Here is a 54869-nt window from a genome sequence, read left to right as displayed (position 1 = left end):
TCTGCCCCGGGCCAGGATCGAGCCGCCGCTTTGTGCGCCCCATGCCGCCGCCTGCCACGGCTTCCTGCATTCGCTGGAATCGGGCGCGGCGGTGGATGGGCCGGGCATGCGCTTCGTGTTCTTTCTCTCCGGGTGCCAGTTCCGCTGCCTTTATTGCCACAACCCCGATACCTGGAAGCTGCACAACGGGCGTGAGGTCTCGGTTGAGGATCTGCTCGCCGAGGTGGCGCCGCTTGCGAGCTTTCTGAAATTCGCGGGCGGGGTGACCTTTTCGGGCGGCGAGCCGATGATGCAGGCCGAGTTTGTCAATGCCACCGCGCGTGAGATCAAGGCCCGGCTTGGGCTCCATGTGGCGCTCGACACGCAGGGCCATCTGCATGCGCGGGTGGCCGATGACTGGTTCGACCCGATCGACCTTGTGATGCTCGACATCAAGCATATCGACCCGGAACGGCATCAGGCGCTCACCGCGCAGGCGCTGAAACCCACGCTCGATTGCGCCGCGCGGATGGTGCGGCTCGGCAAGAAAATGCGCATCCGCTACGTGCTCGTGCCCGGCTGGACCGATGGCGCCGACGAGGTGGCGCGGATGGCCGATTACGTTGCCAGCCTCGGGCCAAGCGTGGAACTGGTCGAGGTACTGCCGTTCCATCAGCTTGGCCGCGCGAAATGGGCCGGTGTCGGCACCGCCTATCAGCTTTCCGACACGCCCACGCCAAGCCCGGATGAGGCCGAGGCGGCGCGCGCGGTGTTTCGTGCCCGCGGTCTGATCGCCTGCTGAGGTCCGCTCCGGGCGGCTCATGCTTGCAATCCTTCCGGGGTTTGGCAAAAGTGCCGCAAACGGGCAGATCGCGTCAGGCATGGATTATCTTTCACAAAGCGCATTCCTGACCTCGGCGAAGGTCACGCTCGCACGCGGGCCGGTGGCGATCGTGCTGGTTGAGGATCTGGTCGCGGTGGAGAGCACGATCCGCCATCACCTCGCGGCGGGGTTCCGCACGTTGATCGTCTATGCGCCCGAAGCGCTGGTGCTGCCCGAGGATGTGAGCGCGCGGATCCACCGCATTCCGTGGGACATGCACCGCCCCGATGCGCTGACCGAGGCCGTCAACCCGCTCCTCGCCGCGGCGCCGCCCGGGGTCTGGTTCTATTACTGCTTCAACGCCGAATATCTGTTCTACCCGTTCTGTGAGCACCGCAATGTGCGCGAGCTTCTGGCCTTCCAAGCCGAGGAGCGGCGGTTTTCGATGCTGAGCTATGTGATCGACCTTTACGCCCCCGATCTCGCCCGCAACCCGGATGCGGTGAACCGCGACGAGGCGATGCTCGACCGCGCGGGCTATTACGCGCTGGGCCGTCCCGATCCGGCAAACCAGGGCCATCCGAAAGAGCGCCAGCTCGATTTTTATGGCGGCCTGCGCTGGCGGTTTGATGAGCATATCCCCGAAAACAGGCGCAAGATCGACCGGATCGCGCTCTTCCGCACCGCGCCGGGCCTCACATTGCGCCCCGATCACACGCTGAGTGACGAAGAGCTCAACACCTACGCCTGCCAATGGCACAACAACATGACCGCGGCGATTGCCTCTTTCCGTGTCGCCAAGGCGCTCAAGCGCAACCCGGGCTCGACCTATGACATCGAGAGTTTTGTCTGGCACAATTCGGTGCCGTTTTCCTGGACCGGGCAGCAACTGATGGATCTGGGGCTGATGGAGCCCGGCCAGTGGTTCTGAACCAGCGCCGGGTCCGATTCCGGAGTGCGCCGCAGACGGCCGCGCCGGGCCCGACAATGTGCTTTCGGGCGGGTGAGTGCCGCAGATGAGGCTTTTCACAACCCTGCGCGGGGCCAGCCTGCGGCATGATCTGATCGCCGCGCTTACGCTCGCCGCGCTGGCACTGCCCGAGCAACTGGCGACCGCGCGTCTGGCGGGCCTGCCTGCCGCGCAGGGCATTGCGGTCTTTGCCATCGCCTCGCTGGTGATGGTGCTGCTCGCGCGTGACAGGGTGCTCTCGATCGGTGCCGATTCGAGCACCGCGCCGATCATCGCCACCGCCCTTGTTGCCGCTGCTGTGCCGGGGTCTGCGGCCCTGCTGGCGGCTCTCGTCGGGGGCATCCTCTGCGCGGTGGCGCTCCTGAAGCTCGAAGGGATCGCGCGGCTTTTGTCCCTGCCGGTTGCTGCCGGGATGATGGGCGGGATCGCGCTGCATATCCTGGTTGGTCGTCTGCCTGGCGCGCTCGGGCTTGCAGTGACTGCGGGCAGCCCCCTCGCGACGCTTGGCTCGGTATGGCAGGCCGCCGATGCGATCCGGATCGCACCGCTTGCGCTGACACTTCTCGTCGCGGCACTCTGTCTGGCGGGTAGGGCCGTGAGCACGCGCTTTCCCGCGGCGCTTGTCGCACTGGGGGCGGCCGTGGCTCTGGCGGCTTGGCAAGACCCCGATGCCTCGATCTGGCCGCGTGTCGAAACGCTCGGCAACAGTTGGGGCCTTGCGCCGCCCAGCTTTTCTGCTGATGCGGTTCTTTCGCTGCTGCCCGTGGCATTGGTGATCGCCTTCCTGTGCCTGTTCCAGACCACCGCCATACTGCGCGAGGGCCACTCCGACGCGCCATCCGACCGCCGCAACGCGATCGGCGCGCTTGGGGTCTCGAACCTCGCTGCCGCCGCGATCGGTGGATTTGCGGTGAACGCAAGCCCGCCGCGCACCGCAATCCTGCGCGACGCCGGTGCGACCAGTCAGTTGGCGGGGCTCGGGGCCGCCGTGATCGCGCTGGGGGTGCTGGGTCTGGCGCCAGAAGTGCTGACACTTGTGCCCTCCGCCGCTCTTGCCGGAATCCTGGTCTTTGTGGCGCTGCATGTCTTTCCCTGGCGCAGCTTCGTCATGCTGTCGCGTCACAGCCGGGCCGAGGCCGGGATCGCCCTGACGACCACGGCGCTTGTCACCGTGTTGCCGCTGCAGACCGGCCTTCCGCTCGCAATCCTGCTCTCGTTCCTGCACGCAACGATGCCGCTTTTCGCCACCCAGGTTGTGCGGCTGTCACAGGTGCCGGGAACCACGATCTGGTGGCACCGCCCCGCGGCCGAGGGGGCGGAGGGCGCGCCCGGCCTTCTGGTGCTGGGTCTCACCGCGCCGATGAATTTCGTCACGGCAGAGGGCATCGTTGCCGAAATCCGGGCCTTCGTGGCGTGCGCGCCCGAGCGGCCGACGCTTCTGGTGCTGGAATGCGCGGGCCTTCTGTCGCTGGACCTGACCGGGGCCGCGGCGCTCAAAGCGTTGATCGAGGAAAGCCGGAGCGCTGGCACAACGGTCGCTCTGGCAAGGGTCGAATCCGATCGTGCCCTTGCGCAACTGGCGCAGGGCGGGGTGCTTGAAGTGCTTGGAACAGATCGCGTGTTTGACAGTGTGGCCGAAGCGGTCGGCGCGCTGAAAACTCTCGCCCCCCAGGAACCGTCGGCTCTCTTTCCGGGGATATGAGGCCGGTGGGCGGGCGGCTTTCAGCGCGCAGGCGCGGCGGTCGCGGCGCTGACGGGGGGCGGCTCGGCCTCCGGATCTTGCAGCAGATCTGCATATCCCGCGCGCCAGTCGGGAAATCGCAGCGCAAATCCCGGCAGCGCCAGCATCGCATCCACCCGCAAGCGCCGGTTCTCGGCCCAGAATGCGGCCATGCCCGCGGGCAGGGCCGCGGCATCGAAAGGGTGTTCGGGCGGAGCCGGCAAGCCCATCAGCGCCGCCACGCCCCGGGTCAGCTCGGCAGAGCTGCAGGGCGCGCCATCGGCGAGATGGATCAGCCGCTCGGGGCGCGGATGCCTCAGCGCCGCAAGCGTGGCGGCGGCAATGTCGTCGCGATGGATACGGTTGAAAACCTGACCGGGCTTGATGATCGCGCGCGCCCGGCCGCTGCGCAACTGCGCCAGAATGTTGCGCCCCTCCGGGCCATAGATCCCCGCGATGCGCAAGATATCGAGCGTCAGCCGGTGGCGCAACGCGAGCCCGCGCCAGTGCCGTTCCGCCACGAGCCGCCCTTGCGCATCGGGGCTTGCGGGGGCGGGCGGCTGGCGCTCGTCGATCCAGGCGCCGCTGCAATCGCCGTAAACGGCACTTGAGGAATAATAGCCGATCCAGCGCAGCGTTCCGAGCGAGGCGCCGGCGGCAAGTGCATCGGAGACCGAGGCGAAGGCGGGGCAACCGCCGCTGGCGGGCGGCGTCGAGACCAGAAGATCGGTCACCCCCGCCAGCGCCATCCGGGGCAACCAATGGCCGTCCGCGAGACGCCAGGGACGGATGCCCCGCGCCGCGAGCCTCGCGGCCGCGGTGTCGGTGCGGGCGGTGGCAGAGACCCGCGCGCCGCGCGCCAGTGCCTGAGCGGCCACCGCCCGGGCGCAATATCCCGCGCCGAAGAGCAGCAGGTGACGCCCTTCAAGATCCGCGCTCACGCGGCTGTCTCCAGAAGGCGGCGTTCCAGCGCGTCGAAAGCAGCGATCTGGGCGGGGATCATCTGCCGTGCCGCATCACGGCCGAGGTAGACCTTGAAGAGGCATCCGCCTTCGCTGTCGTAGAACTGCACCGAGCGGGTTTCCGTGCCGAAGAGCTTGCGTCGCACGAAGGCAATGCGCGCGCAGGCCGCGATGTTCAGATGGCCACCGATCGGCTTGCCCTTGAAGTTGTACATCCCCTGCGCCACCGTGCCGCCCTGCAGCGGCGCCTTTGCCTCAAGGATCACCGGGCCGGTGTTGACGATCAGCGTGATCTCGCCCCAGCCCGCCATCTCATCCAGAACCTCGACCATGAACTGGCCGGGCAGCGCGGTCACCTCGCCCGCAGGCAGCGCCTCGAGCACGGCAAGCGGAGTGCTCTGCGCCGCGCGCGCGATGTCTTCGAGAGCGGCATGGGGGGTGGCGGCGAGGGCTTCGGAAATCGTAAGGGTCATTTTGCAGGCTCCGGTTCGGGGGTAAGATCGGGATGTTCGGCCATCCAGCCGAGCAGGCGGGTGGTCATGGGCACCTGCCAGAACCGCCCGGCCCGGGTCAGGTGATGAAAGCGGTGTTGCGGTTGCCAGAGCCCGGCCTCGCGCCATTGCGCGAGGAGCGGCGCGAGATGCTCGGCGAGCGGAAGGGCGGGACGGGCGATGAGCGCAGCGAAGGCGGCCTCGACGCGGGCAAGATCGAGCCGCCCGCGCTCCATCCCGGCCTTGATCGCATCGGCGACGCGGGCGGACCGGGCCTGCCGCATCATGCCTGCCAGAAGCGCCGCACCGCAGCTGCCAGCCTGCGCATTATACTGCCTGAGATCGGTGCCGAGCCGGAACGAGAGCCCGCCAAGCGCCCCCCCTGCGCCCGCTCCGAAAGCGAGGCAATCGGCGCCGGTCTTGACCGCGAGATTGTAGACCGAACGCTCGCGCAGACTGCCTTGCCAATGCGAGGTGGAAATCGGTGCCCAGCCCATCTCCTCGGCCGCCGCCTCGCCCGCGGCGAAGAAATGCCCCAGCGCCTCAGGGCCGGCCACCCGCTTCTTGCCCTTTTCGAGAGCGGTGAGGAGCGGCGTTCCCGGGATCAGGTTCAATGCATAAAGATCCAGCCCGTCAAGGCCAAGCTCCGCGCAGAGCCGCACATCGGCCGCGACATCCTCCGGGCATTGCCCGGGCAGGCCGTAGATCAGATCGACGATCACCGCGCCCTGATCGAGCGCGACGAGCGCTGCAAGCGCGGCGAGGATTTCGGCGCGGCTCGCCTTGCGGCCGAGCGGGCGCCGGATCGTGGCATCAAAGCTTTGCACCCCAAGCGAGATCCGCGTGACCCCGGCGTCGAAAGCCGCCCGCGCCTTTTCGAGGCCGAACGAATGGATGCGCCCCTCAAGCGTGATCTCGCAATCGGAGGCGAGCGGCAGATGCTGGCGGATCGCCCGCACGAGCCGCGCGAGATCGGGGCCGGAGAGTGCGGTGGGGGTGCCGCCGCCGAGATAGACCGCCTGCAGCGGCGGCCCCTCGCAGGCCGGGTGCCGGGCGAAGGCGGCAAGCTGGGCGATCAGCGCATCGACATAGGGGCCCCCCGCTTCGGGTCGCCAGGGATTCTGGTAAAAGCCACAGAACAGACAGTGATTTTCACAAAATGGCAGATGCACATAAGCGACGGTGCGGCGGTTGCGCGGGGTGGCGAGCAATCGTCGCCATTCCGCATCGCGCTGATCGGCGGGCAGGGGCTGCGTCGGGGTGCCCGGATGCGCGCCACTCTTGCGCGGAAAGGCGCAGGCGAGCGGATCGGTGCCGAGGGTGGCAAAGAAACGCGCCGGTGAGGGCGTCTCGCATGCGGGCTCCGCATGACGCGCGGCCGCCGCGGTCATGAGCGGGGCCTCAGGGTCTGGGAAGAAAGCAGCATGGCGGTCCTTTCGGGAAGAAGGAAGACCTGGCGTGCTGCTGGGCGAGGCTCCGGGGAAGCGGGGCTGGAGCAGAAATGGATATCAGAGTTTTTTTGTCAAGAGGGGGCGCGTGACAGGAGCGGTTCAGCGCAACCGATGCGCCAGCTTCCGCACCGCAGCAAGATAGGCGGCGGTCTCGTTGCATTCGCACAGCAGATGCGCCACGGCGTCGGCCTGTGCGCCAAGGCCCGCATATTGCAACCGGATCGTTTGCAAAAACAGCGCCTCATGCCGCGTCGGTCCATGAGTTGCGGCCTCACCCTGCGCCGCACCGAAGCCAAACGGCGAGTGGCGCGCCTTGCGCATTTCCTCAAGCACTCGTGCGAGATCCGAGAAGACCAGCGCGCCCCGGTCTTCCCCCCAATGCACCTGCGCGAGCCGGAGCGACCGGGACCAGCCGTCGCGGTCGGGGGCGCGGTAACTGTCGATGATCAGCCGCAACATGCGCAGCAGCGCCGATTGCCAGGGCATGCGATGGCCTGCCGAAAGGGCCAGAGATGCGGAAAGGTCGAGATCCTTCATGGGGTATCCGATACTGAGAGGGCTTTTCGGAGCTTGACTGATTTTATCAGATTCTCAAGCGGTGCCGACGGAGGCCGGATCGCAAGACCGCGACTGCCTCTCATTTGGTCAAGATCAGCTTGCCGTTGCGGGTGATGCGCAAAGTGTAGGCGACACCGTCGAGAACGATATGGGCGAGGCCCGCGCTGCAGGTGAGTGCGCGGGCATCGTGGCGTGGCACTTCGGGGCAGCGCGCGGCGCCGATCTCGTCCGCCTCGGGGGGCGGCGCGGCCACTGCAGCCGGTCGCAGTGTGATGCCGAGCGGTGCCCGGGAATATCCGTCTTCGTCGCGCATGATGCTTCCCCCAGTCGGTCTGCCTGTCTGTCGGATGGCGATACAGGGGACCTTGCGTCGAGCTGGGGCCTGTGCGCCGGCAGACCTGCCGCCGACGCATTTCTTGATTAAATTTATCGGACAAGGCGGCTCGGGTAAAGCGCGATACCGGGGGGCGGCTGCGACCGCAAGTCGCTCTCGGCCGGTATCCTGACGGAAACCGTTGTGGGTGGGAACTGAGGAAAAACGATCAAGTATTTGATTATAAAAGAAATATTGACAGTTCGAAAAGCTGGGTGCAAGATGTTGATGCGCCGCGGTTGGGCGGCGCTGACCTGTGGACAAAGGAGACAGTCATGTCTGCCACTTGCGCGAAATGCGCTTTCTTCGAAGACCACACCGCGAACAGCGAAACAGAACTGGCCGATTCCGGTCTGTGCCGTTTCAACCCGCCGGTGACCCAGATCGCTCCTGATTCCCGCGGCCTCTGGCCGGTGGTGAAGGAAAACGACTGGTGCGGCCATTTCGAAAAAGAGACCGCCTGATCCTCCCGCAAGCCAGGTCCGCTTTGGTCGGCACCCTGCCGACATCAAAGCTCCCCAGCCAGCTTTGAGCAGATGGACATCAAGGGGCAACGCATCGCGTTGCCCCTTTCGCATGAGGTGTCGCAACCCGGCGCGCGGCAAACTTGCGGCACGGGGCCGTTTGCGGTATCGGAGCGCGATCACGGAGAGCCCCATGACCCAAGCGCCCGGCGAGCCCAAAAAGCTCTATATCAAGACCTATGGCTGTCAGATGAACGTCTATGACAGCGAGCGCATGGCCGAGGCGATGGGCGCGGAGGGCTATGTGCTCACCGAGACGGTGGAAGAGGCCGATCTCGTGCTGCTCAACACCTGCCATATCCGCGAGAAGGCGGCCGAGAAAGTCTATTCCGATCTTGGCCGGTTGCGCCCCTTCAAGGAGGCGAAACCGGATCTGAAAATCGGCGTTGCGGGCTGCGTGGCGCAGGCAGAGGGCGCGGAGATCCTCGCGCGGATGCCGCTTGTCGATCTGGTCGTCGGCTCGCAGAATTATCACCGCCTGCCCGCGATGGTGAAGGCGGCGGAAGCGGGCGAGCAGCCCGTCGACACGGAATTTCCGGCCGAAGACAAGTTTGATCTGCTGCCCGAGCGCCCGGTGCAGGCGCGCCCTACCGCCTTTTTGACGGTGCAGGAAGGCTGCGACAAGTTTTGTGCCTTCTGCGTGGTGCCCTATACGCGCGGGGCGGAGATCTCGCGCCCGGTGGCGCGGATCCTGTCGGAGGCGGAGAGACTGGTGGCGAAGGGCGTGCGCGAGATCACGCTTCTGGGCCAGAACGTCAATGGCTATCATGGCGAGGGGCAGGGGGGCGCGTGGGGTCTCGGGCGGCTGGTGCGCGCGCTCGCCCGCATCGACGGGCTCGTGCGGATCCGCTACACCACCTCGCACCCCAATGACATGGCCGACGACCTGATCGAGGCGCATGGTGCCGAACCGAAACTGATGCCCTATCTGCATCTGCCCGTGCAATCGGGCTCGGACCGGGTGCTCAAGGCGATGAACCGCAAGCACACCGCCGAAGACTATTTGCGGCTGATCGAGCGGATCCGCGCCGCGCGCCCCGATATCATGCTCTCGTCGGATTTCATCGCGGGTTTCCCCGGCGAAAGTGATGCGGACCATCAGGCGAGCCTTGATCTGATCCGTTCGGTGGGGTTTGGCGCGGCCTTCTCGTTCAAATATTCACCGCGTCCGGGCACGCCTGCCGCCAACCGGGAGGGGGTGCCCTCCGAGGTGGCCGATGCGCGGCTGCAGGAGCTTCAGGCGCTGATCACCTCCCAGCAGCGCGCCGCGCAGGAAAGCATGGTCGGGCGCTCCGTGGGCGTGCTGTTCGAGAAACCGGGCCGGATGGCCGGGCAATGGGGCGGCAAGTCGGATTACCTGCACGCCGTTCATGTCAGCGCCGAAGGGATCGGCCCGGGCACGCTGGCGCGGGTGAGAATCACCGCCGCGGGGCCGAATTCGCTCGCGGGTGTTCTCGCCTGAACCGGCCACCACGCCCCCCCGGCGCCGTGTGGCGCGATTGTGGCAAGGCCGTTTCCGGGGCCGCCCGGCAGATGTGTTTCCCCCGGCTTTGTCTCTGAAGCAGACACAATAAGCAGGGAAAGCCTCTTTCTTTGTCTCAATATTTTGTTACTCTCAATGCAACTGTCCTTGCTGCGTCGGCGCAGATCCGCCTGGGTCTTCCGGCGCGGTGTTTGTATTTGAGGAGGCCTGGCGGCGATGACGAGAGTGATCCGAGGAGTGCAACCGGCCGTGTGGCGCCTGGGCGCGGCGGCCCTGGTCCTGGCAGGTTCGCTGGTTTCGGCCGCGGCCGATGAAACCTATGTGCCGGCGATCTGGATCGACCCCGACGGCTGCGAGCATTGGGCGATGGATGACGGCGCCGAGGGCTACATGGATGCCCGCAAGACCCGTGACGGCCGCCCGGTCTGCCACCGCAATGTTTGCGGCGTATTGCAAACTGACACGCTCTTCGCCACCGACAGCAGCCGGGTGACCACCTCGGGCCGCGCCACTCTGGAAAACTTCTTCCGCACCGCGCAGGCGCGCAGCTTCATCATCACCGGTCACACCGACAGCCGCGCCTCGGATGAATACAACATGCGCTTGTCGAAGGGCCGGGCGGAAGCCGTTGCGAATGTGGCGCATTCTGTCGGCGCTTCAGTGCTTGCCGTGAACTGGTATGGTGAGCGGATGCCGAAAGCCACCAATGCCACCGCCGCGGGCATGGCGCAAAACCGCCGCGTCGAAGTCATCTGCGTGAAATGAGGGGCGCGACCATGAAGGCCACCAAAATCCTGCTGCTCGGTCTCGCTGCCGCCGGTCTTGCCGCCTGCGACGATGTCGGGCCCGACAAATCCTATGATCGCGGCATCAACGCCCACCCGCTTTCCTCGATGCAGGCGGGGGTCTGGATCGACCCGGAGGGCTGCGACCACTGGATCATCGACGATGGTGTCGAGGGCTACATGACCGAGCGCGTCGACGATTACGGCAAGCCGATCTGCTCGGGCGCGGGCCCGGCCAATACCGTTGTCGGCCCGTTCAAGGCCGGTTCGGCGGTGCCCGATCCGCTCTGAGCGGAAAACCGGCGACTGCCTGAATTTTGAGCATACGGGCCGTGCGATGCTTCGCGCGGCCTCTTTCGTGACATAAAGGTGAATTCCGCATCACTCTATACGCGGAAAGCAAACCATCTCTTGCGTGAATCCGGGGGGGAGTGCACCATATCTTTACCACACCAGCCAGGGAGATGTTTTTGGGCTTCAGCGCGATCTCACCCCCGCCCAGCACTCAGGATGCGTATGAAACGCTTCTTGAGTTCCCCGACAACCGTCTGCTGATCGACCTGTGCGGAGAGTTTGACCGCAACCTCGCGCAGATCGAACACAAGATGTCGGTGCATATCCTCCGACGGGGCAACCAGTTGGCGATTGTCGGCACACCCGAGGCGCAGGCCCAGGCGGCGGCCGTGCTCGGCACGCTCTACGCGCGCCTCGAAGGGGGCAAGTCGGTCGATGCTGGCGAGATCGATGGCGCGATCCGCATGTCGGATCTCGGCCATGACGGGGTCTCCGTCGACGAGCAGCTCGAGATGTTCGCGGCCGGAAAATACGAGATCCGCACCCGCAAGAAACAGATCGAGCCGCGCACCGATGCGCAAAAAGCCTATGTGCGCGCGCTCTTCGAGAACGAGCTCGCCTTCGGCATCGGTCCGGCGGGCACCGGCAAGACCTATCTGGCCGTGGCCGTGGGCGTGACGATGCTGATTGGCGGGCATGTCGACAAGATCATCCTTTCCCGTCCGGCGGTGGAGGCGGGCGAGCGGCTCGGCTTTCTGCCCGGCGACATGAAGGAGAAGGTCGATCCCTACATGCAGCCGCTTTACGACGCGCTGAACGACTTTTTGCCCTCGAAACAGCTCGCCAAGCTGATGGAGGAAAAGCGCATCGAGATCGCGCCTCTGGCCTTCATGCGCGGCCGCACGCTCGCCAATGCCTTCGTGGTGCTGGACGAGGCGCAAAACGCCACCACGATGCAGATGAAGATGTTCCTCACCCGTCTGGGGCAGGGGAGCCGGATGGTGATCACTGGCGACCGCACGCAGATCGACCTGCCGCGCGGCACCGCCTCGGGGCTGGCCGATGCCGAGCGCATCCTTGATGGCGTGAAGGGTATCGCGTTCAACTACTTCACCGCCGCCGACGTGGTGCGCCACCCCCTTGTGGCGCGCATCATCGACGCTTATGACCGCGCCGATGACGGACCTGCTGGTTGATTGCCTGATCGAAGCACCGGCCTGGGAGGCGCTTGACCTTCCGGGCCTTTGCGAACGCGCTGCCCGCGCCACGCTTCTGGATCAGGAGCTGGTGCCGGAGGAATGGGAAATCAGCCTGCTCGGCTGCGACGATGCCCGCATCGCCGTGCTCAATGCCGATTTTCGCGGCAAGCCCACCCCCACCAATGTGCTGAGCTGGCCCGCGCAGGATCTGGCCTCCGAGGAGGACGGGGGCGAGCCCTGGTTCCCGGAGCCTTTTGCGCCGGGAGAACGCGATTCCCTCGGCGATATTGCGCTCGCTTACGAGACCTGCGCGCGCGAGGCCGAGGCGGCGGGCAAGGGCATTCACGAACATGTCACACATCTGGTGATACATGGTGTGCTGCATCTTCTGGGCTATGATCACATCCGCGACGCAGACGCGCAGTTGATGGAATCCTGCGAAGTGCGTATCTTGGCCACTCTGGGGGTGGCAAACCCCTATGAGCTCTAGCGGCACCGCCGCTTCATTTGGAAAGGCATGATGGGACAAGTCGCAGACGGAAGCAATTCCGCCGCAATGCCCGCTTCGGATCCCGAAGTCGGCGAGAGTAGCTCGGAGCCCCCCTCTTCGGAGCGGTCGCCTGAGCCGCAATCCTCCGAAACACAATCCTGGGGCCTGTTTGGCCGTCTGTTTGGCGGGCGGAACGGGGCGCATGGCGAGGGCGATCCCCTCACCGCCGCCAACCTGCCGATTGCCGCGAATACGGTCGGCCTGCCGGGGCTTGGCAACCTGCGCAAGATGCGGGTGGGTGATGTCGCCGTGCCCAAGGCCGAGATCGTTGCCGTGCCGGTGACGACCCCGCGCGACGAGCTGGTGGAGGTCTTCCGCTCCCAGGGCTATTCGCGCCTGCCGGTGTTCAAGGACACGCTCGACAGCCCGGTGGGCCTTGTGCACCTCAAGGATCTGGCGCTGGGCTGGGGCTTTGGGGCGGGCGCGGGCCGGTTTTCGCTGCGCAAGCTCTTGCGCCCGCTCCTTTATGTGCCGCCTTCGATGCCGATCGGCGTGCTGCTGCAGAAAATGCAGGTGCAGCGCATCCATATGGCGCTCGTGATCGACGAATATGGCGGGGTCGATGGCCTTGTCACGCTCGAAGACCTGATCGAACAGGTGATCGGGGAGATCGAGGACGAGCATGACGAGGAAGAGGACGGGATCTGGAAGCTCGAGAAAGCGGGGCAGTGGATCGTTCAGGCCCGCGCGCCGCTCAACGATTTCGAAGCTGAAATCGGGCTGCGGCTCGGCGACGCCGAGGAACATGCCGAGATCGACACTTTGGGCGGCCTTGTTGTGACGCAGATCGGCCGCGTGCCCGCGCGGGGCGAGGTGATCGTGGCAGAGAGCGGCGTCGAATTTGAAGTGGTCGATGCCGATCCGCGCCGCGTCAAGCGGCTGCGCGTGCGTCTGCCCGGTATTGCCCCGGCCGAGTGATTTCCGAATGCGCGTTCCCGCTGGTTACAATCCGTTCTGGCGCCCGCTGGTCTGGGCGCTGGCGGCGCTTCTGGGGGGAGGCGTGGCGCTCGGTCAGGCACCCTTCGGGCTCTGGGAACTCGCCATTCCGGCGCTGAGCCTGCTCTTTCCACTCTGCCTGCGCACGGCGCCGTTCAAGACGGGGCTCTTTGCCGGTATGGGCTATGCCGCCGTCGCGATGTTCTGGATCGTCGATCCGTTTTTCGTCGAGCCCGACCTCTATGGCTGGATGGCGCCTTTTGCGCTCTTTTTCATGGCCTTGGGCATGGGGCTCTTCTGGGCTCTCGGCATCGCGCTCGGCGCGCGGCTCGGCGTGGGCGAGCCCTCGCGTGCAGCGGGCATGGCGCTTGGTCTTTTTGCCACCGATCTGGTGCGCTCCTATGTTTTCACCGGTTTCCCCTGGGTGCTCTTCGGCCATATCTGGCTCGACACACCGGTGGCCCAATTCGCCTCCATTCTCGGTGCACTGGGGCTCGGGCTCGTGACACTTGGCCTTGCCGCGGCGCCCTGGCTCCTGCCCGGGCGGCGGCTTGTTACGGTGACGGTCGCGGCTCTGGCGCTGGTCGGGCTCTGGTTTGGCGGTATCGCGCTGCGCGCGGCGCCCCTTCCCGAACGGGCCGAGCCGGTCAATCTGCGCATCGTCCAGCCCAATGCGCCGCAGGATCAGAAGTGGCTCCCTGACCATGCGGAGAAATTCTTCTTTCGCCATCTCGACCTGACCTCCGAACCGCCCGCCGCGGGCAAGCCTGCGCCCGATCTCATCCTCTGGCCCGAGACCGCTGTGCCGTTCCTGCTCAACGATCCCGGCGCGGGGCTCGCGATGGTGGCCGAGGCGGCGCAGGGCAAGCCCGTCGCGCTCGGCATCCAGCGGTCAGAAGGCGCGCGGTATTACAATTCGCTCGCGGTGATCGGCCCGGGTGGTCAGGTCGCGGCGCTTTACGACAAAGTGCATCTCGTGCCCTTTGGCGAATACATCCCCTTTGGCGATCTCTTCGCAAAAATTGGCGTCACGGCCTTTGCGGCGCAGGAGGGCAACGGCTATTCGGCGGGAAGCGCGCGCAAGCTCATCGACCTCGGGCCGCTCGGCGTGGTGCAGCCGCTGATTTGTTACGAAGCGGTTTTCGCCCATGAGATCTCGGGCCGCGATCCGCGCCCGGACTGGCTGATGCAGATCACCAACGATGCCTGGTTTGGCACCTTCTCCGGCCCTTGGCAGCATCTGGCGCAGGCGCGGTTTCGGGCGATCGAATTCGGCCTGCCGCTCGCGCGCTCGGCCAATACCGGGGTCAGCGCGCTCATCGACGCGCGCGGGCAGGTTGTCGCCCGCCTCGACATGGGCATGCAAGGCGTGATCGATGCGGCGCTCCCCCCTGCCGCCGCGCCGACGATCTATGCGAAAACCGGGGATTACCCCCTCGTCGAAGGGCTCTTCATCGCTTTGATGGCAATTTATGCCACTGCGCGCTTTGCGCGCGTTGACCGGCGCAAGAAGCAGGTCTAGGCAGGATCATCCGTCCCAACGGCTTCCTGGCGGGATGGGTGAAATTCTCTAATGGAGCACTTCCCAATGTCTCGCACGAACTACGTCTTCACCTCTGAGTCCGTCTCGGAGGGCCATCCCGACAAGGTCTGCGACCGCATCTCTGATGCCGTCCTTGATGCCTTCCTTGCCGAAGAACCCAATGCCCGCGTTGCCTGTGAAACCTTTGCCACCACGAACCAGGTGGTGGTGGGCGGCGAAGTGGGCCTTTCGGACAAGACGCGCCTTGCCGAATTCATGACCCGGATCGACGGGATCGTGCGCGAATGCGTGAAGGATATCGGCTATGAGCAGGATGCCTTCCATTGGGCGACGCTGAACTTCGCCAACTATCTGCACCCGCAGTCGGCGCATATCAGCCAGGGCGTCGACAAGGACGGGGCGGGCGATCAGGGCATCATGTTCGGCTATGCGACCGACGAGACCGAGGCGCTGATGCCCGCGCCGATCCAGTATAGCCATGCGATCCTGCGCCGCCTCGCCGAGGCGCGCAAATCGGGCGAGGCGCCGACGCTCGGGCCGGATGCGAAATCGCAGCTCTCCGTGCGCTACGAGAATGGCAAGCCGGTGGGCGTGACCTCGATCGTGCTTTCGACCCAGCACAAATACGAGAGCCAGACCTCGGACGACATCCGTGCCATCGTCGAGCCCTACATTCGTGAAGTGCTCCCTGCGGGCTGGATCGACGAAAAAACCGAATGGTGGGTGAACCCGACCGGCACCTTCGTCATCGGCGGGCCGGATGGAGACGCGGGGCTTACGGGCCGCAAGATCATCGTTGATACGTATGGTGGTGCAGCGCCCCATGGCGGCGGCGCCTTCTCGGGCAAGGATCCGACCAAGGTGGACCGTTCGGCGGCCTATGCCGCGCGCTACCTCGCCAAGAACGTCGTCGCGGCGGGGCTCGCGAAGAAATGCCTCATTCAGGTGAGCTATGCGATCGGCGTGGCGAAACCGCTCTCGATCTATGCCGACACCTATGGCACCGGCGAAGTGCCCGATGAGGTGATCGAGCGGATCGTCGCCGAATGCATGGATCTGACGCCGCGCGGCATCCGCACCCATCTTGACCTGAACCGCCCGATCTATGCGCGCACCGCGGCCTATGGCCACTTTGGCCGTGCGCCCGAGGCCGATGGCGGCTTCAGCTGGGAGAAAACCGATCTGGTCGAGGCGCTGAAAAAAGCGCTCTGATCCGGTCAGACAAACCAACGAAAGGGGGCTGCGGCCCCCTTTTTCGTGCCCGGATCTTGCGCACACGCCCAGAGGACTTTCGCCATCAGCGCGGCAGAGGGGCAAAGCCCCTCTCCGGCTTCCGGCGACCCGGCGGGGGGGCATTGCCCCCCCGCACCCCCCCGGCGCACCTGATTTGCGGTGATGAAAATTGGCTCAGGGCGCTCATCAGGCCCAGAGATGCCCTTTCTCCTTGCCCTAAATATCCCGGGGGGTGCGGGGGGCAGCGCCCCCCGCCGGGTCGCTTCGGCTCTGCCGAAGCGAAATAGGATCCTTCCTGCTTCGACGCATGGGTTTTCACCGGCATTTGGGGGGAAGGGCTTGACCCGTCATGCGCGCACGCCTAGAGGCCCGGCCATGAGTGAAAGTTCCGAGCCCCAAAGCCCCGATCCCGCCGTTGCCTCGTCCGAGGCCGCGCCCGAATGGCGCAACTTCTACGGGCGCCGCTCGGGCAAGACGATGCGGCCAAGCCAGAAGACCTATCTGAGCGAAGATCTCGCCTCGCTCACCCCGCAGGGGATCTCCAAAGAGGAGAACCCGGGGCGCGAGGTGATCGACCCCGGCACGATCTTTGGCAATGACGCACCGTTCTGGCTGGAGGTCGGCTTTGGCGGGGGCGAGCATATGGTGCATATGGCGGCGCGCTATCCGGGCATCAACATCCTCGGCTGCGAACCCTTCATCAACGGCGTGGCGATGCTTTTGGGCAAGATCCGCGCGGCCGGTGTTGCCAATGTCGCCATCTGGCCCGGCGATGCGCGCGATGTGATGGAAGTGCTGCCCGAGGGCTCTGTCGCCAAGGCCTTCCTGAACTATCCCGACCCCTGGCCCAAGCGCCGCCACAACCGCCGCCGTTTCGTGACGCAAGACCACCTCCTGCCGCTCCACCGCATCCTTGCGCCGGGCGCCGAGTTCCGCGTCGCCACGGATATCCCCGACTACATGAAACAGGCGCTGCGCGAGGCGCCGAAGGCGGGTTTTGCGCTCACCGCCCATAGTCCCGCGCCTTGGGAGGACTGGATCTCCACCCGTTACGAGCAAAAGGCGCTGCGCGAGGGCCGCACGCCCGATTACGCCACCTTCCGGCGCGCCTGACGGCGGACCGGGCGGCGGCCAAACGGGGGCTTCCGGGGCGCGCGGGCATGCGTTAAGAGCGGGCCAGCAACAGGGAGGCTTTCATGTCCGGTCACGGCGACCCCATTCCCATGGTCTCGCGCAAGGGCAGCGCGCTTTCGGGCGAGGCCCGCGTGCCCGGCGACAAGTCGATCTCGCATCGCGCGTTGATCCTTGGCGCGCTCTCCGTCGGGCGCACCGAAATCACCGGCCTTCTCGAAGGGCAGGACGTGCTCGATACGGCAAAAGCGATGCGCGCCTTTGGCGCCACGGTGACCCAGCACGGCCCCGGCCATTGGTCGGTTGAAGGGGTGGGCGTGGGCGGCTTTGCCGAACCCGCCGATGTGATCGATTGCGGCAATTCGGGAACGGGGGTGCGGCTGATCATGGGCTGCATGGCCACGTCGCCAATCTCGGCCACCTTCACCGGCGACGCGAGCTTGCGCAAACGCCCGATGGGGCGGGTGACAGACCCGCTCGCGCTCTTTGGCGCGCGGGCATACGGGCGCGAGGGCGGGCGGCTGCCGATGACGGTTGTGGGCGCGGCCGAGCCGGTGCCGGTGACCTACACCACGCCGATGGCCTCGGCGCAGGTGAAATCGGCGGTGCTGCTCGCGGGCCTCAACGCGCCCGGCGAGACCGTCGTGATCGAGAAAACCCCGACGCGGGATCATACCGAGCGGATGCTGCGCGGCTTTGGGGCCGAGGTGACGGCCGAGGTGACGCCGGAGGGCAATCGCATCACGCTGAAGGGCCAGCCCGAGCTTGCGGCGCAAACGGTCGCCGTGCCGCGCGACCCCTCTTCCGCCGCCTTCCCGGTCTGCGCCGCGCTTCTGGTGCCGGGATCAGACATCCTTGTGCCCGGCGTGAGCCAGAACCCGACCCGCAACGGTCTCTTCCTCACGCTGAAGGAAATGGGCGCGCAGATCGACTTTCTCAACGAACGCGAAGAGGGCGGCGAGCCGGTGGCGGATTTGCGCGTACGCTATTCTGAGCTCTCCGGCATCACCGTTCCGGCGGCGCGCGCGGCGAGCCAGATCGACGAATATCCGGTGCTCGCCGCCGTTGCCGCCTGTGCGCGGGGCACGACGGTGATGCCGGGCGTGCATGAGCTGCGCGTGAAGGAAAGCGACCGGATCGATGCGATGGCGCGGGGCCTTGAGGCCTGCGGCGTCACGGTCGAGGAAGATGACGACACGCTGATCGTGCACGGGCTCGGCCCGGATGGCGTGCCGGGGGGCGCGACAGTGGCCACCCATATCGACCACCGCATCGCGATGAGTTTCCTTGTGCTGGGGCTGGCGGCGCAACAGCCGATCACGGTCGATGACGGCGCGCCGATCGCCACCTCTTTCCCGGTGTTCGAGGCCTTGATGCGCGGGCTCGGCGCCACCATCACGCGCGCAGATTGAACCTTCGGGACGCTCCGCGGGGGATAGTTAGGGCAAGACGAAAGCCCATTTCATCTTGCCTTAAATATCCCCGCCGGAGGCTCCGACCGCAGACACATGAGGGCGGCATGCAATTCACGGTAGCGATCGACGGGCCGGCGGCGGCGGGCAAGGGCACGATCTCGCGTGCGGTGGCAGACCGTTTCGGCCTTGCCCATCTTGATACCGGCGCGCTCTACCGCGCGGTCGGCGTGAAGGCCGCGGCAACCGGGAGCGATCCGGTTGCGGCCGCGCTGAGTCTCACCCCGGAAGACCTTGCGCGCGCGGATCTGCGCACCTTGGAGGCGGGACAGGCCGCCTCGAAAGTGGCGGTGATCCCGGAGGTGCGCCAAGCCCTTCTCGACTATCAGCGCGATTTTGCCCGCCGCGCGGGCGGGGCGGTGCTCGATGGCCGCGACATCGGCACCGTCATCTGCCCGGAGGCGGAGGTGAAGCTCTTCGTCACCGCTTCTGCCGAGGTGCGCGCCCATCGCCGCTGGCTTGAGGTGGGGGGAGATGCCGCGCAGGTTCTGGCCGAGGTGCGCGCGCGCGACGAGCGCGACATGACCCGCGCCGATGCGCCGCTCAAGCCCGCGGCAAATGCGGTGCAGATCGACACCTCCACGATGAGCATTGAAGAAGCGGTGGCGGCGGCCTGCGCCGAGGTTGCGGCGCGTCTGCCCGGCTGAGCCTGCGCTTTTGCGCATGGGGTCCGTGCGCGCGCGCGCAGATCCGCGCGTTGCGCGGTTTGGCTGTGCGCATATTCTGCGCCGATATCCCCTCTCCCTCGCGACGCGCGAAAGGATCAAGATGCTGCTCGAGACGCTCAACTGGCGCTATGCCACGAAGAAAATGGACCCGGCGAAGACGGTTCCCGAAGAGAAGGTGACCCGGATCCTTGAGGCAGCGCAGCTCGCGCCCACCTCCTCGGGGCTGCAACCCTTCGAGATCTTCGTGATCACCAACCCGGAGCTCCGCGCGAAGATCTCTGCCGCCGCCTGGGGCCAGACCCAGATCGTCGATGGGTCGCATCTGATCGTCTTTGCCGCCTGGGACAATTACACTGCCGAGAGGATCGACGCGGTAGTGGATCTCCATGTGACCGAGCGCGGCATCCCGCGCGAGATGGTCACGCCCTATTACGAGAACCTGAAGGCCAACTATCTGGCGCGCAGCGAAGCGGTGAACGCGGCCCATGCCGCGCATCAGGCCTATATCGCCTTTGGGCTGGCGCTCGCGCAGGCGGCCGAGCTGGAAGTGGACGCGACGCCGATGGAGGGCTTCGACCCGGCGCAGGTAGACGAGATCCTCGGGCTGCGCGAAAAGGGGCTGCGCTCCGTCACGCTGATGCCGCTGGGCTACCGCGCCACCGAGGGCGACTGGCTTTTGGGCATGAAGAAGGTGCGCAAGCCGATGGCGGAGCTCGTCACGCGCATCGACTGAGCTTCGGTCGCAGGCCGCAAAGCCAACAAATCCTTGCCCCGGGGCTGATTCGCGCCTATAGGGGCCTCGTCCGAGGGGGTGGCCACAAGCTGCCCCCTTCGTGACATTCGCAACGAAAGACCGGCGGAGCCAACCGCATGGCCAGTCAAACCCATGAAAAGGACACTCAGACGCATGTGCGCGAAAAATGCTACCATGGATGAATTCGAAGCCCTCCTGAACGAGAGCTTCGAGATCGACACCCCGCAAGAGGGGTCTGTCGTCAAAGGCAAGGTCATCGCCATCGAGGCGGGCCAGGCCATCATCGACGTCGGCTACAAGATGGAAGGCCGCGTTGATCTGAAAGAATTCGCGAATCCCGGTGAGGCTCCCTCGATCGCCGTTGGCGACGAGGTTGAAGTCTACCTTGATCGTGTCGAAAACGCCCGTGGCGAAGCCGTCATCTCGCGCGAGAAAGCCCGTCGCGAAGAAGCCTGGGACCGTCTGGAAAAAGCCTATGCCTCGGAAGAGCGCGTCGACGGCGCCATCTTCGGCCGCGTCAAGGGCGGCTTCACGGTCGACCTCGGCGGCGCCGTGGCCTTCCTGCCCGGCTCACAGGTTGACGTGCGCCCGGTGCGTGACGCCGGCCCGCTGATGGGTCTGAAGCAGCCGTTCCAGATCCTGAAAATGGACCGTCGCCGCGGCAACATCGTGGTTTCGCGTCGCGCCATCCTCGAAGAATCGCGTGCCGAACAGCGCGCCGAAGTGATCGGCAACCTCTCGGAAGGCCAGATCGTCGACGGCGTGGTGAAAAACATCACCGAATACGGTGCCTTCGTTGACCTTGGCGGTGTGGACGGCCTTCTGCACGTCACCGACATGGCCTGGCGCCGCGTCAACCACCCGTCGGAGATCCTGTCGATCGGCGAGACCGTCAAGGTCCAGGTCGTCAAGATCAACAAGGACACGCACCGCATCAGCCTCGGCATGAAGCAGCTGCAAAACGACCCGTGGGATTCTGTCGAACAGAAATTCCCGATCGGCTCGGTGCACAAGGGTCGCGTCACCAACATCACCGACTACGGCGCATTTGTCGAACTCGAAGCCGGTGTCGAAGGTCTGGTGCACGTCTCGGAAATGTCCTGGACCAAGAAAAACGTCCATCCCGGCAAGATCGTTTCGACCTCGCAAGAAGTCGACGTCATGGTGCTCGAGATCGACACCGCGAAGCGCCGCGTTTCGCTTGGCCTCAAGCAATGCATGCGCAACCCGTGGGAATCGTTTGCCGATGCCCATCCGGTGGGCAGCATGATCGAAGGCGAAGTGAAGAACATCACCGAATTCGGTCTGTTCATCGGCCTCGACAACGACATCGACGGCATGGTGCACCTGTCGGATCTCAGCTGGGACAAGCGCGGCGAGGAAGCGATCCAGGATTACCGCAAGGGCGACGTGGTCAAGGCCGCGGTCACCGAAGTGGATATCGACAAGGAACGCATCTCGCTCTCGATCAAGGCGCTCGATGCCGACACCTTCTCGGATGCGGTTGATGGCGTGAAACGCGGCTCGGTGATCACCGTCAACGTGACCGCGATCGAAGATGGCGGCATCGAGGTCGAATACAACGGCATGAAGTCCTTCATCCGCCGTTCGGACCTCGCCCGTGATCGTGCCGACCAACGCCCCGAGCGCTTCCAGGTCGGTGATCACGTCGATGTGCGCGTTGTCAACGTCGACAGCAAGACCCGTAAACTCGGCGTGTCGATCAAGGCGCGCGAGATCGCGGAAGAGAAGGAAGCCGTGGAACAATACGGTTCGTCCGACTCGGGCGCCTCGCTCGGCGACATCCTCGGCGCCGCGCTAAAGGGCCGCGAATAACAGATACCCGCAAGGGTTTCGGAAGGCCCCGCCCGGTGCGGGGCCTTCTGCTTTGGGCGATTCGTTTCCTTCGGGCCACGACCGGTGCCGGACCGGCGCCCGGCCCCGCGATCCCCCCTGCGGCGCTTTGACGTAGCGACAGGTTTGTCCCGAGGCCGCGCAAACCTCGTCTCGGCCGCCAAATCCCCCGTTTTTCCAAGCCTTTGCTGTTTGAGCCGTCGCAAATTACCACTATAGTTGAGTAAATCGAAAACGGGCCGCGAACCTCAGGCCCCAGGGGGGACGACCATGATCCGATCTGAATTGATCGCCAAGATTGCAGAGGAAAATCCGCATCTGTTTCAGCGGGATGTCGAAAAGATCGTGAACACGATCTTCGAGGAGATCATCGAGGCGATGGCGCGCGGCGACCGGGTGGAACTGCGCGGTTTCGGCGCCTTTTCGGTGAAGAAGCGCGACGCTAGAACGGGGCGCAACCCGCGCACGGGAAGTTCCGTCGCGGTTGACGAAAAACATGTTCCCTTCTTCAAGACCGGCAAGCTTCTGCGGGACCGGCTGAACGGGGCAGAGGAGTAAGACCCCAGATGATCCGCCTGATCCGCTATCTGTTCCTTCTCGTGCTGGCCGTGGTGCTGGTGACGCTGGCGATGTCGAACCGCGACCTCGTCATGCTGCAACTGCTTCCCGCCGAGGCCGAGACTTATCTGGGCATGAACTGGCGGCTGCAGGTGCCGCTCTTTCTCGTGATCTTCGCGGGGATGGGGCTGGGTCTGCTGATCGGCTTCGTCTGGGAATACATGCGCGAGATGCGCTTCCGGTCGACCGCCCGCAAGGCAACCAAGAAGGCGGCCAACCTCGAACGCGAACTGGGTCGGCTCAAGGCCAAGACGCAGGGCCCCAAGGACGATGTTCTGGCGCTGCTCGAAAAACCTCGCGGCTGAGCGGGCGAAGTGGTCACCATTGCTGTCAATCGCGGCCGCCCCGGCGGGGTGCGCTGCAAGATCTGCGGGCTGAAAACGCCCGCAGATGTGGCCGCAGCCCATGAGGCGGGTGCGGGCTATGTGGGCCTCGTGTTCTTTCCGCGCTCGCCCCGGCATCTGGAGCTTTCCGACGCGCGCGAGCTCGCGCTTTCGGTGCCGATGGGGCTCGCCAAAGTGGCGCTGGTCGTCGATGCCGAGGATGCGCTGATCGACGCGATCACCGCCGCCGTGCCGCTTGACATGTTGCAGCTTCACGGGCGCGAAAGCCCCGCGCGCGTGGCCGAGCTGCGCGCCCGCACCGGGCTTCCGGTGATGAAGGCCGTGGGCGTGGCCGAGGCGGCCGATCTGGCGGCGATTGCCGATTACGAAGCGGTGGCCGATCAGATCCTCGTCGATGCCAAGGCGCCCAAAGGCGCGGCGCTGCCGGGCGGCAACGGGCTCGCCTTCGACTGGCGGCTGATTGCCGGGCGCGACTGGCTGCGGCCCTGGATGCTCGCGGGCGGTCTCACGCCTGAGACTGTGGCTGAGGCGGTGCGGCTCACCGGGGCGACGCAGGTGGATGTGTCTTCCGGTGTCGAGAGCGCACCGGGCGTCAAGGATGCCGCCAAGATTGCCGCTTTCGTGGCCGCCGCGCGCGGGGCGTGAGGGAAGGGTGGGGGCGCTGCCCCCACACCCCCGGGATATTTCCGGCAAGATGAACAGGCGGAACTTTACCCTGCGGGGCCGGCGCGCTATCTGCGGGGGATGGTTCAAGGAGCGTGCGATGGCACTCGTAGTCTCTCTGGAAAAGGAAGAGGAGCGGAGCGTGCGTTCGGCTCATCCGACATGTATCCCATGCAAATACATGGTTGGCGAATTCGACGGCAAGAAGGTGCTCCAGCTTAACACCTATGGCTCCTCGGAGCGCGAGATCCCGGACAAGCTGAGTCAAACGTTGCAGTTTGACGAGCATGCCGCCCTGCAACTTTATCGGATGCTGAAATCCGAATTTGGCTTCAAGGAATGACCATGGCCGACGATCTGCTCAACAGCTTCAGAACCGCACCCGATGAGCGCGGGCGCTTTGGCATTCATGGCGGGCGTTTTGTTTCGGAAACGCTGATGCCGCTCATTCTTGAGCTTGAGGCGCAGTATGAGCATGCCAAGACCGACCCGGAGTTCTGGGCCGAGATGGAGCTTTTGTGGCGTGATTACGTGGGCCGTCCCTCGCCCTTGTATTTCGCGCCGCGCATGACCGAGGAGCTGGGCGGCGCCAAGGTCTATCTCAAGCGCGAAGAACTCAACCATACCGGCGCGCACAAGATCAACAATGTGCTTGGCCAGATCCTCTTGGCGCGGCGCATGGGCAAGACCCGGATCATCGCCGAGACCGGCGCGGGCCAGCATGGCGTGGCGACGGCCACCGTCTGCGCCAAGTTCGGCCTCAAATGCGTGGTCTACATGGGCGCGACCGATGTCGAGCGGCAGGCGCCCAACGTGTTCCGCATGCGGCTTCTGGGCGCCGAGGTGCATCCCGTCACCTCGGGCCGCGGCACGCTCAAGGATGCGATGAACGATGCGTTGCGCGACTGGGTGACCAATGTGCGCGATACGTTCTACTGCATCGGCACCGTGGCGGGCCCGGCGCCCTATCCGGCAATGGTGCGCGATTTCCAGTCGATCATCGGCCGCGAGACGCGCTGGCAGCTTGAGCAGCAGGAAGGCGCGGGGCGGCTTCCCGACACGATCATCGCGGCCGTGGGCGGGGGCTCGAATGCGATGGGGCTGTTCCACCCGTTCCTGGACGACAAATCGGTGAAGATCATCGGCGTCGAGGCGGGCGGGCATGGCGTGGATGCGCGCATGGAGCATTGCGCCTCGCTCACCGGCGGGCGCCCGGGCGTGCTGCATGGCAACCGCACGTACCTTTTGCAGGACGAAGACGGGCAGATCCTCGAAGGGCACTCGATCTCGGCCGGGCTCGACTATCCGGGCATCGGGCCGGAGCATAGCTGGCTGCATGACATCGGCCGGGCCGAATATGTGTCGATCACCGATATGGAGGCGCTGGACGCCTTCCAGTTCTGCTGCCGCACCGAGGGCATCATTCCCGCGCTGGAATCGAGCCACGCGCTCGCCCATGTGATGAAGATCGCGCCCGGGCTGCCCAAGGACCACATTATCGTTGCCAACCTCTCTGGGCGCGGCGACAAGGACATCTTTACGGTCGCCAAACACCTCGGCGTCGAGATGACGATCTAATCGGGTGCGATGCAGGGATCGGGGCGGGTGAAACGGTCCATCCCGTCTCGATACTGGCAGAGCGTGAAGAGGATGATGTCGGGCAGGCCCTGGGGGGGCATGTCGGACCAAGCCCAGGCGTCGGTGAAGGTGGCTTGGTCGGGGTTAACCGCACCGGTGAAATCCGCACTCGACAGGTCCGCCCCCTCCAGATGCGCGCCGGAAAGGTCCACCCGCTCCCTCTCCGGTGCCTTCAGCCCTTGCAGATAGACCGGGTTCTTGCAGGTCTTGTTCTCCGCGTCCCACCCCCGCCCATCTTCGCGCAGGACAGGTCGATCCCCCGCAGCGATCCCCCCGTGCCGCCAGATACTCCAGCGCCTCGCGCTTGCCGGAATTCCCCGTCGCAGGTGTCGTGAGGATGCTCTACGCTCAAGCGATCGCTTCCTCAGAGCGAGCGAGACGGCTCTCTGATATCTCATCAAGCGTCTCGACATTGACGTTGTGCTGCTCCCAGAAAGCATAGAAGCCGCCCCAGATCGAGATGAAAGTGGCCATCAGCACCACACGCTCCAGCCATTCCCATGTGCCGGCAATCTCGCGGCCGCTTGCGGTATGGGCGTGGGAGTGCCCGCGGCTTTCGCCGTTGCGCCGATCAAACCGGCGCCGTCGCGCCTGTCGGAAAAAGACGGATCTTTGGGACAGTCCGCGCTCCCCGGCTCGGGACAGAAAACCCTAGGCAGCGCATCTGCCACGGGTCAAGGCTTCGCGCGGGCGCTCAGCCCTCTGAGCGCCTACACCAAGGTTTAAAATCCGGCTTCTGGGCACGAATGGCGCGGTTTTGTCGCGCGGGAAGCTTGATTTCATACCCGCGCGAGCGCTTTGTGAAGGTGACCTGTGCCCGGAGGACTGCCGGGCCTGTCTGGCATGCGGATCGAAAGGGGGCCTGCTCATGGCGCAATGCGGTACGACGGGTGTTCTTCTGGGGCTCGCCCTTGCGACGGCGGGTCCGGCTTTCGCCGATCAGCAACAGGAGATCGTTGCCGAGCTTGAGGCCGAGGGCTACAGCAACATCGATATTTCCACCACCTGGCTGCGACGCACCCGGATTGTCGCCGAGGGCGTGCCGGGGCAGCGCGAGATCGTGCTCGATCCGCGCAATGGCGAGATCCTGCGCGACTATGCCCGCGCCGCCGGCGGGGCCGGGGGCAGCCCGCTGAAACGACCGCATCCCGGAGGATGGGGCGGAAAGGCGGCGGAAGGCGGGGCGCCGGGACCGGGTGGGCCCGGAGGACCGGGCGGGCCCGGAGGACCGGGTGGGCCCGGAGGACCGGGTGGACCCGGAGGACCGGCCGGGCCGGATGGACGGGGCGCGGCATCCGGGACAGGGTTCTGACAATGCGGGGTCTGCCATCGTTCGCCACGCTCTCCTCTTTCTTTGACGGGCTGCACGCCCTGCGCGCACATGGACGGCGCGGCGGGCTCGGGTCGCCCTTCGTGGTGGTGCCGCTGTTTGCGGTGCAAGCGGTGGCGGCGCTCTACTTCGTCTCCGGCATTCTGGCGGCGTTGCTGGGCATCGCCTTGCCGCCGATCGACTGGCAATTGCGTGAGATGCTCGAAATCGGCGCCGCGCTCGCGCTGCTGGTCGGGCTCGTTTTCGGGGCGCATGTGCTGCTCACGCTGCGGCGCGAGGCACATGTGGCGCGCGAAGGATTGCGTCGGGCCTCCACCGCTTTTGCCGATCTGCTCGAGGAACGCTTCGACGAATGGCACCTGACCCCGGCCGAGCGCGACGTCGCGCTTTTTGCGATCAAGGGGCTGAGCCTTGCGGAAATCGCGCGACTGCGTGAGACCTCCGAAGGCACGGTGAAGGCGCAGACGGCGGCGATCTACCGCAAGGCGGGGGTTTCGGCCCGCAGCCAGCTCGTCAGCCTCTTCATCGAGGATCTGATGTCCGTGCCGGAGGAGCGCGCCGAGGCTGATCGCGCGTCTCCGCCCCGTGTTGCGCCGTCGCCCGGGACTGGGGCGGTGTCACGCGCGGCGGCCCTGGCCGAGAGCACCGGTACCGCCCGCGCGCTGACGAAGAGCGCGACGAAAAATCCGGGTCGGGAAGCGAGCGCTGCGCCCAAGCGCAGGAAGCGGCGCAGTGCGACAAGCACGGAAGTTGAAGGCACGCCCCAGCATGACGAGGCGGTCGTGCCGGGGCGGTTGCACTGAGAACGGTGCCACCGGAGGCAGGCGGGGGCCACGTGCCCCCGTTTGCCATTCCGGCTTTTCGAGGCTGATGGCGCTCACTTCTCGCGGGCGTGTTTCTTCTTTTTTTTCTCGGCGCGGTCTGCGGCGAGCATCTGTGCAAAATCGGCGCTATCGGGGCGCAGCGCCCGCAGCATCCAGTCTTCTGCGGCTGCGCTCATCGTGGCGAGTGCGGCGATGCGCGGATCGGGTTCCGCCACGGCGGCAAGGCTGGCCAGGCGGGCGGTGAGCGGGGCAAGCTCGCGACGATGCCGGTCGGCGAGCGCCGCGCGCAGAAGCGCCCAAGGGTCGGGATCGGCAACGAAGAAATCACGTCTTGTGCCCGGCGCGCGCGCCACCTGCACGAGCCCCGCCTGCCGCAACTCCTTGAGCGCGACCGAGACATTGGAGCGCGACAGCCCGAGCGCGGTACACAGATCTTCGGCGGAAGGGGCCTGGGCGGCACGCCAGATCGTGCCGAGGCAGGCCCCGGCGGCGCGTGAAAAGCCGAAACTTGTGGCCAGATCGGAGAAGAGAGCGGTTACGTCGGCGGCGGGCGGGGTCGTCGTCATTCTACTCTCCTCGCGGCGGCCTCGCCCAGCGCGCTTCCGGGGGCGTCGCGGTGCAGATGCAGCCGGGTTTCTTGCTGCCACACAATGCCGGGGGCAAGGGTGATGGCGGGAAAATCCTCGTGGTTGGGCGCATCGGGCCACATCTGCGGCTCGAGCGCAAGGCCCGCATGGGGGCCGTAGGGCACGCCGGTGAGGCCGATCACCGGCACGGAGGCGATGGCCCGCCCGTCATAGACCTGCAGCCCCGGCGCATCGGTCTCAAGCGCAAGCGCCACGCCCGAGGCGCCGGTGAGCCGCGCCACCTCCCGCAGCCCTGTCCCCTCGAGACAGTAATTGTGATCGAGCGGCGGAAGGTCCGAGAGTTGGCGAGCCTCGCGCAGGTCATATCCGGTGCTTGCCACCGGCACCGGCGCGAGCGGCAGGCAGGCCGCATCGACCGGCAGGTACCGGCGCGCCGCCACCTCGAGCCGGTGCGCGCGCGTGTCCGCCGTGCCGTCGAGCGTCCAGTAGGGGTGATGCGCGAGGTTCATCAGCGTTTCGGCATCGCTTGTGGCGCTCAGTGAGATCGCCAGTGTGGCGGGGGGCAGGATGCGGTAGCGCGCGCGGAGCACGCGATTGCCCGGCAACGCACAGGCGCCATGCGCGAGATCGCGCCGGAACGTGACCTCGGAGGCCGAGGCCGCCTCGATCTCCCAAATCTGTTGCGAAATCCCCGCCGCGCCCGAATGCAGCAGATGCGGGCCATCGTTGGGGGCCCCCTGCCAGCATTCTCCGGCAATCACCACCCGCGCCCCGGCGAGCCGGTTTGCCACCGGCCCCACCACCGCGCCGCACCAGGGCAGGGTGGTCTCGTAGGCGCGCAGGCTGTCGGCGCCGAGGATCAGCGGCCAGGGGGTGCCCGCGAGCCTCAGATCCTGCAACGTGGCGCCATAGGTCAGCAGCCGTAGCGTCAGCTCGCCCGCGCGCAATGTCACCGCGCGGACCTCGCCTCCCGAAGATGTAGTGCCGAAACGGCGGATATCGGCTGGCATCGCTTCCCCCTCGCGCCCGGGAGAGTTTCACGAACCCCCCGGGGAAACAAGGGCCCGGCAGCGATTACGGCTGCAGGCAGGCGCTCAGCGCATCGGCGAGTCCCTGCATCAGATCGGAGTAGAGCCCGGGGCCAAAGCTCAGCGCGGAGCCCGACGGGTCAAGCGCGCCGCCAAGCTTCACCTGCGTGCCCTCAAGCAGGATCTCGATCTGTTTCGGATCGTGTTGTGCCTCCGGGAAAGCACAGACGACGCCCTGCTGCGCCAGATCGGCGCGCAGCTCGGCCAGATGCGCCGCTCCGGGGGACGTGGCATCGCCCAGATTCACGGCGCCTGCGACGGAGAGCCCGTATTGCGCGGCCAGATAGCCGTAAGCCGCGTGAAACACCACGAAGGGCCGCCCGGCCACCGGCGCGAGTTCGGCGCGGAGCTTCGCATCCAGCGCAGCAACCGAGGCCTGCGCGGCCTTTGCATTGGCGGCGTAAGTCGCGGCATGTTCGGGATCGACCTCGGACAGCGCCGCGGCGATCTGGCCGAGCCAGACTTCCGCATTGCCGGGCGCCAGCCAGGCATGCGGGTCGAGCCCGGTGTGGTGGTGATGCTCCTCGCCCTCTTCCTCGTGGTCGTGCTCCTCGTCGCCCTCTGCATGCTCATCATGGTCATGCGCTTCAGCGGCGTCGTCGTCATGCTCTGCATGGGGCGCGCCGCCAAAATCCTGCAGATGGGTGCCCGGCGTGTGCAAAAGCGCGAGTTGCGCCCCTGCGCCCGTCACCGCATCAAGTGCGCGGTCGAGCCAGGGCGTCATCTCCGGCCCGACCCAGATCACCAGATCGGCCGATTGCAGCGCCGCCGCCTGGCTTGGCTTCAGTTGGTAGCTATGCGCATTGCCCCCCTGTTCCAGCAGCACCTCGGGGCGGCCGAGATCGCCCATCACCTGTGCCGCAAGCGATTGCACCACCGGAAGATCGGTCACCACCCTGGGCACATCGGCGAGGGCAGGCAGGGGCAGGGCGGCCAGCAGGGCCAGAAACGGGGTCTTTTTCATCTTTCTCTCCGAAGCGGATGCGGATCTTGCGGGTCGGAGGCAGGTTATCTATGTTACAGAATAACAGGTCAAGTGGAATGTGATAAAGTAACATGGCTGGGAAAGATCCCGATCCCGTCCGGTGCTTGCCGGAGGGGGGGAGCGAAGCCGGGAATGCCTTCGCACAGCATGATCACGCCCATTGTGCGGGCGAAGTTCTGGCGCGGGCGCGTGCCGAAGCGGAGCGGCGGGGGTTGCGCGTCACTCCCGTGCGCCAGCGCGTGCTTGAGATTCTGCTCGAGGCACATCGGGCGATGGGCGCCTATGAGGTGCTCGACCGGCTCGCCGCCGAGGGCTTTGGCAACCAGCCTCCCGTTGCCTATCGTGCGCTCGAGTTTCTCGTCGAGGCGGGGCTCGCGCATCGGGTGCAGCGGCTCAACGCCTTTGCCGCCTGCATGCATCCGGGCGAAGCCCATGCGCCAGTGTTCCTGATCTGCCGCGATTGCGACACCGTGGCCGAGGCGGCCGCGGCGCCCCTGCGCGCCGCGCTCGACAGCCTTGCCGGTGGGCTCGGCTTTACGGTCGAGCGCGCCAGTTTCGAGGCGGTGGGTCTGTGCCCCGCGTGCCGCGAGAAGCTGGAGGAACGAGCTTGAACAGCTTGATAAAAGCTGAAAATCTTTCGGTGCGTCATGGTGATACCGTGGTGCTCTCCGGGGTCGACTTCGCGATCCGCAAGGGCGAGATCGTCACCGTCGTCGGCCCGAACGGCTCGGGAAAATCGACGCTCATCCGCGCGTTGATCGGGCTAGAGGCCGCGGCGACCGGGCGGGTGACGCGCAGCCCCGGTCTCGCAATCGGCTATGTGCCGCAAAAGCTCCATATCGACGCCGGGCTACCGCTCACTGTGCGCCGGTTTCTCTCCCTGCCGCGGCGGGTCTGCGATGCCGCGGCCGAAGCGGCGTTGACGCGCACCGGCGTGCCGGGGCTGGGGACGCGGCCGCTGGCGCGGCTTTCGGGCGGGCAGTTCCAGCGTGTGCTGCTGGCCCGTGCACTGCTGACCCGCCCCGACATTCTCATTCTCGACGAGCCGACCCAGGGGCTCGACCAGCCCGGCACCGCGGCCTTTTATCACCTGATCGAGGAAGTGCGGGCCGAAACCGGCGCCGCGGTGCTGATGGTGAGCCACGATCTGCATGTGGTGATGGCGGCCTCGGACCGGGTGGTCTGCCTCAACGGCCATATCTGCTGTGAAGGGGCTCCGAAGGTGGTTTCGGCCGCGCCCGAATATCGCGCCCTCTTCGGGCTCGGCACGGGCGGCGCCTTCGCGCTCTACCGCCACATGCATGATCATGATCATGAGGCGGACGAGGGCCATGGCCATGACCCCTCCGCCCCCCATGCGGCGCATCCTCACCCTCTCCACGGCCCCAACTGCACGCACGACCATGTTTGACGATTTCCTGATCCGTGCGGCGCTCGCCGGTATCGGCCTCACCCTCGCCACCGGGCCGCTCGGCTCTTTCGTGGTCTGGCGCCGCATGGCCTATTTTGGCGATGCCACGGCCCATGCCGCCATCCTCGGTGTGGCGCTCGCCTTTGGCCTCGGCATGCCGCTTTACGCGGGCACGCTCACCGTCGCCCTCGCCATGGCACTCACCGTCGCGGCCCTTTCGGGGCGCGGCCATGCGATGGATACCGTGCTGGGCGTGCTCGCCCATGCCGCGCTCGCGCTCGGCCTCGTTGCCGCCTCCTTCATCCCGGGGCTGCGCGTCGATTTGAGTGCTTTCCTCTTTGGCGACATCCTCGCGGTCAGCCGCGCCGATCTCGCCGTCATCTGGGGCGGCGCAGGGCTCGTGGTGGCGCTTTTGGCCTGGCGCTGGCAGGAGCTTCTTACCGCGACGGTGAACGAGGAACTCGCCCAGGCGTCCGGGCAGGATCCGGGCCGGGCGCGGCTGATCCTGACACTTGCACTCGCACTCACCGTCGCCGTCGCCATCAAGATCGTCGGCGCGCTGCTGATTGCGGCGCTCCTGATCATCCCTGCCGCCGCGGCGCGCCAACGCGCCCGCGGCCCGGAAACGATGGCGCTTGGCGCCACGCTCGTCGGGGCCGTCTCGGTGGCGGGCGGCCTCGCCGCCTCGCTCCGGTTCGATACCCCGGCCGGCCCCTCCATCGTCGCAGTTGCGGCGCTTCTTTTCACGGTTTCGTTAGCCCTGCGCCGCCGCGGCTGAGCGGGGCAGGGGGCCCGCGCGAGACTTGCCCCGGATGACGGACCACCGCCTTTCGGCGCGTCGAAAAGGTCGTTTTATGCCTTTAGCGACAATCGCCAGACGGGGAATGCCGCGTCGCGGCAAGTGGTGTCAAAACAGGCGTGCGAAAGTGCAACACTTTGCTTTCGCTGCACGGGTTCAGCCTAGATTTACCCTTTGCATTTAGCGGTGCCTGTGCTTTCCTCGCTCCGATGCTGCCGGGCTAGGCGGCTCTCTACAGCAATGACGGAGATTATCATGAAAAAAATCGCTACTCTCGCCCTGGCCGTCGGCCTGTCGGCTTCCACCGCTTTCGCCGGCGGCTACACCGCTCCGGTCGTCGAGGCCGCCCCGGTCGTCGCCGCGCCGACCTCGTCGAGCTCGGGCGTCCTGGTTCCGGTGCTCCTGCTGGTCGCCGTTGCCGCCGCGGCCGCGTCGAACTGATTTCGGCGATCGGATTTCGCCCCAGGGCAAGAATTCGGGCCGGAAAGTGCAAGCTTTCCGGCCCGAACGTCTTAAAAAGGATGGGTGAAATCTGCTCAATTCTACCTATGCTTGTCTCGTGCGAATCACCTGATCTGTGCTAGCCTTGACTTGATATCTTTGCAAAACTTGGAGTTTCCGGGATGAAAAAAACTCTCTTGCTTGCCTCCGTTCTGGTGATGGCTGCTGGCGCTTCCTTCGCGCAGGACGCGGGTAGTGCCGCTGGTGCGGGTGGTAGCGGTGCTGGCGGCGGCGCTGGCCTCGGCGCTGGCATCGGTGCCGGTGCGGTTGCTGCGCCTGCTGCGATCGCGGGCGTGTCTGTCGGGGTTATTGCGGCTGGGGCGCTCGCCGTGGCGGCTGTTGCCGCTGCCGTTTCCGAAGGTAACAACGGCTCCTCGACCGGCAGCACCTCCGGCACGAACTGAGCCCGAGCCTGTAAAGGCGCCCAAGGGCGCCTTTTCGCTCGTTGTGACAGATCAGATGCCTTTTCGGCGTCTTGTAACTGATGAAAATCGGCTCTGTTTGTGTGCCGTACAGTGGTCTAAGCCGCTGCCGACACTCGCGCACCAGAGTTGACGCTCACATCAAAGAATGCGCGCAGATCTCTCTGCACGCATTCTTTTTGTTTCTATCGGATCCATCGGCGCAGCCCTCAATCGGCGCAGCCCTCAGGGGCGCAGGGTCTGGATCGTGAAATAGCTCAATTTCGGAGACAGCCATTGACGCGATGTGGGGATCTCTCCCGAAGCGGTCACAAAATAGCTGTTGGTGATATCAAAGCCCTGGCCTGTGCAATGCTCGGCCATTACCGTGCCGTGCCAGGTGCTCCCGGCGAAACTGTAGGTCTCTCCCTGCCGGGCCGGGGCGATCGCACAACTCAACGGAATCGGGCGTTCGACACCCTGCCCGTCGAAGATCCGGATCACCCGCGCTGCAGTGCCGGTTTTCCGTCCATGGATCAGCGGAGAGACTTCGCCGACATCTGCGGAAATCATGTCCTCCCCAAGCCCGCGGGAGGCCACGATCAGGTCCGCGCGCAGGATCAGCGACTCCTGCTTCGGCGAGGCATAGGTACGCATCTTTCCGTTTTCGCCGATCATGCCCATCAGCGCCGGAAGGGGGGCCCCGTCGCGCGTCGCGAAGATCACCGGGCCCGGGTTCAGCTTCAGAGATTCCCGCGCCAGCGCCTCGAGATCGGGGGCCGCGGGCGTGGCAGCCGGGGCCGCACGCGCGGCGCGGCGCGCGGCGATGCGGGCCTTCATGTCGCCCGACATGACCGAGAAAATGTCTTCGGAGGCCCCGTCGCGGGCGCTGTCGTGGCTGCAGCCCGCAAGCACGGCGCTGATGCACAGCGCTGCCATGCCAAGCCGGATCCTTTTGTTCGCGCTCACCTCCAGAACCTCCCCCAATTCTCGTAAAGTGCGCCCATGTGATCGTTGCGCACCGTTTCATAGAGGCGGTCGTCTATGTCGAGCCGCGCTCCGCCATCGCGCAGCAGCGGGCGCAAGGTGATGTTCATGGTGTTCCGAGAGGGCTTGCCGGACAGCCAGGCAAGCGGTGCCCGGATGCTGATGCCCTTGTCGAAAGACCCTTCGCCGAATTCCTCGGACGACATGTCGGTGATTGTTGCAAAGGCCCCGACCCGCCAGCCATTGGCGAATTCACGCCCGAGCGAGATGGTCGCGCCCCAGTCCTTCGCCAGATAACGCCCCACATCGATCTCGCCGGTATAGCTGCCGCCGAAATCGTAATAGGCCGAGGCATGGCCGGTCGCCACGCTGTAATCGAGGAAGGTGAACCGCTGATCATAATCGCGCTGCTTCACCCAGTTTGTCTCAAGCCCGAGCGCCAGACGACTGTTGACCGGCTTCCACAGCAGCTCGCCGGAAACGCCGCCATACATGCGTTCCAGATAGCCGATGCTGAGGCGCGAATAGATCCCCGGCGCAGGCTGGCCAAAATGAGTGAGGGTCAGACGATTCAGGGCCAGATCGCCGTGTTTCTGGTAGAGCCAGGCGTCCGAGCGCACATGCGGTGCGCTCGAGTTCGACACGCGTGTCGTCTGGTCGAGGTTGCCGATGATCGCCTGACGCAGATCTCCCGAAAGCATGAAGCCGTTGCCCAGTTCGTATTTCGCTTTCAGGCTCAGGCCCAGATCGGCGCGGATCGGGGAGTCGGGGTCGAAATAGGAGGCGTCCAGATAGGGGCGCAGCGACCAGCGCAACCGCGGGAACAGCCCCTCGGTGACCACTTGCCCCGGGTCTTGAGGCGCTTCGCTGATGGTCGCCCGTGCAAGGATATCAGTGGCACGGGTGTTTTCGAGCTGTTCAAGGTCAGAGCGGCGCAGCGTCACCGAAGACACGGCCATCCCGTTTTCCACCAGCGTCACGGTGATCGTCTCGACCGAGGCGGGCAGGGCGCGGGTCGCGGTCCGGGCGATCCGGCCGACGGCTTGCGGCTGCGCGGCATAAGTCTCGTTGCGCACCCGCAAATCGGCCCGGGTGGCCGTGAGCGACATCGACTCGAGGATCAGCCCTTCTTTCGCCATCTCGGTTGCAAGCGCGCCCTGGATCGCGGGCTGCACGGTCGGATCGGCGCTCCAGGCGCCTGACCAGCCCGCGACATCGGCGTTTTGCGGCAGGCGCGGGCGCACCGGCAGCGGCGCGCGCTCGAGCCCCGAGGGGAAGGGCGGGTTATGCGGGTTGATCGCATGTGAGAATTGCAGGCCGATCTTGTCGCCATGCATGACGAAAAGCTGCAGACGCGAGTTGGCGCCAAGGCGGTAATCGGCGCCAAGGTTGACCGAACTCTTGCGGTCCCAGATGCCTTGCGCGACTTCTTTCTCGTAGGCGTCGGAGGAATATTCCGCCTTCAGTGTGAGCCGCTCGTTCATCGCCCAAGAGAGGCCGAAGAACGGCGCGACATCGCCGCGGAACCAGGAATTGTCGCCAAAATCCCCGCCGGTCGAGGTGTAATCATAGGCCGGGCGTGTGCCGATCGATCCGATCGAGCCGAACGAGCCAAGCCGACCCCAGCCAAGCCCGGCGCTCACCCGCAGTCGCTCGCCAAGGCTTTTTGTTGCAACGATATATTCCGAGGAATAGACGCCGGTGCCGATGAAGTCGTTCAGCCCCACGGCCAGCGCGGGGCGGTAACGGCCCTCGGTAAAGATCTGGTAGCGGATGTCGAAGGAGCGGTCGTAGAGCGCCTCGTATTCCCCGGTTTCGAGCCCGGTCACCGTATCCTTGATCGGGTTCAGCCCGGGGATGCGCGAATACCGAAAGGCACCGGTGAGGCGCGGTGAAATCTGGAAAGTCAGCGTGTTGCGCAGCGTGCCGCCACCGATCACGGTGAAGGAGATGCCCAGTTCCCCGTCATTGAAGGCTTCGGCCGAGGGCAGGTCGATCAGCCCCGGCAGGCCATAGGTGTTGCGGCTTGCGCCGGTCAGAGGTTCGGCAAGCGCGGGGGGCACAAGGATGAGCGGGGCAAGTACCGCCGCGCTCGCCCCAAGAAGGAGGGCCCGCAGGCGGGTCCGGGGCCGGGTGGGTCTGGTTCGGGCCGTGGGGGTCCGGGCCATCTGGGGCCGGTGCGGATGGGTTGACTGCACACTGTCCTCCGAAGTCTTTGGGCTGTTATACCCAGATTCTTTCCTCATACGAGAGTGAAAGAACCGCGCAGGGCAGGTTTGGGCTGCATCCTGTGCGAAAGCGGCAGCCTTGCCACAAGAAATGGACCGGCGCTGCACGAGGCAGCGCCGGGCATCGGATTTGGCCGCGCGGCCGATTACATGCAGGCGGCAAAGAGCGCGCGGGTGTTTTCGCGCGTCATCTCGATCGGGTTGCCGCCGCAGGACGGATCTTCGAGCGCCATCTCGGTGAGCATGTCGAGGTCTTCCGCCTTCACGCCCATCGCGGTCAGCGTTTCGGGGATGTTCAGCTCCTCGCGCAGCGCCACCACGGCGGCGCGGAAGCCGTCAAACCCGCCAGCGATGCCAAGATAGGCCGCGGCCTTCTCGATCCGGTCCTCGATGGCGGCGCGGTTGTAATCGAGCACCATCGGCATCACGCAGGCATTGGTGGTGCCATGGTGCGTGCCGTAGACCGCGCCAACCGGGTGCGACAGCGAATGGATCGCGCCGAGCCCCTTCTGGAAGGCAACCGCGCCCATCGCCGCGGCGCTCATCATATGGGCGCGGGCTTCAAGGTCGGTCGGATTGGCATAGACCTTGGGCAGGTTCTCGAACACAAGGCGCATGCCCTCAAGCGCGATGCCCTGGCTCATCGGATGATAGAAGGGCGAGCAATAGGCCTCGAGGCAATGGGCGAGCGCATCCATGCCGGTGCCCGCGGTGATGAAGGCGGGCATGCCCACCGTCAGCTCCGGGTCGCAGATCGTGACCGCGGGCATCAGTTTCGGGTGGAAGATGATCTTTTTCTTGTGGGTGTCGGAATTCGTCAGAACCCCCGCGCGGCCCACTTCCGAGCCCGTGCCCGCGGTGGTCGGCACGGCGATGATCGGCGCGATTTTCGTGGCATCGGCACGGGTATACCAGTCGCCGATGTCTTCGAGCTCCCAGACCGAAAGGCTTGCGGGCTGGTCGGCCATCAGCGCGATCATTTTCCCAAGGTCGAGCGCCGAGCCGCCGCCAAAGCAGACCACGCCATCATGCCCGCCCGCCTTGTAGACGGCAATGCCCGCGATCATGTTCGCTTCGGTCGGGTTCGGATCGACCTCGGAGAACATCGCGCGGCCAAGCCCGGCGGCCTCGAGCACATCCAGCGCGCCCGCGGTGATCGGCAGCGTCGAGAGCGCCTTGTCGGTCACCAGCAGCGGCTTGGTGATCCCCACCGCCTTGCAATGCTCTGCGAGTTCCGCAATCCGGCCGGGGCCGAACTTGATCGCCGTGGGATAGTTCCAGTTCATGCGTGGAACGCTCATTTCGTCACCTTCTTGAGATGGTAGGATTTCGGCCGCGTGACCGATTGGTAGCCCAGAACCGAGAGCGCGGCGCCGCGCCCGGTATCCTTGCAGCCGGTCCAGCACAAGGCCGGATCGAGATAGTCGCAGCGGTTCATGAACACGGTGCCCGTTTCGACGCGCGCGCCGATCTCGGCGGCGCGGTCGGGGTTTGCCGTCCAGAGCGAGCAGGTCAGCCCGTAGGGGCTGTCGTTCATCGCGGCAATCGCTTCCTCGTCGTCCTTGACCGACATGATGCCGACCACGGGGCCGAAGCTTTCTTCGCGCATCACCCGCATCTCGTGGTTGACGTTCACGAGGATCTGCGGCGCGAGATAGGCGCCGCCGTCATCGGCGGGGAAAAGCGCGGGGTCGATCAGCGCCTCGGCGCCCTCTGCCACCGCTTCGGCGATCTGCTCGCGCACGAGCGCGGCAAAGCGCTTGTTCGCCATCGGCCCGAGCGTGCTTTCGGGCTCGAAGGGATTGCCGAGTTTCAGCGCCTTGACCCAGGCCACGGCTTTTTCGACGAAGGCGTCGTAAAGGCTTTCGTGCACATAGATCCGCTCGATGCCGCAGCAGCACTGGCCCGCGTTGAACATCGCCCCGTCCATCAGGCTGTCGACTGCGGCGTCGAGGTCGGCGTCGTCCATCACATAGCCGGGGTCTTTCCCGCCGAGTTCGAGCCCGACGCCGGCAAAGGTGCCCGCCGCCGCGCGTTCGATCGTGGCACCGCCATTCACCGAGCCGGTGAAGTTGATGAAGTTGAAGGCACGCCCGCCGATCAGCGCCTCGGTCACGTCATGGGTGAGGTAGACGTTCTGGAACACATCCTCCGGCACGCCCGCAGCATGGAAGGCCTCGGCGAGGCGCTCGCCCACCAGCATGGTTTGGGTGGCGTGCTTGAGCACGACCGTATTGCCCGCGATCAGCGCGGGAACAAGCGTGTTGATCGTGGTGAGGTAGGGGTAGTTCCAGGGCGCGATGATGAAGACCACGCCCACCGGCTCGCGCGCGATATAGCGGCGGAACTTCTCGCTCTCTTCCACCATCATCGGCGCAAGCGATTTCTCCGCAATTTCAGACATATAGGCGGTGCGGTCATTGACGCCGCCGAACTCGCCGCCAAAGCGAGTGGGGCGGCCCATTTGCCAGGCAAGCTCCTCGACCACGCGCTCCTTCATCTCGTTGAGCTTCGCCACCCCGGCCTTGACGAGCGCGATGCGCTCCTCAAGCGGGCGCGCGGCCCAGGCGGGCTGCGCGGCGCGGGCGCGCGCGGCCATGTCTTCCGCCTCGGCAAGGCTCAAGGCCGGGCGCTCGGCATAGACCCGCCCGTCCACGGGCGAGATACACTGGATCATCTTCGTCATGTCGACCTTCCTCTGGGGCCCCTCCGGCCCCGCAAAACCTTGAACTCAGGCGCGCTCGAAGCCGCGATGGCGTTCGAAATCGGTCACGGCGCGCAGGCTCTCCTCGATCTCCCAGCGCGCGGCATGATAATAGTGCTCGACCACTTCCGCGCCCAGAACCCGGGTCAGGAAGGCCGAATCTTTTAGCGCCTCGGCCGCCTCGATCAGCGAGCGCGGCACTTCGGGCGCGGTTTGCGCCTGATAGAGATCGCCCGAAACCGGATCGCCGGGCTCGAGCATCTGCTCGATCCCCTCAAGCCCGGCGGCCAGAAGCGCTGCACAGGCCAGATAGGGGTTGAGATCGGCGCCGCCGATCCGGCATTCGACGCGGACGGATTTGGTGTTCTCGCCGCAGATCCGGTAACCTGCGGTGCGGTTGTCGAGTGACCAGACCGCTTTCGTCGGGGCGAACATGCCGACGCAGAAGCGCTTGTAGCTGTTGACATAGGGCGCGAGGAAATAGCTCAGTTCGCGCGAGAAGGCGAGCTGTCCGGCGAGGAAATGGCGCATGATCGCGCTCATGCCATGCTCGGCCTTCGGGTCATAAAAGACGTTCGCGCCATCCTTCCAGAGCGACTGGTGGATGTGGCTCGACGAGCCCGCCTTGCGGTGGTCATATTTCGCCATGAAGGTGGCGGAGGCGCCGTGGCTTTGCGCGATCTCCTTCACCCCGAGCTTGATCAGCGTGTGCATGTCGGCGGTGTCGAGCGCGTCGGAATATTTCGCATTGACCTCTTCCTGCCCCGCCTCTGCCTCGCCCTTCGAGCATTCGATCGGAATGCCCGCGGCATAGAGATGGTTGCGGATGTCGCGCATGACCTTTTCGTCCCGCGCGGTGCCCATCAGCGAATAGTCGATGTTGTAGCGCCCCATCGGTGTGGGCAGCGGATAGCCCGCGTCGAAGAGCTGGGGATAGCTCTCCTCGAAGAGGAAGAATTCGAGTTCGGTCGCCATCATCGGCGCAAAGCCCATCGCCTGCGCGCGCTCGATCTGGCGCTTGAGCACGGTGCGGGGCGCATGCGGCACCATCTCATGCGTGTGATGGTCGAGCACGTCGCACATCACGAGCGCCGTGGCCGGCACCCAAGGAAGGCGCCGCAGGGTGGCGAGATCGGGCTTCATGACGTAATCGCCATAGCCGCGCGCCCAGCTCGACGATTTGTAGCCCGGCACGGTGATCATCTCCATGTCGGTCGCCAGCAGGTAGTTGCAGCAATGCGTTTCCTCCCAGGCGCTCTCGACGAAATGCCGCGCGTGGAAGCGTTTGCCCTGCAACCTTCCCTGCATGTCGCAGATACAGGCGATCACCGTGTCGATCTCGCCCGAGGCGACGGCCGTCTTGAGCGCGTCGAAGGTCAGGTTAGCGGGCATCTTGTCCTCCAGTCAAAAGCGCGGTTCTGCCGCCGCGTCGGGGTGGGGCAGGGCCGGGATTGCTCCCGGCCCGACCGGATCAATAGCGGTAGGGCACGCCGGCCTTCATCATCGTGTCGTTGTATTTGCGGATGATCTCCACGACCTTCGCCTTGAGCGGGCTTTCGGCGGCGATCTCGTCCCAGAACTTGTGCGCGGCCTCTTCGAGCTTGGCATAATCCTCGGCCGGAAGCGAGGTCAGGGTCATGTCGGGGCCCTCGACGCGGAGCTTGGCTTCGCCCGCCCAGTACCACCATTGGCGGTGGTAATGCGACTGATCAAAGCAGGTCTGCAGCAGCTGTTGCAGATGGGCGGGCACCGCGTTCCAGCGCTCCATATTGGCAAAGAAGTGGCCAATCCAGGCGCCCGAGATGTTGTTGGTGAGGAAGTAGGGCGCCACTTTCGACCAGCCCGAGGTGTAATCCTCGGTGATCCCCGACCAGGCGAGGCCGTCGAGTTCGCCGGTTTGCAGCGCCACTTCCACATCTTCCCACGGGATCGTCACCGGAATGACGCCGAATTGCGCGAGGAAGCGCCCCGCGGTCGGGAAGGTGAAGACGCGCTTGCCCTTGAGGTCATCAAGCGAGTTCACCGGCTCCTTCATGTTGAAGTTGCAAGGATCCCACGAGCCTGCCGAGATGTGCTTGATGCCAACCTTGGCATATTCTTCTTCCCAGATCTCTTTCAGACCATAGACGTTGAAGAGCGCGGGAACGTCGAGCGAATACCTCAAGGCGAACGGGAAATAGCCGCCGAACACCGTCACTTCGGTGGGGGAGGCCATCGAGTCGTCATCCGATTGCACCGCGTCGATGGTGCCGTTCTGCATCGCGCGGAACAGCTCGCCCGTCGGCACGAGCTGGTCGGAGGTGTAAAGCTCAATCTCCATCTGGCCATTGGCGATGGTGTTGAACGCCTCGATTGCGGGCTTCACCACTTCCTCGGCAAGGGCGGGGCCCGCATAGGTTTGCAGGCGCCATTTGATCGTTTCGGAGGCGCGCGCCGGGGCCGCGAGCCCGGCCGCCGCAGCGGCACCCACCGCACCGGTGGTGAGGAACTTCCGTCTCGTCGTCGTCATCTTTCTCTCCTTGTTGTGGGGCGCCCCGTTCGGGGTCGTTTTGGCTCAGCGCCCAAGCACCGTTTGCGGCAGCCAGAGCGCGATTTCGGGAAACACCATGATCATCACAAGCGTGAAGACCATCACCAGCACGAAGGGCAGGACCGAGCGATAGATCACCGGAAGGGTGAATTCAGGCGGGGCCAGCGCCTTCATCAGAAACAGGTTATAGCCGAAGGGCGGCGTCAGATAGGCGATCTGGCAGGTTATGGTATAGAGCACGCCATACCAGATCAGATCGAAGCCGAGCGCCTTTGCAAGGCTGACAAAGACCGGCGCCACGATGACCAGCATCGCGGTATCGTCCAGAAACATCCCCATGAAGAGGAAGCTCAACTGCATCAGCACGAGGATCTGCCAGGGCGCGAGGCCGAGATCGGAGGTGAAGAAATTCTGGATCGCGCGGCCCGCGCCAAGGCCATCAAACACCGCTCCAAAAGAGAGCGCGGCGGTGATGATCAGCATGAACATCACGGTGATATGCAGCGTCTGCTTCGTGGCAACTTCAAAGACATGTTTCGAGAACCGGCCCTTGAGCACGGCCACGAGCACGGTGGCGGCCACCCCCACCACCGAGGCCTCGGTGAGGCTCGCCCAGCCGTTCAGAAAGGGCACCATCATCGCGGCAAAGATGAAGATCGGCAGCAGGCCCGCGCGCAGGAGTTTGTATTTTTCCGCCCGCGGGATCGAGGCGCGTTCCTCCTGGCTCATCCGCGGCGCGAGCTTCGGGTTCAGCCAAGTGCGCAGCATGATGTAAAGGATGAACATCACCGCCATCAGAAGGCCTGGGCCAACGCCGGCAAGCCAGAGGTTGGAGACCGGTTGGCGCGCGATCAGCGCAAACAGCACCAGCACCACCGAGGGCGGGATCAGGATGCCCAGCGAGGAGCCCGCCTGGATCACCCCCGAGATCATCAGCTTGTCGTAGTTGCGCCGCATCAGCTCCGGCAGGGCGATGGTCGCGCCAATCGCCATCCCCGCGACAGAGAGCCCGTTCATCGCCGAGATCAGCACCATCAAAAGGATCGTGCCAATGGCAAGCCCGCCGGGCAGGGGGCCAAACCAGACGTGGAACATCCGGTAAAGGTCTTCCGCGAGGCGGCTCTCGCTCATCACATAGCCCATGAAAACGAACATCGGCAGGGTGAGGAGCGGTGTCCATTTCATCAGCTTCATGACGGCCGAGAAGCCCATGTCGGTGCCGCCCGGCCCCCAGAGCGTGAGTGCGGCGATCACCGCGACAAAGCCGATCGCGCCAAACACCCGCTGCCCGGTGATCATCATGAGGAGCAGCGAGGAGAACATCAGGATCGCTATGGTGTTGTGGTCCATCAGATCTTCTCCCCGCGCAGCGTGGCAATGTCGCGGATCAGAAGCGCGGTGGCTTGCAGGAGCATCAACGCGAAGCTGAAAGTGATGATCGTCTTCAAGGGCCAGAGCACGGGGCGCCAGGCGGTCGGGTTCCGTTCGCCCACCTCGAAGGAATAGACCGTCGAGTCAAAGGCGCCATAAAGCATGATGCCGAGATAGGTCATCAGGAAGAAGACGGTGAGCGCATCGGTGAGCGCGCGCCCCTTGTGGGTGAAGCGCGCATAGACGAGGTCCATCCGCACATTGACCTCGGATTGCATCGTCCAGGGCGCGCCGAGCATGTAATAGGCCACCAGCGTGAACTGCGCCATCTCGAGCGTCCAGAGCGCGGGGATATGGGCGAATTTGGTGATCATCGACCAGACCATGATCGCCATCATCACATAAAGCAGATACATGGCGAAGCGCCCGAGCCGACGGGTCACGGCTTCGATGAAATGGACGTAAGTCACCAGAAACCGCGGCATCAGGTAACCTCCCCGCGCTGCGCGAGCGCACTCGCTGCGGCACGCAGCACGGCGCTCAGCCGGTCCGCCATCGCCTCTTGAGCGGGCGCATCGGCAATCAGATCATTGCGCAACTCCAGCATCACGTTCTTCAGACCGAGCGGCGTCGCCTGCAAGGCCAGCGTATGGGTGACTTCGTCAGCGGCACTATAGGGCTCGTTGAGCCGGGAATCGAGGCCGGTCTGCCCGCAGGCCTCGGCGAGTACGGCTTCGGCAAGGCTCGGATCGGCATCGTGGATGATGCCGCATTCGACCGCGCGTGGCTGCCCGTGCCAGACCGGAGTAAAGGAATGCACGGTGACGAGGAGGGGCCGCTCTCCGCGCGCGAGCTTCTGGGCGAGCAAAGCGCGCAATTCCGCATGGAAGGGAATGTAAAGCGCCTCGGTACGGGCGAGCCGCTCTTCGGGCGTCACCGCCCTGTTGCCCGGGATCTCATAGATCTCCGAGCGCGCAGGCATCGCACCTTTGGAGTGCGGCGGGCGGTTCAGATCGTAGATCAGCCGAGAATGGGTGGCGCGCACCAGCGGAGACTGCAGGCGGGCCGCGAGCGCTCTTGCAAGGCCGAGCGCGCCCGGATCCCAGGCGGCATGGCTTTCGCGTGTTGCGGCGTCGAGCCCGAGCGCGCCCCAGCGCGCCGGGAAAGCATTCACGGCATGTTCGCACACGAAAACGAACGGCCCCGGGGCCGCGCGTCCTTCGATGACGACCGCGCCTTCCGTCTTTTCTTCCACAGCGTCTCCCCGTCGGCGTCGATTCTTCGATCTGTCCGGGATCAGGCTTGACCGGGGCGTCGAAACTGTCAACATCATTTCAGGAATGATAATTCTGTTACAATCTGTTCGGGGCGCGATTTCGCGTCAAAGGCGAGGAGCGCCCGTTTTGGCAGCAGAGCGATGCACGATCGAGGAGGAGCTGCGGGGCGCAATTGCCACGATGACACGGGCAGAGCGCCAGTTGGCCAGCCATATCCTGCGCCATTACCCGGTGGCGCTGCTGGGCTCGGTTACCCAGCTTGCACGTGCGGCCGAGGTGAGTTCGCCCACTGTGGTGCGGCTGGCGCAGAAGATGGGCTATGGCGGCTATCCGGGGCTTCAGGGCGCGGTCCGCGACGAGCTGGAATCGCGCCTCGTCGGGCCTTTGGCGAAGCACGACCGCTGGGCAGCGCAGGCGCCCGAGGGCCATGTTCTGAACCGCTTCGCCGATGCGGTGATGGCCAATCTTCAGGCTACGCTTGCGCAGATCGAGCAGACAGATTTTGATGCGGCGGCGGCGCTGCTTGCAGACCCGAACCGCAAGATCTTCGCGACGGGGGGGCGGATCACGCTGGCGATGGCGGAATATTTCGTCACCCATATGAAGGTGATCCGGCCGCAGGTGGAGCTTTTGATGCCGGTCTCGAACGCCTGGCCGCCCGCGCTTCTCGAAATCGGGCGTGGCGATGTGCTATTGGTCTTCGACATCCGCCGTTACGAGAACGCCGTGTTGCAACTTGTGGAACTGGCGGCAGAGCAGGGGGCCGAGGTGGTGCTGGTCACCGACCCCTGGGTAAGCCCCGCTGCGGCGCATGCAAGGATCCGGCTCTCGGCGCAGGTCGAAGTGCCCTCCGCCTGGGACAGCACAGTGGCAATCCAGCTCATCGTCGAGACGCTGATGGCGGCGGTGCAGGATCTGACCTGGGAGACGACGGCGGCCCGCATGCGCCGCCTCGAAGCACTCTATGAACGGGCGCGCTTCTTCCGCGGCCGGAAATAGGGGCAATCTCCGGAGGTCCGGAGCGCGGCTTCCAGATCTGAGCCCGCGCGGTCGGGCGAAATTCCGGCTTCAACGCCCGGGTCAGAGGCCCGTCGCGCCAGATCCGCCCTGCGCGGAGCGGGCGGGGCCGCGCGCGATCCGATAAAGGAGCACGCCTTCGGACTCTTCGGCGCTGATCAGCCGGTGCCCGGCATGAGCGCAAAAATGCGGCACGTCGATCCAGCTTGCGCGGTCGGTCGCGCGCATCTCCACCACTGCCCCCTCGGGGAGGGCGAGCAGCGCCTTGCGCAGGCGCAGCACGGGCAGCGGGCACAGCAGGCCGCGCAGATCGAGCATGAGGGCGGGGGGCGTGGACATGGGCTTGCCCTAACGCTGCGGTACCGCCCTGTCCACGGCAATGTGAGGTTTTGCCGGATGACGCATCGCCCCGGGCCTGCTAGGAAAGCGCCATGTTCGGGATCGACATCATCGATGCAGCCTTCCTGCCTGCCGCCTTCGCCGCTTTCGTGGCGGGGGTGATCTCGTTTCTGAGCCCCTGCGTGCTGCCGATCGTGCCGCCCTATCTGGCCTATATGGGCGGGGTGACGGTGAGCGAGATGGGCGCGGGCAAGGCTGCGGCGCGGGGCCGGGTGCTGATGGCAGCGCTTTTCTTCGTTCTCGGCCTCTCGACGGTGTTCCTGATCATCGGTCTTGGCGCCTCGGCGCTCGGTCAGGCGATGGGCGGTGCGCGCGACACTCTGGGCAAGGTCGCGGGCGTTGTGGTGATGATTTTCGGGGCACATTTTCTTGGCATCTACCGAATCGGATTTCTTGACCGAGAGCTGCGGGTCGATACCGGAGACCGCGGCGGTTCGGCCTTTGGCGCTTATCTGCTCGGCCTCGCTTTCGCTTTCGGCTGGACCCCCTGTCTGGGTCCGGTGCTGGGCACCATCGCCTCGCTCGCGATGATGGAAGGGGGAATCGGCCGCGGCATGGCGCTGCTGGCCGTTTACGCCGCGGGGCTGGGCTTGCCCTTCCTCATCGTCGCCGCCTTCTTCCCGAGCCTTGGCGGTGCCATGGCCTTCATGCGCCGCAACATGGGCCGGATCGAGAAAATCTCGGGCCTGCTGCTCTGGACGGTCGGGCTGTTCATGCTGACGGGGGCGCTTTCGGATTTCTCGTTCTGGATCCTCGACACGTTCCCGGCGCTGGCAGAGTTCGGCTGACGCGGGCCGCGCCGCGGCCCTGCGGCTGACGGGAACTTGCTTTGACCCTCCGCCCGCCCCGCGCTATAGGGCGACAATCGGGGCCACTTGCCCCATGGGAGTGCCTTTTGATCCGCTTCGTCCTCTCCACGCTCGGGGGCCTGTTCTCCTGGGTTGTCACCGCGATCTTCTTTGCCGCGCTGACGGTCGGGGCGATCTTCTGGATGTATGGGCGCAACCTGCCCAGCCACGAGCAACTCGCGCAATATACGCCGAAGACGATCAGCCGGATCTATTCCGGCGAGGGCCGCCTGATCGACGAATTCGCCGAGGAACGGCGGATCTTCGTGCCGATCGCCGATATTCCCGATGTGGTGAAACAGGCCTTCGTCTCGGCGGAGGACCAGAACTTCTATATTCACAAGGGCTATGACGCGCGCGGCATTCTGGCGGCGGCCTTTGCCGCGATCAAGTCGGGCGGCAAGGATGTGCGCGGCGCCTCCACCATCACCCAGCAGGTGATGAAGAACTTCCTGCTCGACGGTTCGCGCTCGGCCGAACGCAAGATCAAGGAGCTGATCCTGGCGGCGCGGGTCGAGGAGGCACTGTCCAAGGATCGCATCCTCGAGCTTTATCTCAACGAGATCTTCCTCGGCCAGAATTCCTATGGCGTTGCGGCGGCTGCGCAGACCTATTTCAACAAGCCGCTGAGCGCCCTGACGATTGGCGAGGCGGCCTATCTGGCGGCGTTGCCGAAAAAACCGGCCGAGCTGCATCCGGTGCGCAACTACGACGAGGCACGGCTGCGCCGCAATTATGTGCTGCGGCGGATGTTCGAGGATGGTCACATCGATCAGGCGACACTCGAGGCCGAGCAGGCGAAAGAGCTCAAGACCGTGCAGCGCGGCGATTATCCGCCGTTCCGCGAGGCGTTGCCGCCGCGCGACTATTTCACCGACGAGATCCGCCGCCAGCTCTCGAAAAGCTTCGGGCAGGAGGAATTCTTCGGCGGCGGTCTGACGATCCGCGCAACTGTCGACCCCAAACTTCAGGCGCAGGCCGCGAAGGCGCTCCAGGATGCGCTTGAGAAATATGACCGCAGCCAAGGCATCTGGCGCGGCACCAAGGCGACAATCCCCGCCGATCAGCTCAAGGACGAGGCATCGTGGCGCGCCGCGCTGGCCGCTGTTCCCACCGATCAGGCGCCGCGCGACATTGAGGGCTGGCATCCGGCGGTGGTGCTGGAAATCTCCGGCCCTTCGGCGCGGATCGGCATCGAGGGGGTGGACGAGGACGCAGACGGCCACTGGATCCCGGCCGAGGATGTCACCTGGGCGCGCAAGCGCGACAAGGATGGCAAGCTCGGGCCGCGCGCCAAACGCGCCTCCGACCTCGTGGATGTGGGCGATGTCGTGCTCGTGCGTGCGATCACCAAAGACAGCGACGGCAGCTTCGTGCGCTGGTCGCTGCGGCAGGTGCCGCAGGTCGAGGGTGCCTTCATGGCGATGGACGTGCACACCGGCCGGGTGCTCGCGATGCAGGGCGGCTTTTCCTACCAGTCTTCGGTGTTCAACCGCACCACCCAGGCGATGCGCCAGCCCGGCTCCAACATGAAGCCGATCGTCTATGCGGCGGCGCTCGATTCCGGCTTCTCGCCCGAGACGATCGTTGTCGACGCGCCGATCGAGGTGAACACGCCGCAAGGCCTCTGGCGGCCGAAGAACTCTTCGAACAAATATTACGGGCCGACGCCCTTGCGCACCGGGCTTGAGCAGTCGCGCAACCTGATGACGGTGCGGATCGCGCAGGAGATCGGCATGGAGACGGTGGCGGGCTACGCGCGCCGTTTTGGCGTCTATGATGATCTTGGCCCCTATCTGGCCAACGCGCTGGGCGCGCAGGAAACCACGATGTACAGGCTGATCTCGGCCTATGCGATCCTTGCCAATGGCGGGCAGCGCGTCGAGCCGACGCTGGTTGACCGGGTGCAGGACCGCTGGGGCCGCACGATCTATCGCCACGATCAGGGGGCCTGCCTCGATTGTGCTGACCCTGGTCTGCCCGCAGGGCTCGGGCCGCGCATCCGCACCGACAGCGAGCAGGTGATCAACGCCATCACCGCCTATCAGATGGTGTCGCTGATGCAGGGTGCGGTGCAGCGTGGCACCGGGACCGGCGTCAACCTGCCGGTGCCTGTCGCGGGCAAGACCGGGACCACGAACGACGCGAAGGATGTGTGGTTCACCGGCTTCACCTCGAACATCGTCGCCTCGTGCTACATGGGGTATGACCAGCCGCGCGGGCTTGGCCCCGGCGCTTATGGTGGCACGCTCTGCGTTCCGGTTTTCAATGCCTTCATGCAGGAGGCCGTGAAGGATTACGGCGGCAGCAAGTTCAAGGTGCCCCCGGGCGGTTACTGGCAAAATTACAACCGCTTTACCGGCGAGATCCTCCCCGATGGCGTGCGCGGGGATTTTGTGCAGGCCGAATATATGCGCGAAGATCAGGAAATGCGCGGTTTCGGCATGATCGTCGACGGCGGTTTTGCGATGGGCGCGGATCTGCCGCTCTTCGCGCAGGGGGAGAGCGACAACAACACCACTGTCACCACCTCGACCGGGCAGACGCGGGTGATCCCGAAAAAGGCCGATTTCGGCACGCTCTCGGCAGGCGGTTTGTACTGAGCGGCGCGCCGGGGCGACTTCGGCTGCTTCGGCTTTTGTCGCGGGGCGCGTCCTGCTAGAGTTTCCGCAATTCGTGCATGGACCCCGGGATGCTCCTCGACAGTGCCATCTTCCTTCTTGCCATCGTGATCTTCGGGGCGATGTTCTGGCCAGGCCTGCGCCGCCGGCCGCGCTGGCGCGCGATGATCACGCCGCTCGCCTCGATCATCGGCTCGGGTTTTCTGGTGCTCGGCCCGATCCTGCAAAGCGAATACGGTGGCTATGCACCTCTCGCCATGGCGCTGCTTTGTCTTGTCGCCTGGGCATTCGGGGCGGCCGTGCGGGTCAATATCGCCGCGGAAGACCGACCCGCGCGCCCTGAGCGCCGCCGCATCGAGGCGCTGGCACAGGCGGTGCTCGCCTTCGCCTATGTGATCTCGGTGGCTTATTACCTCAACCTGTTCGGCGCCTTCGCCGTGGCGCTCACGCCATGGCACGGGGCGTTTGCCGGCCGCATCGTCACCACCGCGATGCTGCTCGGTGTGGGCCTCGCAGGGTTTTCGGGGGGCTTCAAGGCGCTGGAACGGCTCGAATATGCCTCTGTCGCGCTCAAGCTTGCGATCATCGCCGGGCTGATCCTCGGCCTTGCGGGCTATTTCGCCGACCGCGCCGCGGCAGGGGCGCTGGTGGTCGCCGCCCCGAGCCTCGCGCCCTGGCAGGCGCTCACGCTGGGCTTTGGTCTCATCGTCACCGTGCAGGGCTTCGAGACCGCGCGCTATCTGGGCGCAAGCTACGATGCGCCGACCCGCATCGCAGCGATGAAACGCGCGCAGGGGCTCTCGAGCGCGATTTATCTCGCCTATATCGGGCTTCTGGCCTATGTGTTCGCGCCGGGCAGCCATGCGCTGAGCGAGACGGCGATCATCGACATGATGGGGGTGGTCTCGCCGGTGCTTCCGGGCATGCTGGTGGTGGCGGCGCTGGCCGCGCAGCTCTCCGCCGCCGTGGCCGATACCTCGGGAGCCGGGGGGCTCACGGCAGAACTCAGCCGCGGCCGCCTGCCGGCGCGGCCCGCCTATCTCGCCCTCGTTGCCGCCGGGACCGCGCTCACCTGGACCGCCGATCTCTTCACCATCATCGCCTATGCCTCGCGCGCCTTTGCCGCCTATTACGCTGCGCAATCGGTGCTGGCCGCGCTGGAGAGCCGGGGCGCACGGCGCGCCGGGTTTGCGGCGCTGGCCGTTCTCGGGCTTTTGATTGCGGTGTTCGGTGCGCCCGCCGAGGGCGGGTGAACCCGGTGCCGCGGTTTTGCGTTGAGCCGATCCCGGGGCTTTGCTAGCCTCTCCTCAGTGTTACCGGAGACCTGAATGGACCGTCGTTGCCTTCTCGCCGGCCTTGCCGCGCTGCCCGTCCTGGGCGCGCCGCGGCTCAGCCTTGCCAGCCCCACCCTCGCCGAGGATCCCGCCGCCAACCCCGAAGTGGCGCCCAAAAATCCGCGCTGGCCGATCGCGCCACAATATTACCCGACCGAGGTGGAGGTGAAACCTGCGCTCGCGGTGGGCTCGATCATCGTCGTGTCCGACAAGTTCTTCCTTTACCATATCACCGCGCCGGGGCGCGCGATGCGCTACGGTGTGGCGGTGGGCAAGGCAGAGCTGAAGTTCCGCGGTCAGGCCGTGGTCGCGCGCAAGGTCGAATGGCCGAACTGGAAGCCGACGCCCGAGATGGTCGAACGCTCACCGAGCCATTACGCCCGCTATGCCGAAACCGGCATGCCTGGCGGACCCCGCAACCCTCTGGGTGCCAGGGCGATGTATCTTTACCAGAACGGGCACGATACGGCGATCCGCATCCATGGCACGGTCGAGCCCGCCTCGATCGGCCATGCGGTCTCCAACGGCTGCCTGCGGATGGTCAATGACCATGTGATCGCGCTTTACGACACAGTGCCGATCGGCACGCCGGTGACGGTGTATTGATGCAGCTCCTTTCGGTGGGGGACGCGCTCGATCACGGCTTCGATACCGTGATCGATGTGCGGTCCCCGGCCGAATTCGCCCGCGACCATCTGCCCGGCGCGATCAACCTGCCGGTGCTGTCGGATGCCGAACGCGTCATGGTGGGCACGATCTACAAACAGGTGGCCCCGTTCGAGGCGCGCAAGCTGGGCGCGGCTCTGGTGGCGCGGAACGCGGCCGCTCATCTCGAAGGCCCGCTCGCCGACAAACCGGGCGGCTGGCGCCCGCTCATCTATTGTTGGCGCGGCGGGCAGCGCTCGGGCTCTTTCGCCACGATCCTGCGCCAGATCGGCTGGCGCGCGGAACTGCTCGAGGGCGGCTACAAGAGCTGGCGGCGGGTGGTGATGTCTGCGCTCGCTGCGCCGCCGATCTCCCCCGTGGTGCTGCTTGACGGCAATACCGGTGCGGCGAAGACCGAGATCCTGCGCGCCGCGGCGGTGCAGGGCGCACAGGTGATCGACCTTGAAGGGCTCGCGAACCATCGTGGCTCGATCTTTGGCGCGATGCCGGGCGGGCAACCCGCGCAGACTGGTTTCGAGAGCCGGCTGGCCGAAGCGCTGGCGGCACTCGACCCCGCGCGCCCGGTGCTGATCGAGGCGGAAAGCGCCACACTCGGCGCGCTCACCCTGCCCGGAGGGCTGTGGCAGGCGATCCGCGCCGCGCCGCGGCTGCGCCTGGTGGTTCCGCGGCAGGAGCGCGCCGCCTATCTCGCCCGCGCCTATGCCGATCTCTGTGCCAATCCGCTGATGCTTGCGCGGTTGATTGACCGGTTGCGCCCCTATCATGCCGCAGAACTTGTGCACGACTGGCACCGGCTGGCGGGGCAAGAAGATTTCGTTGCGCTCGCGGGCGCGCTGATGGCGCATCATTATGACCCGCGGTATGAGCGCCATCGCGCCCGCGCGTCGCACCGTGCGGTTGCGCTCGCGGTCCCGAGCCTGGCGCCCGCCGCGATCGCGCCGCTCGCCGCGCAGGTGCGCCGCGCTGCCGAGGCGATGGCGCGGGGAGAGGATTTCGCTGATTTCACCCTTGACGCCCCGTGCGGCATCGCTTAGTCAGCGCGCCAGTGGCTAGGTAGCTCAGCAGGTTAGAGCACGTGACTCATAATCACGGGGTCGGGGGTTCGAGTCCCCCCCTCGCCACCATTTTCCCCCCCCAACTATCTCCGGCGTCCGAACCGACCAAGGCAGAGATGCGGCCGATGACTTCGGCCTCTGTCTGACCATCTCCGCGATCATGGATCACCACGCGGTCGATCAAGCTGCGGAAGGCGTCGAACATCTCGCGATCTTCTTCCGGGTCGATGTTCGGCAGGTGGGTGCGCAGAAGTTCGAGCACGGCGCGCATCTGGCTCAGGGCCGCCGGGTGCATGGTTACGACGCGCGCATCAGGAGCAGTCGCGAGCGCGGCTTCTGAGCGGTGCAGATCCTCTCGCAGGGGAATGATCTCCCGGTCAAAGAAATCCTCATCGACCCGTCCGTCGATCAGCGCCTTCTGCAGGCGGGTGATTGCGGCCTTCGCCTTTGCGACGGAACGCTCGGCTGTTGCACGGGCGCGTGCCTCATTGCGGCGGTCTTGCTGTGCAGCTTCGATATAAGAGGCAACCAATTCGGGGCGAGAGAGCTTGTCGATCAGACCTTCAATCACGGCATGCTCGATTAGATCGAGCCGGTAGGTCTTACTGTTGGAGCAGCTGCCGCTTTCCTTGAAGGTCGAGCATCTGATGCGGATCGCCTCACCGCGCTTGTCGTGCATGGTCATGCCGCCGCCGCAGCAGGAACAGCGCAGCAGGCCTGACAGGAGGCGCTTGTGCTTGCGCGCACCGCGCGGGGTTTCGTGCGATCTGCGGGCTTTCTCATCTTGGGCGAGATGCCATTGATCAGCCGGTATCAGCGCAAGCTGCGGCGCCTCGGCATATTCCCATGCGCTTTCCGGGTTCATGCGCGGAACGCGCTTGCCGGTTTCCGGGTTGCGCACTATCGTCGTCTTGTTCCACACGATCCGGCCGATATAGAGCGGGTTCTGCAGGATGCCATGGCCGCGCGTCTTGTTGCCGTTGATCGTGCTGGCGTTCCATTTTTCGCCGCGCGGCGGCGCGATCCCGTCCGCATTCAGCCCGGAAGCGATCGTCCTAGGCACGGCACCGGCAAGATATTCCCGGAAGATGCGCCGCACGATTGCTGCCTCCGGCTCGAAGATCTGCAGCACGCCAGGCTCTCCCGGCGTTGGGCGATAGCCATACGCCCGCCCGCCCGCATGGCGCCCGTCACGGATGACGCCGGAGAGGCCGCGCCGCGTCTTGTGTTTTAGATCTCCGATGAAGAGCGTAGAGAGCAGCCCGCGGATGCCGACCTGCAGCGCGTCAGCCTGTCCATCATGTACCGTCATGATATCGACGCCAGCGAACTGAAGCCGCTTGTAGAGACCTGACAGGTCTTCGGTATCTCGGCTCAGGCGATCGAGCGATTCGGTGATGATGGCTGCGAAGGCGCCGCCTCTGGCGTCGTGAAGGAGACTCTGCAGGCCTGCCCGACCGTGGATCGTCGTTCCGGACCTGGCGCGATCGGCAAAGACCTCGACGATTGTATATCCTTCTCGCTCGGCCCAAGCGCGGCAGAGAGCGACCTGATCCTCGATGGATCGGTCATTTTGCAAGTCGCTGGAGTATCTGGCATAGATGGCAGCGCGTTGCATGAATTCTCCTCGGCGCCAAGGTCTGCGCCATGTTTTTCGGCGAATCTGATCGCGGCGCGCCAGAAATCGCTCAGGTCGGAAGGATATGCGCGGCTGCCGTCCATGGTCAAACCTCGCACAGCGCAGCAGTGCCCCATTGCGCGGCGCAGGCCTCGGCGATGCCTTGGAAGGTGCGCGATCGGAATCGCCAGCGCTCCGGGCCGGGCGACGCGCGATGGACGGCGCTCCATGCCTTGTGCGCGGCGGTGCCGGGCTTGGGCGGGGTGAGCTTGTTGGTGGGCACCAGCTCGGGCAGACCGCGCAGATACCAGCCTGTGGCCTTGAAGGCGGGCTCGCCAAACCACCACGGCTGCACGATCTGGGGCCGCGGCAGATCCGCGGGCAGGCGCGCGCGGGCGTGCTTGTGCATCACCGGGTTCTCGATCGCCACGCGCGCGATCGGCGCTCGCCAGCATGCCGAGAAGAGCGCTGCACCTTCGTCGAGCTCGGCCCACATCTCGGCTTGCGTCCGACCGGGCGGCGGGGTGTGCAACCAGCGCACGCCGCTGTTGCACAACCGGGTGCAGGGCGGATGGCAGACGGCGAGGAAGTCCCATCCGTCGCTCAGATAGTCGCGCACATCGCCGGTGATGTGGCGGTTGCTGCCGTCTTCGGCGGGCAGGAGATCTACGCTCCACATGTCATGCCCGCGCGCAGCAAAGGCGCGGCGCATCACTCCGCTCGTCTCGCAGCCGATCAGCCCTCGCATCAGGTGAGCCCTTGCAGCATCAGCGCGACTCCTGCGGCGAGAAGCCCGGCCGAGCCGTGAATGAGGATGCCGAGCTGCGCGCCGTGGTCGGGATCCTCGGCGATATCGGCCGCCTTCGCGGTGACGATGGCCTGATGGAAGCCCGCAGTCGCGGCGGCAAGGGTGAGAAGCCCGAGAGCGAGAAGGATCGTGTTCATCGGGGCTCTCCTTGATGGAAATGCACAGGATCGGGGCGCGGGCCTTCGAGCGGGGTGATCTTCACCGCGAGGCCAGACAGCAGGCTGCGCGTGATGTGGCCTTGTAGCCAGCCGCGGCCTCCGGGGGTGTGGTAGTCGACCTCGCGCAGACCATTGTCGCGGATCACTTCGTCAAGCTCTGGGTCGATGGTTTCGACGCGGACGGGAAAGGTCATGGAAGGCTCGCATGTTGGGGGAGCTGCGGCGCGCTGCAAAGGGGAAGGCGCGCCGCAGCGTTACCCCGCGCGGGGGAGGTGCGCGGGGATCTCAGATCATGCCGAGGGCGGA

59 protein-coding genes, 1 tRNA gene and 1 riboswitch (1 of these 61 running past the window's edge) are annotated in these 54869 nt (G+C 65.6%); of the genes, 36 read left to right on the top strand and 24 right to left on the bottom strand.

Features of this window, described 5'->3' with window-relative positions:
* The 3 genes from pflA to CRO22_RS00280 form a co-directional block, all read left to right on the top strand.
* Positions 1-781, top strand: partial view of a pyruvate formate-lyase-activating protein gene (pflA, locus tag CRO22_RS00290; RefSeq protein WP_097068120.1) — the 3' portion only. 11 nt of this gene lie to the left of the window's left edge; the window shows 781 of its 792 coding nt (coding positions 12-792); its start codon lies beyond the left edge, outside the window; its stop codon occupies positions 779-781.
* A gap of 79 nt (positions 782-860) precedes the next feature.
* Positions 861-1733, top strand: a complete 873-nt coding sequence (locus CRO22_RS00285) for a glycosyltransferase family 2 protein (RefSeq protein ID WP_097068825.1) — start codon at positions 861-863, stop codon at positions 1731-1733.
* Between the two features lie 85 nt (positions 1734-1818).
* The gene (locus CRO22_RS00280; RefSeq protein ID WP_097068119.1) at positions 1819-3474 is read left to right on the top strand and encodes a SulP family inorganic anion transporter; all 1656 of its coding nucleotides are present in this window, start codon (positions 1819-1821) and stop codon (positions 3472-3474) included.
* Between the two features lie 20 nt (positions 3475-3494).
* Here CRO22_RS00280 and CRO22_RS00275 read toward each other — a convergent pair whose 3' ends face one another.
* The 5 genes from CRO22_RS00275 to hemP all read right to left on the bottom strand — a co-directional run bounded on the left by CRO22_RS00275 (position 3495) and on the right by hemP (position 7228).
* Complete coding sequence (locus tag CRO22_RS00275; protein ID WP_097068118.1) at positions 3495-4433, bottom strand: NAD-dependent epimerase/dehydratase family protein; 939 nt, start codon at positions 4431-4433, stop codon at positions 3495-3497.
* Positions 4430-4927 (bottom strand): heme utilization cystosolic carrier protein HutX, encoded by a 498-nt coding sequence (gene hutX, locus CRO22_RS00270; protein ID WP_097068117.1) that lies wholly within the window; start codon positions 4925-4927, stop codon positions 4430-4432. The genes CRO22_RS00275 and hutX overlap by 4 nt, the downstream gene beginning before the upstream one ends.
* Positions 4924-6336, bottom strand: a complete 1413-nt coding sequence (gene hutW, locus CRO22_RS00265) for a heme anaerobic degradation radical SAM methyltransferase ChuW/HutW (RefSeq protein ID WP_097068116.1) — start codon at positions 6334-6336, stop codon at positions 4924-4926. Before hutW ends, hutX begins: the two co-directional genes overlap by 4 nt.
* 159 nt (positions 6337-6495) lie before the next feature.
* Positions 6496-6933, bottom strand: a complete 438-nt coding sequence (locus tag CRO22_RS00260; RefSeq protein ID WP_097068115.1) for a hypothetical protein — start codon at positions 6931-6933, stop codon at positions 6496-6498.
* Between the two features lie 100 nt (positions 6934-7033).
* Positions 7034-7228 (bottom strand): hemin uptake protein HemP, encoded by a 195-nt coding sequence (gene hemP / locus CRO22_RS19100; RefSeq protein WP_394341476.1) that lies wholly within the window; start codon positions 7226-7228, stop codon positions 7034-7036.
* A 374-nt stretch (positions 7229-7602) separates the two neighbouring features.
* On the opposite strand from hemP, the gene CRO22_RS00250 reads away from it, so the two are divergent.
* The 19 genes from CRO22_RS00250 to trpB all read left to right on the top strand — a co-directional run bounded on the left by CRO22_RS00250 (position 7603) and on the right by trpB (position 24956).
* Positions 7603-7791: a hypothetical protein gene (locus CRO22_RS00250; protein ID WP_097068113.1), complete on the top strand. Its 189-nt coding sequence runs from the start codon at positions 7603-7605 to the stop codon at positions 7789-7791.
* Positions 7792-7984: 193 nt separating this feature from the next.
* A complete protein-coding gene (miaB, locus tag CRO22_RS00245) occupies positions 7985-9313 on the top strand; it encodes a tRNA (N6-isopentenyl adenosine(37)-C2)-methylthiotransferase MiaB (RefSeq protein ID WP_097068112.1) in 1329 nt (442 codons plus the stop codon).
* Positions 9314-9550: 237 nt separating this feature from the next.
* Entirely contained in the window at positions 9551-10099 is a 549-nt protein-coding gene (locus CRO22_RS00240; protein WP_097068111.1) for an OmpA family protein, read from the top strand.
* Positions 10100-10110: 11 nt separating this feature from the next.
* Positions 10111-10410, top strand: a complete 300-nt coding sequence (locus CRO22_RS00235) for a hypothetical protein (RefSeq protein WP_097068110.1) — start codon at positions 10111-10113, stop codon at positions 10408-10410.
* Between the two features lie 173 nt (positions 10411-10583).
* The gene (locus CRO22_RS00230; RefSeq protein WP_097068109.1) at positions 10584-11609 is read left to right on the top strand and encodes a PhoH family protein; all 1026 of its coding nucleotides are present in this window, start codon (positions 10584-10586) and stop codon (positions 11607-11609) included.
* Positions 11590-12102: an rRNA maturation RNase YbeY gene (ybeY, locus tag CRO22_RS00225; RefSeq protein WP_097068824.1), complete on the top strand. Its 513-nt coding sequence runs from the start codon at positions 11590-11592 to the stop codon at positions 12100-12102. The genes CRO22_RS00230 and ybeY overlap by 20 nt, the downstream gene beginning before the upstream one ends.
* A gap of 30 nt (positions 12103-12132) precedes the next feature.
* The gene (locus CRO22_RS00220; protein ID WP_245860836.1) at positions 12133-13080 is read left to right on the top strand and encodes a transporter associated domain-containing protein; all 948 of its coding nucleotides are present in this window, start codon (positions 12133-12135) and stop codon (positions 13078-13080) included.
* Between the two features lie 7 nt (positions 13081-13087).
* Complete coding sequence (gene lnt / locus CRO22_RS00215) at positions 13088-14620, top strand: apolipoprotein N-acyltransferase (protein WP_097068107.1); 1533 nt, start codon at positions 13088-13090, stop codon at positions 14618-14620.
* Between the two features lie 7 nt (positions 14621-14627).
* A riboswitch (SAM-SAH riboswitch) is annotated at positions 14628-14679 on the top strand.
* Positions 14680-14686: 7 nt separating this feature from the next.
* The gene (gene metK, locus CRO22_RS00210; protein WP_097068106.1) at positions 14687-15853 is read left to right on the top strand and encodes a methionine adenosyltransferase; all 1167 of its coding nucleotides are present in this window, start codon (positions 14687-14689) and stop codon (positions 15851-15853) included.
* 396 nt (positions 15854-16249) lie between these two features.
* Positions 16250-16987: a tRNA (guanine(46)-N(7))-methyltransferase TrmB gene (gene trmB, locus CRO22_RS00205; protein WP_097068105.1), complete on the top strand. Its 738-nt coding sequence runs from the start codon at positions 16250-16252 to the stop codon at positions 16985-16987.
* An 83-nt stretch (positions 16988-17070) separates the two neighbouring features.
* A complete protein-coding gene (gene aroA / locus CRO22_RS00200; protein ID WP_097068104.1) occupies positions 17071-18417 on the top strand; it encodes a 3-phosphoshikimate 1-carboxyvinyltransferase in 1347 nt (448 codons plus the stop codon).
* Positions 18418-18524: 107 nt separating this feature from the next.
* Complete coding sequence (locus CRO22_RS00195) at positions 18525-19124, top strand: (d)CMP kinase (RefSeq protein WP_097068103.1); 600 nt, start codon at positions 18525-18527, stop codon at positions 19122-19124.
* Positions 19125-19245: 121 nt separating this feature from the next.
* Complete coding sequence (locus CRO22_RS00190) at positions 19246-19878, top strand: NAD(P)H-dependent oxidoreductase (protein WP_097068823.1); 633 nt, start codon at positions 19246-19248, stop codon at positions 19876-19878.
* A gap of 174 nt (positions 19879-20052) precedes the next feature.
* Positions 20053-21735, top strand: a complete 1683-nt coding sequence (gene rpsA / locus CRO22_RS00185; protein ID WP_097068102.1) for a 30S ribosomal protein S1 — start codon at positions 20053-20055, stop codon at positions 21733-21735.
* 288 nt (positions 21736-22023) lie between these two features.
* Positions 22024-22311 carry an integration host factor subunit beta gene (ihfB, locus tag CRO22_RS00180; RefSeq protein WP_097068101.1) on the top strand — a complete coding sequence of 96 codons (288 nt, stop codon included), beginning with the start codon at positions 22024-22026 and terminating at the stop codon, positions 22309-22311.
* An 8-nt stretch (positions 22312-22319) separates the two neighbouring features.
* Entirely contained in the window at positions 22320-22676 is a 357-nt protein-coding gene (locus CRO22_RS00175) for a LapA family protein (protein WP_097068100.1), read from the top strand.
* Positions 22677-22685: 9 nt separating this feature from the next.
* Positions 22686-23360 (top strand): phosphoribosylanthranilate isomerase, encoded by a 675-nt coding sequence (locus CRO22_RS00170; protein ID WP_097068099.1) that lies wholly within the window; start codon positions 22686-22688, stop codon positions 23358-23360.
* 118 nt (positions 23361-23478) lie between these two features.
* Positions 23479-23721, top strand: coding sequence for a hypothetical protein (locus tag CRO22_RS18610; RefSeq protein ID WP_141399394.1), 243 nt, complete (start codon positions 23479-23481; stop codon positions 23719-23721).
* A 2-nt stretch (positions 23722-23723) separates the two neighbouring features.
* Entirely contained in the window at positions 23724-24956 is a 1233-nt protein-coding gene (gene trpB / locus CRO22_RS00165; RefSeq protein ID WP_097068098.1) for a tryptophan synthase subunit beta, read from the top strand.
* On the opposite strand, the gene CRO22_RS18760 is transcribed toward trpB, so the two are convergent.
* Both CRO22_RS18760 and CRO22_RS19295 read right to left on the bottom strand, forming a co-directional pair.
* Positions 24953-25168, bottom strand: a complete 216-nt coding sequence (locus tag CRO22_RS18760; protein WP_176518501.1) for a pentapeptide repeat-containing protein — start codon at positions 25166-25168, stop codon at positions 24953-24955. The two genes, trpB and CRO22_RS18760, sit on opposite strands and share 4 nt — an antisense overlap.
* Before the next feature lie 196 nt (positions 25169-25364).
* A complete protein-coding gene (locus tag CRO22_RS19295; RefSeq protein ID WP_281254735.1) occupies positions 25365-25496 on the bottom strand; it encodes a hypothetical protein in 132 nt (43 codons plus the stop codon).
* Positions 25497-25884: 388 nt separating this feature from the next.
* On the opposite strand from CRO22_RS19295, the gene CRO22_RS18755 reads away from it, so the two are divergent.
* Both CRO22_RS18755 and CRO22_RS00150 read left to right on the top strand, forming a co-directional pair.
* Complete coding sequence (locus CRO22_RS18755; protein ID WP_176518500.1) at positions 25885-26328, top strand: hypothetical protein; 444 nt, start codon at positions 25885-25887, stop codon at positions 26326-26328.
* 2 nt (positions 26329-26330) lie between these two features.
* Positions 26331-27149, top strand: a complete 819-nt coding sequence (locus tag CRO22_RS00150; protein WP_097068096.1) for a helix-turn-helix transcriptional regulator — start codon at positions 26331-26333, stop codon at positions 27147-27149.
* A 74-nt stretch (positions 27150-27223) separates the two neighbouring features.
* On the opposite strand, the gene CRO22_RS00145 is transcribed toward CRO22_RS00150, so the two are convergent.
* The 3 genes from CRO22_RS00145 to CRO22_RS00135 all read right to left on the bottom strand — a co-directional run bounded on the left by CRO22_RS00145 (position 27224) and on the right by CRO22_RS00135 (position 29809).
* Positions 27224-27736, bottom strand: coding sequence for a GbsR/MarR family transcriptional regulator (locus CRO22_RS00145; RefSeq protein ID WP_097068095.1), 513 nt, complete (start codon positions 27734-27736; stop codon positions 27224-27226).
* Positions 27733-28767: an aldose epimerase family protein gene (locus CRO22_RS00140; protein WP_097068094.1), complete on the bottom strand. Its 1035-nt coding sequence runs from the start codon at positions 28765-28767 to the stop codon at positions 27733-27735. Before CRO22_RS00140 ends, CRO22_RS00145 begins: the two co-directional genes overlap by 4 nt.
* 64 nt (positions 28768-28831) lie before the next feature.
* Complete coding sequence (locus CRO22_RS00135; RefSeq protein ID WP_097068093.1) at positions 28832-29809, bottom strand: zinc ABC transporter substrate-binding protein; 978 nt, start codon at positions 29807-29809, stop codon at positions 28832-28834.
* 92 nt (positions 29810-29901) lie between these two features.
* Between CRO22_RS00135 and CRO22_RS00130 the strand changes: the two genes are divergently transcribed.
* The 5 genes from CRO22_RS00130 (at position 29902) to CRO22_RS18750 (ending at position 32945) form a co-directional block, all read left to right on the top strand.
* Positions 29902-30441, top strand: coding sequence for a Fur family transcriptional regulator (locus CRO22_RS00130; RefSeq protein WP_097068092.1), 540 nt, complete (start codon positions 29902-29904; stop codon positions 30439-30441).
* Positions 30438-31241 (top strand): ATP-binding cassette domain-containing protein, encoded by an 804-nt coding sequence (locus CRO22_RS00125; RefSeq protein WP_097068091.1) that lies wholly within the window; start codon positions 30438-30440, stop codon positions 31239-31241. Before CRO22_RS00130 ends, CRO22_RS00125 begins: the two co-directional genes overlap by 4 nt.
* On the top strand, positions 31234-32019 hold the full coding sequence (locus CRO22_RS00120; RefSeq protein ID WP_097068090.1) for a metal ABC transporter permease: 786 nt from the start codon (positions 31234-31236) through the stop codon (positions 32017-32019). The genes CRO22_RS00125 and CRO22_RS00120 overlap by 8 nt, the downstream gene beginning before the upstream one ends.
* A 276-nt stretch (positions 32020-32295) precedes the next feature.
* Positions 32296-32481, top strand: coding sequence for a hypothetical protein (locus tag CRO22_RS00115; protein WP_097068089.1), 186 nt, complete (start codon positions 32296-32298; stop codon positions 32479-32481).
* 182 nt (positions 32482-32663) lie between these two features.
* Positions 32664-32945, top strand: coding sequence for a hypothetical protein (locus CRO22_RS18750; protein WP_097068088.1), 282 nt, complete (start codon positions 32664-32666; stop codon positions 32943-32945).
* Positions 32946-33188: 243 nt separating this feature from the next.
* On the opposite strand, the gene CRO22_RS00105 is transcribed toward CRO22_RS18750, so the two are convergent.
* From CRO22_RS00105 to CRO22_RS00065, 9 genes are all read right to left on the bottom strand, one after another.
* Positions 33189-33911, bottom strand: a complete 723-nt coding sequence (locus tag CRO22_RS00105; RefSeq protein ID WP_141399393.1) for a YjbF family lipoprotein — start codon at positions 33909-33911, stop codon at positions 33189-33191.
* Positions 33908-36097, bottom strand: a complete 2190-nt coding sequence (locus CRO22_RS00100; protein WP_097068086.1) for a YjbH domain-containing protein — start codon at positions 36095-36097, stop codon at positions 33908-33910. Before CRO22_RS00100 ends, CRO22_RS00105 begins: the two co-directional genes overlap by 4 nt.
* A 206-nt stretch (positions 36098-36303) precedes the next feature.
* On the bottom strand, positions 36304-37458 hold the full coding sequence (locus CRO22_RS00095; protein ID WP_097068085.1) for an iron-containing alcohol dehydrogenase: 1155 nt from the start codon (positions 37456-37458) through the stop codon (positions 36304-36306).
* Positions 37455-38843 carry an aldehyde dehydrogenase family protein gene (locus CRO22_RS00090; RefSeq protein WP_097068084.1) on the bottom strand — a complete coding sequence of 463 codons (1389 nt, stop codon included), beginning with the start codon at positions 38841-38843 and terminating at the stop codon, positions 37455-37457. Before CRO22_RS00090 ends, CRO22_RS00095 begins: the two co-directional genes overlap by 4 nt.
* Before the next feature lie 45 nt (positions 38844-38888).
* Positions 38889-40253: a glutamine synthetase family protein gene (locus tag CRO22_RS00085; RefSeq protein WP_097068083.1), complete on the bottom strand. Its 1365-nt coding sequence runs from the start codon at positions 40251-40253 to the stop codon at positions 38889-38891.
* 79 nt (positions 40254-40332) lie between these two features.
* Positions 40333-41370 carry a TRAP transporter substrate-binding protein gene (locus CRO22_RS00080; RefSeq protein ID WP_097068082.1) on the bottom strand — a complete coding sequence of 346 codons (1038 nt, stop codon included), beginning with the start codon at positions 41368-41370 and terminating at the stop codon, positions 40333-40335.
* Between the two features lie 45 nt (positions 41371-41415).
* Entirely contained in the window at positions 41416-42741 is a 1326-nt protein-coding gene (locus CRO22_RS00075; RefSeq protein WP_097068081.1) for a TRAP transporter large permease, read from the bottom strand.
* Complete coding sequence (locus CRO22_RS00070; RefSeq protein ID WP_097068080.1) at positions 42741-43247, bottom strand: TRAP transporter small permease subunit; 507 nt, start codon at positions 43245-43247, stop codon at positions 42741-42743. The genes CRO22_RS00075 and CRO22_RS00070 overlap by 1 nt, the downstream gene beginning before the upstream one ends.
* The gene (locus CRO22_RS00065) at positions 43247-44017 is read right to left on the bottom strand and encodes an N-formylglutamate amidohydrolase (protein ID WP_245860835.1); all 771 of its coding nucleotides are present in this window, start codon (positions 44015-44017) and stop codon (positions 43247-43249) included. The genes CRO22_RS00070 and CRO22_RS00065 overlap by 1 nt, the downstream gene beginning before the upstream one ends.
* Positions 44018-44165: 148 nt before the next feature.
* Between CRO22_RS00065 and CRO22_RS00060 the strand changes: the two genes are divergently transcribed.
* Positions 44166-45038, top strand: a complete 873-nt coding sequence (locus CRO22_RS00060) for a MurR/RpiR family transcriptional regulator (RefSeq protein ID WP_097068079.1) — start codon at positions 44166-44168, stop codon at positions 45036-45038.
* Between the two features lie 81 nt (positions 45039-45119).
* Here CRO22_RS00060 and CRO22_RS00055 read toward each other — a convergent pair whose 3' ends face one another.
* Positions 45120-45395 (bottom strand): sulfurtransferase TusA family protein, encoded by a 276-nt coding sequence (locus CRO22_RS00055; RefSeq protein WP_097068078.1) that lies wholly within the window; start codon positions 45393-45395, stop codon positions 45120-45122.
* A 92-nt stretch (positions 45396-45487) separates the two neighbouring features.
* On the opposite strand from CRO22_RS00055, the gene CRO22_RS00050 reads away from it, so the two are divergent.
* The 6 genes from CRO22_RS00050 (at position 45488) to CRO22_RS00025 (ending at position 52048) form a co-directional block, all read left to right on the top strand.
* The gene (locus CRO22_RS00050; RefSeq protein WP_097068077.1) at positions 45488-46243 is read left to right on the top strand and encodes a cytochrome c biogenesis CcdA family protein; all 756 of its coding nucleotides are present in this window, start codon (positions 45488-45490) and stop codon (positions 46241-46243) included.
* A 107-nt stretch (positions 46244-46350) separates the two neighbouring features.
* Complete coding sequence (locus tag CRO22_RS00045; protein ID WP_097068076.1) at positions 46351-48906, top strand: penicillin-binding protein 1A; 2556 nt, start codon at positions 46351-46353, stop codon at positions 48904-48906.
* An 89-nt stretch (positions 48907-48995) separates the two neighbouring features.
* The gene (locus CRO22_RS00040; RefSeq protein WP_097068075.1) at positions 48996-50177 is read left to right on the top strand and encodes a hypothetical protein; all 1182 of its coding nucleotides are present in this window, start codon (positions 48996-48998) and stop codon (positions 50175-50177) included.
* A 75-nt stretch (positions 50178-50252) separates the two neighbouring features.
* A complete protein-coding gene (locus tag CRO22_RS00035; RefSeq protein ID WP_097068074.1) occupies positions 50253-50864 on the top strand; it encodes a L,D-transpeptidase in 612 nt (203 codons plus the stop codon).
* The gene (gene mnmH / locus CRO22_RS00030) at positions 50864-51958 is read left to right on the top strand and encodes a tRNA 2-selenouridine(34) synthase MnmH (RefSeq protein ID WP_097068073.1); all 1095 of its coding nucleotides are present in this window, start codon (positions 50864-50866) and stop codon (positions 51956-51958) included. The genes CRO22_RS00035 and mnmH overlap by 1 nt, the downstream gene beginning before the upstream one ends.
* 13 nt (positions 51959-51971) lie before the next feature.
* Positions 51972-52048, top strand: a tRNA-Met gene (locus tag CRO22_RS00025).
* Here the strand turns inward: CRO22_RS00025 and CRO22_RS00020 are convergent.
* From CRO22_RS00020 to CRO22_RS00005, 4 genes are all read right to left on the bottom strand, one after another.
* A complete protein-coding gene (locus CRO22_RS00020; protein ID WP_097068072.1) occupies positions 52011-53597 on the bottom strand; it encodes a recombinase family protein in 1587 nt (528 codons plus the stop codon). The two genes, CRO22_RS00025 and CRO22_RS00020, sit on opposite strands and share 38 nt — an antisense overlap.
* A gap of 106 nt (positions 53598-53703) precedes the next feature.
* Positions 53704-54345 carry a hypothetical protein gene (locus CRO22_RS00015; protein WP_097068071.1) on the bottom strand — a complete coding sequence of 214 codons (642 nt, stop codon included), beginning with the start codon at positions 54343-54345 and terminating at the stop codon, positions 53704-53706.
* Positions 54345-54542 (bottom strand): hypothetical protein, encoded by a 198-nt coding sequence (locus CRO22_RS00010; protein WP_097068070.1) that lies wholly within the window; start codon positions 54540-54542, stop codon positions 54345-54347. Before CRO22_RS00010 ends, CRO22_RS00015 begins: the two co-directional genes overlap by 1 nt.
* Positions 54539-54757 carry a hypothetical protein gene (locus CRO22_RS00005; protein ID WP_097068069.1) on the bottom strand — a complete coding sequence of 73 codons (219 nt, stop codon included), beginning with the start codon at positions 54755-54757 and terminating at the stop codon, positions 54539-54541. The genes CRO22_RS00010 and CRO22_RS00005 overlap by 4 nt, the downstream gene beginning before the upstream one ends.
* Positions 54758-54869 lie beyond the last annotated feature (112 nt).

The organism is Rhodobacter maris (assembly GCF_900217815.1).
Classification (GTDB): Bacteria; Pseudomonadota; Alphaproteobacteria; order Rhodobacterales; family Rhodobacteraceae; genus Rhodobacter; species Rhodobacter maris.
Note: the sequence above shows the minus strand (reverse complement) of the source record. Positions and strands in the feature narration are given on the sequence as shown.

Bases quoted from the DNA above. Each gene is read 5' to 3' on its own strand.
- CRO22_RS00140 (WP_097068094.1), bottom strand. From the start codon at position 28,767: ATGCCAGCCGATATCCGCCGTTTCGGCACTACATCTTCGGGAGGCGAG.
- aroA (WP_097068104.1), top strand. From the start codon at position 17,071: ATGTCCGGTCACGGCGACCCCATTCCCATGGTCTCGCGCAAGGGCAGC.
- CRO22_RS00150 (WP_097068096.1), top strand. From the start codon at position 26,331: ATGCGGGGTCTGCCATCGTTCGCCACGCTCTCCTCTTTCTTTGACGGG.
- lnt (WP_097068107.1), top strand. From the start codon at position 13,088: ATGCGCGTTCCCGCTGGTTACAATCCGTTCTGGCGCCCGCTGGTCTGG.
- CRO22_RS00240 (WP_097068111.1), top strand. From the start codon at position 9,551: ATGACGAGAGTGATCCGAGGAGTGCAACCGGCCGTGTGGCGCCTGGGC.
- CRO22_RS00075 (WP_097068081.1), bottom strand. From the start codon at position 42,741: ATGGACCACAACACCATAGCGATCCTGATGTTCTCCTCGCTGCTCCTC.
- CRO22_RS00250 (WP_097068113.1), top strand. From the start codon at position 7,603: ATGTCTGCCACTTGCGCGAAATGCGCTTTCTTCGAAGACCACACCGCG.
- miaB (WP_097068112.1), top strand. From the start codon at position 7,985: ATGACCCAAGCGCCCGGCGAGCCCAAAAAGCTCTATATCAAGACCTAT.
- trpB (WP_097068098.1), top strand. From the start codon at position 23,724: ATGGCCGACGATCTGCTCAACAGCTTCAGAACCGCACCCGATGAGCGC.
- CRO22_RS00195 (WP_097068103.1), top strand. From the start codon at position 18,525: ATGCAATTCACGGTAGCGATCGACGGGCCGGCGGCGGCGGGCAAGGGC.
- CRO22_RS00050 (WP_097068077.1), top strand. From the start codon at position 45,488: ATGTTCGGGATCGACATCATCGATGCAGCCTTCCTGCCTGCCGCCTTC.
- CRO22_RS18610 (WP_141399394.1), top strand. From the start codon at position 23,479: ATGGCACTCGTAGTCTCTCTGGAAAAGGAAGAGGAGCGGAGCGTGCGT.
- CRO22_RS00230 (WP_097068109.1), top strand. From the start codon at position 10,584: ATGTTTTTGGGCTTCAGCGCGATCTCACCCCCGCCCAGCACTCAGGAT.
- CRO22_RS00220 (WP_245860836.1), top strand. From the start codon at position 12,133: ATGGGACAAGTCGCAGACGGAAGCAATTCCGCCGCAATGCCCGCTTCG.
- CRO22_RS00040 (WP_097068075.1), top strand. From the start codon at position 48,996: ATGCTCCTCGACAGTGCCATCTTCCTTCTTGCCATCGTGATCTTCGGG.
- CRO22_RS00135 (WP_097068093.1), bottom strand. From the start codon at position 29,809: ATGAAAAAGACCCCGTTTCTGGCCCTGCTGGCCGCCCTGCCCCTGCCT.
- CRO22_RS00100 (WP_097068086.1), bottom strand. From the start codon at position 36,097: ATGGCCCGGACCCCCACGGCCCGAACCAGACCCACCCGGCCCCGGACC.
- CRO22_RS00260 (WP_097068115.1), bottom strand. From the start codon at position 6,933: ATGAAGGATCTCGACCTTTCCGCATCTCTGGCCCTTTCGGCAGGCCAT.
- CRO22_RS00175 (WP_097068100.1), top strand. From the start codon at position 22,320: ATGATCCGCCTGATCCGCTATCTGTTCCTTCTCGTGCTGGCCGTGGTG.
- CRO22_RS00115 (WP_097068089.1), top strand. From the start codon at position 32,296: ATGAAAAAAATCGCTACTCTCGCCCTGGCCGTCGGCCTGTCGGCTTCC.
- hutW (WP_097068116.1), bottom strand. From the start codon at position 6,336: ATGACCGCGGCGGCCGCGCGTCATGCGGAGCCCGCATGCGAGACGCCC.
- mnmH (WP_097068073.1), top strand. From the start codon at position 50,864: ATGCAGCTCCTTTCGGTGGGGGACGCGCTCGATCACGGCTTCGATACC.
- CRO22_RS00010 (WP_097068070.1), bottom strand. From the start codon at position 54,542: ATGAACACGATCCTTCTCGCTCTCGGGCTTCTCACCCTTGCCGCCGCG.
- trmB (WP_097068105.1), top strand. From the start codon at position 16,250: ATGAGTGAAAGTTCCGAGCCCCAAAGCCCCGATCCCGCCGTTGCCTCG.
- metK (WP_097068106.1), top strand. From the start codon at position 14,687: ATGTCTCGCACGAACTACGTCTTCACCTCTGAGTCCGTCTCGGAGGGC.
- CRO22_RS00235 (WP_097068110.1), top strand. From the start codon at position 10,111: ATGAAGGCCACCAAAATCCTGCTGCTCGGTCTCGCTGCCGCCGGTCTT.
- CRO22_RS00145 (WP_097068095.1), bottom strand. From the start codon at position 27,736: ATGACGACGACCCCGCCCGCCGCCGACGTAACCGCTCTCTTCTCCGAT.
- CRO22_RS00280 (WP_097068119.1), top strand. From the start codon at position 1,819: ATGAGGCTTTTCACAACCCTGCGCGGGGCCAGCCTGCGGCATGATCTG.
- CRO22_RS00035 (WP_097068074.1), top strand. From the start codon at position 50,253: ATGGACCGTCGTTGCCTTCTCGCCGGCCTTGCCGCGCTGCCCGTCCTG.
- CRO22_RS00120 (WP_097068090.1), top strand. From the start codon at position 31,234: ATGTTTGACGATTTCCTGATCCGTGCGGCGCTCGCCGGTATCGGCCTC.
- CRO22_RS00130 (WP_097068092.1), top strand. From the start codon at position 29,902: ATGGCTGGGAAAGATCCCGATCCCGTCCGGTGCTTGCCGGAGGGGGGG.
- CRO22_RS18750 (WP_097068088.1), top strand. From the start codon at position 32,664: ATGAAAAAAACTCTCTTGCTTGCCTCCGTTCTGGTGATGGCTGCTGGC.
- ybeY (WP_097068824.1), top strand. From the start codon at position 11,590: ATGACGGACCTGCTGGTTGATTGCCTGATCGAAGCACCGGCCTGGGAG.
- rpsA (WP_097068102.1), top strand. From the start codon at position 20,053: ATGTGCGCGAAAAATGCTACCATGGATGAATTCGAAGCCCTCCTGAAC.
- CRO22_RS00285 (WP_097068825.1), top strand. From the start codon at position 861: ATGGATTATCTTTCACAAAGCGCATTCCTGACCTCGGCGAAGGTCACG.
- CRO22_RS00190 (WP_097068823.1), top strand. From the start codon at position 19,246: ATGCTGCTCGAGACGCTCAACTGGCGCTATGCCACGAAGAAAATGGAC.
- CRO22_RS18755 (WP_176518500.1), top strand. From the start codon at position 25,885: ATGGCGCAATGCGGTACGACGGGTGTTCTTCTGGGGCTCGCCCTTGCG.
- CRO22_RS00090 (WP_097068084.1), bottom strand. From the start codon at position 38,843: ATGACGAAGATGATCCAGTGTATCTCGCCCGTGGACGGGCGGGTCTAT.
- CRO22_RS00070 (WP_097068080.1), bottom strand. From the start codon at position 43,247: ATGCCGCGGTTTCTGGTGACTTACGTCCATTTCATCGAAGCCGTGACC.
- ihfB (WP_097068101.1), top strand. From the start codon at position 22,024: ATGATCCGATCTGAATTGATCGCCAAGATTGCAGAGGAAAATCCGCAT.
- hutX (WP_097068117.1), bottom strand. From the start codon at position 4,927: ATGACCCTTACGATTTCCGAAGCCCTCGCCGCCACCCCCCATGCCGCT.
- CRO22_RS00005 (WP_097068069.1), bottom strand. From the start codon at position 54,757: ATGACCTTTCCCGTCCGCGTCGAAACCATCGACCCAGAGCTTGACGAA.
- CRO22_RS00015 (WP_097068071.1), bottom strand. From the start codon at position 54,345: ATGCGAGGGCTGATCGGCTGCGAGACGAGCGGAGTGATGCGCCGCGCC.
- CRO22_RS00085 (WP_097068083.1), bottom strand. From the start codon at position 40,253: ATGCCCGCTAACCTGACCTTCGACGCGCTCAAGACGGCCGTCGCCTCG.
- CRO22_RS00055 (WP_097068078.1), bottom strand. From the start codon at position 45,395: ATGTCCACGCCCCCCGCCCTCATGCTCGATCTGCGCGGCCTGCTGTGC.
- CRO22_RS00095 (WP_097068085.1), bottom strand. From the start codon at position 37,458: ATGAGCGTTCCACGCATGAACTGGAACTATCCCACGGCGATCAAGTTC.
- CRO22_RS00020 (WP_097068072.1), bottom strand. From the start codon at position 53,597: ATGCAACGCGCTGCCATCTATGCCAGATACTCCAGCGACTTGCAAAAT.
- CRO22_RS00080 (WP_097068082.1), bottom strand. From the start codon at position 41,370: ATGACGACGACGAGACGGAAGTTCCTCACCACCGGTGCGGTGGGTGCC.